Origin of the sequence: Bacillus stercoris, from assembly GCF_029772985.1 — a bacterium.
GTDB classification, from domain to species: domain Bacteria; phylum Bacillota; class Bacilli; order Bacillales; family Bacillaceae; genus Bacillus; species Bacillus stercoris.
In genome coordinates this window covers 3,214,500-3,270,191 of record NZ_CP121861.1, presented here as the reverse complement: position 1 = coordinate 3,270,191, position 55,692 = coordinate 3,214,500, and the positions used below count along the sequence as shown (strand labels likewise).

General features: G+C 45.3%; 63 protein-coding genes and 1 pseudogene (2 of these 64 running past the window's edge). 31 read left to right on the top strand and 33 right to left on the bottom strand.

Annotation, left to right across the window (positions count from 1 at the left end):
- Window positions 1-88, bottom strand: partial view of a peptidylprolyl isomerase PrsA gene (locus QA442_RS17085; RefSeq protein WP_069839095.1) — the beginning only. It extends 788 nt beyond the left edge of the window; only the first 88 of its 876 coding nucleotides appear in the window; it begins with the start codon at window positions 86-88; its stop codon lies beyond the left edge, outside the window.
- A 159-nt stretch (window positions 89-247) separates the two neighbouring features.
- Between QA442_RS17085 and yhzE1 the strand changes: the two genes are divergently transcribed.
- Complete coding sequence (gene yhzE1, locus QA442_RS17080; RefSeq protein ID WP_003327753.1) at window positions 248-334, top strand: sporulation protein YhzE1; 87 nt, start codon at window positions 248-250, stop codon at window positions 332-334.
- Between the two features lie 124 nt (window positions 335-458).
- A complete protein-coding gene (gene yhzE2 / locus QA442_RS17075) occupies window positions 459-545 on the top strand; it encodes a sporulation protein YhzE2 (RefSeq protein ID WP_003155248.1) in 87 nt (28 codons plus the stop codon).
- A gap of 51 nt (window positions 546-596) precedes the next feature.
- Here the strand turns inward: yhzE2 and QA442_RS17070 are convergent, their stop codons facing one another.
- Together QA442_RS17070 and QA442_RS17065 are read right to left on the bottom strand one after the other, a co-directional pair.
- Window positions 597-779 carry a hypothetical protein gene (locus QA442_RS17070; protein WP_024571667.1) on the bottom strand — a complete coding sequence of 61 codons (183 nt, stop codon included), beginning with the start codon at window positions 777-779 and terminating at the stop codon, window positions 597-599.
- A 107-nt stretch (window positions 780-886) separates the two neighbouring features.
- Entirely contained in the window at window positions 887-1,405 is a 519-nt protein-coding gene (locus QA442_RS17065) for a DUF3267 domain-containing protein (RefSeq protein WP_095432705.1), read from the bottom strand.
- 207 nt (window positions 1,406-1,612) lie between these two features.
- Here QA442_RS17065 and QA442_RS17060 point away from each other — a divergent pair, with 207 nt between their 5' ends.
- Window positions 1,613-1,954, top strand: coding sequence for a YhaI family protein (locus QA442_RS17060; RefSeq protein WP_014663397.1), 342 nt, complete (start codon window positions 1,613-1,615; stop codon window positions 1,952-1,954).
- On the opposite strand, the gene QA442_RS17055 is transcribed toward QA442_RS17060, so the two are convergent.
- Together QA442_RS17055 and QA442_RS17050 are read right to left on the bottom strand one after the other, a co-directional pair.
- Window positions 1,951-2,562, bottom strand: a complete 612-nt coding sequence (locus QA442_RS17055) for an HTH-type transcriptional regulator Hpr (RefSeq protein ID WP_095432704.1) — start codon at window positions 2,560-2,562, stop codon at window positions 1,951-1,953. The two genes, QA442_RS17060 and QA442_RS17055, sit on opposite strands and share 4 nt — an antisense overlap.
- 178 nt (window positions 2,563-2,740) lie before the next feature.
- Window positions 2,741-3,097, bottom strand: coding sequence for a YtxH domain-containing protein (locus QA442_RS17050; RefSeq protein WP_040083814.1), 357 nt, complete (start codon window positions 3,095-3,097; stop codon window positions 2,741-2,743).
- Window positions 3,098-3,226: 129 nt separating this feature from the next.
- Here QA442_RS17050 and yhzF point away from each other — a divergent pair, with 129 nt between their 5' ends.
- Window positions 3,227-3,418, top strand: a complete 192-nt coding sequence (gene yhzF / locus QA442_RS17045) for a membrane protein YhzF (RefSeq protein WP_014663400.1) — start codon at window positions 3,227-3,229, stop codon at window positions 3,416-3,418.
- A gap of 74 nt (window positions 3,419-3,492) precedes the next feature.
- On the opposite strand, the gene trpP is transcribed toward yhzF, so the two are convergent.
- The 3 genes from trpP to QA442_RS17030 form a co-directional block, all read right to left on the bottom strand.
- Window positions 3,493-4,011: a tryptophan transporter TrpP gene (trpP, locus tag QA442_RS17040; RefSeq protein WP_003233236.1), complete on the bottom strand. Its 519-nt coding sequence runs from the start codon at window positions 4,009-4,011 to the stop codon at window positions 3,493-3,495.
- 124 nt (window positions 4,012-4,135) lie between these two features.
- Window positions 4,136-5,215: a 3-phosphoserine/phosphohydroxythreonine transaminase gene (serC, locus tag QA442_RS17035; protein ID WP_095432703.1), complete on the bottom strand. Its 1,080-nt coding sequence runs from the start codon at window positions 5,213-5,215 to the stop codon at window positions 4,136-4,138.
- 145 nt (window positions 5,216-5,360) lie between these two features.
- A complete protein-coding gene (locus tag QA442_RS17030) occupies window positions 5,361-5,798 on the bottom strand; it encodes an HIT family protein (RefSeq protein ID WP_003233231.1) in 438 nt (145 codons plus the stop codon).
- Window positions 5,799-6,285: 487 nt separating this feature from the next.
- Between QA442_RS17030 and ecsA the strand changes: the two genes are divergently transcribed.
- Genes ecsA through QA442_RS17015 form a run of 3 tightly spaced genes read left to right on the top strand, consistent with a single transcriptional unit; the run spans window position 6,286 to window position 8,977 of the window.
- Entirely contained in the window at window positions 6,286-7,029 is a 744-nt protein-coding gene (ecsA, locus tag QA442_RS17025) for an ABC transporter ATP-binding protein EcsA (RefSeq protein WP_014663403.1), read from the top strand.
- A complete protein-coding gene (gene ecsB / locus QA442_RS17020; RefSeq protein ID WP_095432702.1) occupies window positions 7,022-8,248 on the top strand; it encodes an ABC transporter permease EcsB in 1,227 nt (408 codons plus the stop codon). Before ecsA ends, ecsB begins: the two co-directional genes overlap by 8 nt.
- Window positions 8,249-8,269: 21 nt before the next feature.
- Entirely contained in the window at window positions 8,270-8,977 is a 708-nt protein-coding gene (locus QA442_RS17015) for an EcsC family protein (protein WP_095432701.1), read from the top strand.
- 18 nt (window positions 8,978-8,995) lie between these two features.
- On the opposite strand, the gene sndC is transcribed toward QA442_RS17015, so the two are convergent.
- The 4 genes from sndC to hmoB form a co-directional block, all read right to left on the bottom strand.
- Complete coding sequence (gene sndC, locus QA442_RS17010) at window positions 8,996-10,186, bottom strand: N-acetyl amino acid acetylase SndC (RefSeq protein ID WP_095432700.1); 1,191 nt, start codon at window positions 10,184-10,186, stop codon at window positions 8,996-8,998.
- A gap of 72 nt (window positions 10,187-10,258) precedes the next feature.
- Entirely contained in the window at window positions 10,259-11,650 is a 1,392-nt protein-coding gene (locus QA442_RS17005) for a hypothetical protein (protein WP_095432699.1), read from the bottom strand.
- 67 nt (window positions 11,651-11,717) lie between these two features.
- A complete protein-coding gene (locus QA442_RS17000) occupies window positions 11,718-11,909 on the bottom strand; it encodes a hypothetical protein (protein ID WP_231516546.1) in 192 nt (63 codons plus the stop codon).
- Window positions 11,910-12,002: 93 nt separating this feature from the next.
- Entirely contained in the window at window positions 12,003-12,503 is a 501-nt protein-coding gene (hmoB, locus tag QA442_RS16995) for a heme-degrading oxygenase HmoB (RefSeq protein WP_014663410.1), read from the bottom strand.
- 121 nt (window positions 12,504-12,624) lie between these two features.
- Between hmoB and QA442_RS16990 the strand changes: the two genes are divergently transcribed.
- From QA442_RS16990 to QA442_RS16965, 6 genes are all read left to right on the top strand, one after another.
- Window positions 12,625-14,769 (top strand): transglycosylase domain-containing protein, encoded by a 2,145-nt coding sequence (locus QA442_RS16990; protein WP_095432698.1) that lies wholly within the window; start codon window positions 12,625-12,627, stop codon window positions 14,767-14,769.
- A gap of 121 nt (window positions 14,770-14,890) precedes the next feature.
- The gene (gene hemE, locus QA442_RS16985; protein WP_040083554.1) at window positions 14,891-15,952 is read left to right on the top strand and encodes a uroporphyrinogen decarboxylase; all 1,062 of its coding nucleotides are present in this window, start codon (window positions 14,891-14,893) and stop codon (window positions 15,950-15,952) included.
- Window positions 15,953-16,023: 71 nt separating this feature from the next.
- Window positions 16,024-16,956 (top strand): ferrochelatase, encoded by a 933-nt coding sequence (hemH, locus tag QA442_RS16980; protein ID WP_014663414.1) that lies wholly within the window; start codon window positions 16,024-16,026, stop codon window positions 16,954-16,956.
- A 14-nt stretch (window positions 16,957-16,970) separates the two neighbouring features.
- Window positions 16,971-18,383, top strand: a complete 1,413-nt coding sequence (gene hemY / locus QA442_RS16975; protein ID WP_095432697.1) for a protoporphyrinogen oxidase — start codon at window positions 16,971-16,973, stop codon at window positions 18,381-18,383.
- 149 nt (window positions 18,384-18,532) lie between these two features.
- The gene (locus QA442_RS16970) at window positions 18,533-19,108 is read left to right on the top strand and encodes a TetR/AcrR family transcriptional regulator (protein WP_021479630.1); all 576 of its coding nucleotides are present in this window, start codon (window positions 18,533-18,535) and stop codon (window positions 19,106-19,108) included.
- A 70-nt stretch (window positions 19,109-19,178) separates the two neighbouring features.
- The gene (locus QA442_RS16965) at window positions 19,179-21,506 is read left to right on the top strand and encodes a YhgE/Pip domain-containing protein (protein WP_095432696.1); all 2,328 of its coding nucleotides are present in this window, start codon (window positions 19,179-19,181) and stop codon (window positions 21,504-21,506) included.
- A gap of 41 nt (window positions 21,507-21,547) precedes the next feature.
- Here the strand turns inward: QA442_RS16965 and fabHB are convergent, their stop codons facing one another.
- Window positions 21,548-22,525 carry a beta-ketoacyl-ACP synthase III FabHB gene (fabHB, locus tag QA442_RS16960; RefSeq protein ID WP_095432695.1) on the bottom strand — a complete coding sequence of 326 codons (978 nt, stop codon included), beginning with the start codon at window positions 22,523-22,525 and terminating at the stop codon, window positions 21,548-21,550.
- 128 nt (window positions 22,526-22,653) lie between these two features.
- On the opposite strand from fabHB, the gene QA442_RS16955 reads away from it, so the two are divergent.
- Complete coding sequence (locus QA442_RS16955) at window positions 22,654-23,430, top strand: YhfC family intramembrane metalloprotease (protein WP_095432694.1); 777 nt, start codon at window positions 22,654-22,656, stop codon at window positions 23,428-23,430.
- Between the two features lie 83 nt (window positions 23,431-23,513).
- Here the strand turns inward: QA442_RS16955 and QA442_RS16950 are convergent, their stop codons facing one another.
- Entirely contained in the window at window positions 23,514-23,705 is a 192-nt protein-coding gene (locus tag QA442_RS16950) for a hypothetical protein (protein WP_095432693.1), read from the bottom strand.
- Window positions 23,706-23,842: 137 nt separating this feature from the next.
- On the opposite strand from QA442_RS16950, the gene QA442_RS16945 reads away from it, so the two are divergent.
- Entirely contained in the window at window positions 23,843-24,883 is a 1,041-nt protein-coding gene (locus QA442_RS16945) for a M42 family metallopeptidase (protein ID WP_095432692.1), read from the top strand.
- A gap of 14 nt (window positions 24,884-24,897) precedes the next feature.
- A complete protein-coding gene (locus tag QA442_RS16940) occupies window positions 24,898-25,305 on the top strand; it encodes an ASCH domain-containing protein (RefSeq protein ID WP_040083546.1) in 408 nt (135 codons plus the stop codon).
- A gap of 36 nt (window positions 25,306-25,341) precedes the next feature.
- On the opposite strand, the gene gltT is transcribed toward QA442_RS16940, so the two are convergent.
- A complete protein-coding gene (gltT, locus tag QA442_RS16935) occupies window positions 25,342-26,631 on the bottom strand; it encodes a glutamate/proton symporter GltT (protein WP_095432691.1) in 1,290 nt (429 codons plus the stop codon).
- A gap of 266 nt (window positions 26,632-26,897) precedes the next feature.
- Complete coding sequence (yhfH, locus tag QA442_RS16930; protein WP_279473323.1) at window positions 26,898-27,035, bottom strand: protein YhfH; 138 nt, start codon at window positions 27,033-27,035, stop codon at window positions 26,898-26,900.
- Between the two features lie 157 nt (window positions 27,036-27,192).
- Here yhfH and QA442_RS16925 point away from each other — a divergent pair, with 157 nt between their 5' ends.
- The 4 genes from QA442_RS16925 to lcfB all read left to right on the top strand — a co-directional run bounded on the left by QA442_RS16925 (window position 27,193) and on the right by lcfB (window position 31,303).
- Window positions 27,193-27,927, top strand: a complete 735-nt coding sequence (locus tag QA442_RS16925) for an MBL fold metallo-hydrolase (protein WP_040083543.1) — start codon at window positions 27,193-27,195, stop codon at window positions 27,925-27,927.
- Between the two features lie 12 nt (window positions 27,928-27,939).
- Entirely contained in the window at window positions 27,940-28,935 is a 996-nt protein-coding gene (gene lplA / locus QA442_RS16920) for a lipoate--protein ligase (protein WP_095432690.1), read from the top strand.
- A 64-nt stretch (window positions 28,936-28,999) separates the two neighbouring features.
- Complete coding sequence (locus QA442_RS16915; RefSeq protein WP_071582277.1) at window positions 29,000-29,644, top strand: SDR family oxidoreductase; 645 nt, start codon at window positions 29,000-29,002, stop codon at window positions 29,642-29,644.
- A gap of 117 nt (window positions 29,645-29,761) precedes the next feature.
- On the top strand, window positions 29,762-31,303 hold the full coding sequence (gene lcfB / locus QA442_RS16910; RefSeq protein WP_071582276.1) for a long-chain-fatty-acid--CoA ligase LcfB: 1,542 nt from the start codon (window positions 29,762-29,764) through the stop codon (window positions 31,301-31,303).
- 38 nt (window positions 31,304-31,341) lie between these two features.
- On the opposite strand, the gene QA442_RS16905 is transcribed toward lcfB, so the two are convergent.
- Window positions 31,342-31,737, bottom strand: coding sequence for a YhfM domain-containing protein (locus QA442_RS16905; RefSeq protein WP_014663427.1), 396 nt, complete (start codon window positions 31,735-31,737; stop codon window positions 31,342-31,344).
- Window positions 31,738-31,885: 148 nt separating this feature from the next.
- On the opposite strand from QA442_RS16905, the gene QA442_RS16900 reads away from it, so the two are divergent.
- Window positions 31,886-33,166: a M48 family metallopeptidase gene (locus QA442_RS16900; protein ID WP_095432689.1), complete on the top strand. Its 1,281-nt coding sequence runs from the start codon at window positions 31,886-31,888 to the stop codon at window positions 33,164-33,166.
- A 38-nt stretch (window positions 33,167-33,204) separates the two neighbouring features.
- Here QA442_RS16900 and aprE read toward each other — a convergent pair whose 3' ends face one another.
- Entirely contained in the window at window positions 33,205-34,350 is a 1,146-nt protein-coding gene (gene aprE, locus QA442_RS16895; RefSeq protein WP_095432688.1) for a subtilisin AprE, read from the bottom strand.
- Between the two features lie 442 nt (window positions 34,351-34,792).
- Here aprE and QA442_RS16890 point away from each other — a divergent pair, with 442 nt between their 5' ends.
- The 3 genes from QA442_RS16890 (at window position 34,793) to QA442_RS16880 (ending at window position 37,517) form a co-directional block, all read left to right on the top strand.
- Window positions 34,793-35,254, top strand: a complete 462-nt coding sequence (locus tag QA442_RS16890) for a GNAT family N-acetyltransferase (protein WP_279473322.1) — start codon at window positions 34,793-34,795, stop codon at window positions 35,252-35,254.
- A gap of 57 nt (window positions 35,255-35,311) precedes the next feature.
- Window positions 35,312-36,304: an NADPH:quinone oxidoreductase family protein gene (locus QA442_RS16885; RefSeq protein ID WP_095432686.1), complete on the top strand. Its 993-nt coding sequence runs from the start codon at window positions 35,312-35,314 to the stop codon at window positions 36,302-36,304.
- A 241-nt stretch (window positions 36,305-36,545) separates the two neighbouring features.
- Window positions 36,546-37,517: an ABC transporter substrate-binding protein gene (locus tag QA442_RS16880; protein ID WP_095432685.1), complete on the top strand. Its 972-nt coding sequence runs from the start codon at window positions 36,546-36,548 to the stop codon at window positions 37,515-37,517.
- A gap of 227 nt (window positions 37,518-37,744) precedes the next feature.
- Here QA442_RS16880 and phoE read toward each other — a convergent pair whose 3' ends face one another.
- The 7 genes and pseudogenes from phoE to QA442_RS16850 form a co-directional block, all read right to left on the bottom strand.
- Window positions 37,745-38,326: a phosphatase PhoE gene (gene phoE, locus QA442_RS16875; RefSeq protein WP_040083533.1), complete on the bottom strand. Its 582-nt coding sequence runs from the start codon at window positions 38,324-38,326 to the stop codon at window positions 37,745-37,747.
- 70 nt (window positions 38,327-38,396) lie between these two features.
- Window positions 38,397-39,491, bottom strand: coding sequence for an acetyl-CoA C-acyltransferase (locus tag QA442_RS16870; protein ID WP_095432684.1), 1,095 nt, complete (start codon window positions 39,489-39,491; stop codon window positions 38,397-38,399).
- On the bottom strand, window positions 39,488-40,927 hold the full coding sequence (locus QA442_RS16865; RefSeq protein WP_095432683.1) for an acyl-CoA synthetase: 1,440 nt from the start codon (window positions 40,925-40,927) through the stop codon (window positions 39,488-39,490). The genes QA442_RS16870 and QA442_RS16865 overlap by 4 nt, the downstream gene beginning before the upstream one ends.
- A gap of 6 nt (window positions 40,928-40,933) precedes the next feature.
- Window positions 40,934-41,494 carry a biotin transporter BioY gene (locus QA442_RS16860; RefSeq protein WP_071582268.1) on the bottom strand — a complete coding sequence of 187 codons (561 nt, stop codon included), beginning with the start codon at window positions 41,492-41,494 and terminating at the stop codon, window positions 40,934-40,936.
- Between the two features lie 133 nt (window positions 41,495-41,627).
- Window positions 41,628-42,425 (bottom strand): methyl-accepting chemotaxis protein, encoded by a 798-nt coding sequence (locus QA442_RS22245; RefSeq protein ID WP_390626372.1) that lies wholly within the window; start codon window positions 42,423-42,425, stop codon window positions 41,628-41,630.
- Between the two features lie 6 nt (window positions 42,426-42,431).
- Window positions 42,432-42,809, bottom strand: a pseudogene (gene hemAT / locus QA442_RS22240) (heme-based aerotactic transducer HemAT); the annotation flags it as partial.
- A gap of 255 nt (window positions 42,810-43,064) precedes the next feature.
- Window positions 43,065-44,594: an FAD-dependent oxidoreductase gene (locus QA442_RS16850; protein WP_095432682.1), complete on the bottom strand. Its 1,530-nt coding sequence runs from the start codon at window positions 44,592-44,594 to the stop codon at window positions 43,065-43,067.
- A 111-nt stretch (window positions 44,595-44,705) separates the two neighbouring features.
- Between QA442_RS16850 and QA442_RS16845 the strand changes: the two genes are divergently transcribed.
- Window positions 44,706-45,563: an SDR family oxidoreductase gene (locus QA442_RS16845; RefSeq protein ID WP_014663440.1), complete on the top strand. Its 858-nt coding sequence runs from the start codon at window positions 44,706-44,708 to the stop codon at window positions 45,561-45,563.
- A 26-nt stretch (window positions 45,564-45,589) separates the two neighbouring features.
- Here QA442_RS16845 and QA442_RS16840 read toward each other — a convergent pair whose 3' ends face one another.
- Entirely contained in the window at window positions 45,590-45,823 is a 234-nt protein-coding gene (locus tag QA442_RS16840) for an IDEAL domain-containing protein (protein WP_071582266.1), read from the bottom strand.
- 292 nt (window positions 45,824-46,115) lie between these two features.
- Between QA442_RS16840 and comK the strand changes: the two genes are divergently transcribed.
- On the top strand, window positions 46,116-46,694 hold the full coding sequence (gene comK, locus QA442_RS16835) for a competence transcription factor ComK (RefSeq protein ID WP_095432681.1): 579 nt from the start codon (window positions 46,116-46,118) through the stop codon (window positions 46,692-46,694).
- Between the two features lie 44 nt (window positions 46,695-46,738).
- On the opposite strand, the gene QA442_RS16830 is transcribed toward comK, so the two are convergent.
- A complete protein-coding gene (locus QA442_RS16830) occupies window positions 46,739-47,638 on the bottom strand; it encodes an SDR family oxidoreductase (protein WP_095432680.1) in 900 nt (299 codons plus the stop codon).
- A gap of 215 nt (window positions 47,639-47,853) precedes the next feature.
- Between QA442_RS16830 and QA442_RS16825 the strand changes: the two genes are divergently transcribed.
- Entirely contained in the window at window positions 47,854-48,123 is a 270-nt protein-coding gene (locus QA442_RS16825) for an excalibur calcium-binding domain-containing protein (protein WP_014663444.1), read from the top strand.
- A gap of 43 nt (window positions 48,124-48,166) precedes the next feature.
- On the opposite strand, the gene QA442_RS16820 is transcribed toward QA442_RS16825, so the two are convergent.
- The 3 genes from QA442_RS16820 to QA442_RS16810 form a co-directional block, all read right to left on the bottom strand.
- The gene (locus QA442_RS16820) at window positions 48,167-49,636 is read right to left on the bottom strand and encodes a sodium:solute symporter family protein (protein WP_095432679.1); all 1,470 of its coding nucleotides are present in this window, start codon (window positions 49,634-49,636) and stop codon (window positions 48,167-48,169) included.
- Window positions 49,633-49,833 (bottom strand): DUF3311 domain-containing protein, encoded by a 201-nt coding sequence (locus tag QA442_RS16815; RefSeq protein ID WP_003224377.1) that lies wholly within the window; start codon window positions 49,831-49,833, stop codon window positions 49,633-49,635. Before QA442_RS16815 ends, QA442_RS16820 begins: the two co-directional genes overlap by 4 nt.
- A 209-nt stretch (window positions 49,834-50,042) precedes the next feature.
- Window positions 50,043-50,405 (bottom strand): YhjD family protein, encoded by a 363-nt coding sequence (locus QA442_RS16810; protein ID WP_069149320.1) that lies wholly within the window; start codon window positions 50,403-50,405, stop codon window positions 50,043-50,045.
- Between the two features lie 152 nt (window positions 50,406-50,557).
- On the opposite strand from QA442_RS16810, the gene QA442_RS16805 reads away from it, so the two are divergent.
- The 4 genes from QA442_RS16805 to QA442_RS16790 all read left to right on the top strand — a co-directional run bounded on the left by QA442_RS16805 (window position 50,558) and on the right by QA442_RS16790 (window position 53,972).
- Window positions 50,558-51,181 (top strand): TVP38/TMEM64 family protein, encoded by a 624-nt coding sequence (locus QA442_RS16805; RefSeq protein ID WP_014663448.1) that lies wholly within the window; start codon window positions 50,558-50,560, stop codon window positions 51,179-51,181.
- Window position 51,182: 1 nt separating this feature from the next.
- On the top strand, window positions 51,183-51,689 hold the full coding sequence (gene lepB, locus QA442_RS16800) for a signal peptidase I (RefSeq protein WP_014663449.1): 507 nt from the start codon (window positions 51,183-51,185) through the stop codon (window positions 51,687-51,689).
- A gap of 179 nt (window positions 51,690-51,868) precedes the next feature.
- A complete protein-coding gene (locus QA442_RS16795; RefSeq protein ID WP_095432678.1) occupies window positions 51,869-53,368 on the top strand; it encodes a monooxygenase in 1,500 nt (499 codons plus the stop codon).
- Between the two features lie 76 nt (window positions 53,369-53,444).
- Window positions 53,445-53,972 (top strand): MarR family transcriptional regulator, encoded by a 528-nt coding sequence (locus tag QA442_RS16790; protein WP_014663451.1) that lies wholly within the window; start codon window positions 53,445-53,447, stop codon window positions 53,970-53,972.
- A gap of 26 nt (window positions 53,973-53,998) precedes the next feature.
- Here the strand turns inward: QA442_RS16790 and QA442_RS16785 are convergent, their stop codons facing one another.
- The 3 genes from QA442_RS16785 to QA442_RS16775 form a co-directional block, all read right to left on the bottom strand.
- Window positions 53,999-54,226 carry a hypothetical protein gene (locus QA442_RS16785; protein WP_095432677.1) on the bottom strand — a complete coding sequence of 76 codons (228 nt, stop codon included), beginning with the start codon at window positions 54,224-54,226 and terminating at the stop codon, window positions 53,999-54,001.
- Entirely contained in the window at window positions 54,227-55,375 is a 1,149-nt protein-coding gene (locus QA442_RS16780) for an AbrB family transcriptional regulator (protein WP_095432676.1), read from the bottom strand.
- A gap of 109 nt (window positions 55,376-55,484) precedes the next feature.
- Window positions 55,485-55,692 carry the 3' end of an MDR family MFS transporter gene (locus QA442_RS16775; RefSeq protein ID WP_095432675.1) on the bottom strand. Its footprint extends 995 nt past the window's final position, so only the last 208 of its 1,203 coding nucleotides appear in the window; its start codon lies off the right edge, out of view; the stop codon is at window positions 55,485-55,487.

The window sequence follows — 55,692 nt, the reverse complement described above, 5'->3', positions numbered from 1 at the left end:
TTGCGATGACTTCTTTGTCGCCGCTGCTGCAAGCACTGAGAGCGAGGATGCTTGTAGCAGTGATAGCTGCTATTGCGATTTTTTTCATGGTTTTCAAACACTCCTAATCATTCCAAATTAAATTACCTATGCGTATCATAACATATTGTGGCTTTCTGTAAAAAGATTTTAAATAAAGGGCATTCGTCTAGTCAAACTTTTGCTGATGGCATACTTATATATTGATCAAGAAAAGGAGGTATGTAACATGAGCGGAGGATACTCTAACGGATTCGCGTTGCTCGTAGTACTGTTCATTTTGCTTATCATCGTAGGTGCAGCTTACATCTACTAAGCAGCCCGGGGATCGCTTGCAACATAAGCGATCCTTTATTTTCACTAGCGCCTAATCGTTTCAAACATGAATTGCATAACATGTAATTGGTAAATAAAGTTTTTTACAGGAGGTGCTTTTTAAGATGGGTGAAGTTTTTGCAGGCGGATTCGCTTTATTGGTTGTGTTATTTATTTTATTGATTATCATCGGCGCTTCTTGGCTGTACTAATCAACATAAAAAAGCATAGCTGCTCAATCGCAGCTATGCTTTCTTTCGTTTTTACACTGTAAAGGAGATCTCCACAAACGAAGAGATCAGTAAAATTAATATAGATACATTAATAAATCGGAATACCTTATCTTGCCGCTCTTCAGGAATCTCTCTGACAAGGCATAATGTATTGGTGAGCCTGTTTATGAAATATAAAATAAACACGGCAGCCACGATAAAATAGAATAAAATGATGGGAGATTCCCCCTCTCTCTGAACTGTCCCATATTACATTACCAAATATTTATTAAAAAAGATAGAATGTAAATTGAAAAATCGCTGCCAGCACCAGGGGGTGGCTACTTTTCAACAAGAATATCCAAGCCGTCTGCTTCCTGATCAATAAAAGCGGTTTTCGGCGCTTTTATCAGCTTGAGGGCCAGCAGGAAGTCAGGCAGACAGTAGCCGGCGTGAATGCCCGAGATCATGCAGAAATAATGAGCGTGATTCGGAAACGCCAGTGCGGCGTAAAACAATACCGGTGTAATCAGCAAGAACGGGCTTACCAGTGAAATCAGCATTGTTGTTTTTGGTATTCGTTTCCATGAGCGCATGCGCAATATGTAAAACTTTTTTTCTATTTTTCTTTTTTTGCAGATGATTGGCAGGACATGGATGACTTTATGTACAAATAAAATAACGACGAGCAAACCGCCGAATAAAGGTACATATTCATCGCTTAAGCTTGTGCCAGGCCGCAGCAGCTCAAAAGCTAAAAAGGTAGAGATAAAAACCAAAATCATAAAACATACAGCAGTTAATATTATGCGAACGGCGCCATAATCCTTCATGAGATTTATGGTCTTCCAGCAATTCATCAAAGTCATCCTTCCATACATCTTGAGTAGAATCTCAAAATAATTTACTCCTCCCAAGAGAAAAAATCAATGCTTTTTTAAGAAAAAATATCATCCGGCAGGTATTTTTTTGAAACAAGCAAACAAACTGCGAAATATGGGGTTAGAACTTTCTTCTCAGTGAATTATCAGCTAAAATAAGATTAAAGATAGAAAGAAGTGGTGTGGATGGATTCGATGGATCATCGCATTGAGCGATTAGAATATTACATACAATTATTAGTGAAAACAGTAGATATGGACAGGTACCCCTTCTATGCGCTTCTCATTGATAAAGGGCTGAGCAAGGAAGAAGGGGAAGAGGTTATGGGGATATGCGATGAATTGTCGGAAGAGCTGGCAACACAAAAAGCGCAAGGATTTGTAACCTTTGATAAGCTCCTTGCGCTTTTTGCCGGACAGCTGAATGAAAAGTTAGATGTTCATGAAACGATTTTTGCCCTGTACGAGCAGGGGCTTTACCAAGAGCTGATGGAAGTTTTTATCGACATCATGAAGCATTTTGATTAACTGTTTACAGGTTCGAGCTCTTCTGCCGGTTTATCCGCCGTACTGTCCTTAGCTTTTTTCTTCAGTTTTCCGTTTACGCTTTCAAAGTCATTATCAATATTGGTCAGTGACGTTTCGAAAATTTCCATAAAATCATCGCCGTAGATATGGCGTATCATACACATCATTTCTGCCACTTCAGGGAATTTTCCGAATAAATGGTACAGAGGCTGTGACCCTTTAAAAACAGCGTTGCGTGTCGGATCAAATTCCTCAAGCAAGCTCCAGAAAACTTCAGTGCCTTCCTCGGTTAATTGGACGTATGTGTTCCGTTTATCATTCAGCCGTTTGGAGAACCTTAAATATCCCCGTTCTTCCAGCTTTTTTGAAAAGTTGAATGCCGTTGATACATGCATGACCCCGAATTTCGCGATCTCAGAAATGGATGCTCCATTCAGCTGATACGCAATCCATAAAATATGATGCTCATTAATATTCAGGTCATACGGTTTGAGCCATTGCTGCCAATCCTTCTCGATTGATTTCCAAAGAGCCTTGCTAAGCTGAGCCATTTTCTGGGTGAAGACCAGAGCTTCTTTCACATCATAGGGCGGTTCCACTCGATTCATTACGTCACCTGCTTCTCTTTTTCTTTTTCTCTATTATGCCAATAAAATAAAGATTAATAAAGATGAAAATGTAAGAATTTTTTAATAAATTCACAAACCATTGCGGCGGAAGGGTTTATCGGCCTAAAAAAAATACGGGTCCAATTTCGGCCCGCATTTTTTTCTTTTGAATAGGATATTAGTTTTGTAAGGTTTTCTCCAGCTGTCTGATTTTCTCTTCAATATCAGCAATTTCTTTTTGCAGATCCTGCTGGTGCGGTTTGATCTCTTCCTGCCATTTTTTAATTGACGTTTGGAGCTCGCCGCCTACGTCTTTAATCACATCTGTGCTTTCTTTTGCCGCCTTGATCAGCTGGTCTTTTAACGCAAGCCCGTCTGATTTTAAACGTTTGATCGTTTCTTCTAAAGAATCATAATTGGTTTTCATTTTTTCACGCAGCTGCTTTCCTGAGGAAGGTGCAGTAAGAAGAACCGCTGCTCCTCCGATGATGCCGCCTACGAATAGTCCTGTTAATAGAGAACGTCCGCTCGCCATTACAATCACCCCGTCTTTTTCTTCAAAATAGGATTCATTCAGCATTTTTCATTTTTGTTGAAAGCCTGAACTTCTATACATAGCTTGCTTTATTTTAGCATATTTTTTAAGTGAAAAGGAGGGAGAAGGTTGTCTGTCTTTTTGATTGTGTTATCCTGCATCACCCTTGCCTTCGCTACAGGCGCTGTTTACTATATCAGACTTCTCAGCCAGGCTGCTTCTTATCCGCCCAAGAAGGTAATCCGGCAAAAAGCGCTTGTTTGTTCAACCGGAACCGCCTTTACACTATGTCTTATCTTTTTCACAAAACTCCTCGCTTAAAACATGCTGACATGCTGCGGGCGCTCTGTTTTAAAAAAACCTCTCCCGGAAGCGGAAGAGGTTTTGTGTGACAATTATTTAGCAGCTTCCATAAAGCTCGAACGTCTTAAAATGGTTTGCACAATCGGATAAATAATGATCATTGAGATTGTATTCAGCACAGCAGCCGGCAGAACAACAGCTGCGAACAATGCGGCGAAACCGCCAGGCAAACCGACGATCAATAAAGCTGAAGATAGAAACACAATTCCCGATAAGATGGTCCCGATTACTGTCAGCACAGCGGCTGCGCCTGTTTTCCGGCTCTTTCTGAACAAGAGAAACAGGGAGAAGAACAGAAACGCTGATACGGGTTTGTCGATGATGTTAGGGATCTGTCCGGCTGGAAATGCGGTTGTAAGCGCGGAAATGATTCCGGTCACGATCCCGATGACGAGTACGTTTTGCACCCGCGGGAACAGCAGAATGCCCATGAACATCATGATCAGCATCATATCTGGTTTCATGCCGCCTAAAAAGGGCGGAATAATGGAATGAAGCGCTGCGCCGATTGCGGCAAACAGAGCCATAATGACTAACTCTTTTGTTTTCATATCTATGCTCTCCTCTGCTAAGCTTTTGCCCTCCAATAATATGCTCATCATTTATTGCGAAGGCTTTATAAGAATGTGTTATGCAAACAGTATACCAAACGAACGGTTTGCATAGCCAGACTTTTTACTCATTTTCCTGCTGGAATTTCTTCATGAACGCCGCTAGTTTTTCACAGTCTTCAAGAGACACCGCGTTATAAATAGAAGCGCGGCAGCCTCCCACTGAACGGTGTCCGCCAAGGCCGACCATCTTTGCATCTTTTGCTTTCTGAACGAATGTTTTCGTTAATTCATCATCCCGAAGCGTGAAGGTCACGTTCATGCGTGAGCGGCTGTCCTTTCTGGCATGTCCTTTATAGAATCCGTTGCTTACATCAATACAGCTGTAGAGAACCTGCGCTTTTTGTTCATTGCGCTGTTCAGCGGCTTCCACACCGCCGTTTTCCTTCAGCCACTCCAGAACAAGGCTCAGCATATAAATCGCAAATGTCGGCGGAGTGTTGTAGAGTGAATCCGCTTTGACATGCGTGGAATATTTCAAGATTTTTGGGACGTTCGCATTTTCATTTTGCAGCCAGCTTTTTTTCATGATAACTACAGTCACGCCGGAAGGGCCGAGGTTCTTTTGGGCGCCTCCGTAGATCACGTCAAATTTGGACACATCGATTTTTCTGCTCAAAATGTCGCTGGACATGTCGGCGACGAGCGGAATTGGAGAATTCGGGAACTCCTGCCACTGAGTGCCGAAAATCGTATTGTTGGATGTGATGTGTAAATATGCGCCGTCTTTTACATCCGTAAGGTCAACCTCCGGAATATAGCTGTAATTGTCTGTTTCACTTGTAGCGGTGATAGACGTGTTCCCGAACAGTTTCGTTTCTGCCAGTGCTTTTTCAGACCAAGCGCCTGTCATGACAAAATGCGCGGTTTTTTCAGGTGTTAAAAAGTTCATCGGAAGCATTGAAAATTGAAGGCTTGCCCCGCCTTGAAGAAACAAAATATCGTAATCTTCCGGAATGCCCATCAGTTCGATTAAGAGGTTTTTCGCTTTTTGGTGCACCGCTTCATACTCTTTGCTGCGGTGGGAAAGCTCCATAACAGACATGCCGGATTCGTTAAAATCAATAAATTCTTTCTGTGCTTTTTGCAGAACTTCCAATGGCAGCGCTGCAGGACCTGCGTTAAAATTCGTTGTACGTTCCATCATGATCTCTCCCTGTTTTCCACGTTAATGTATAAAATAATACAATTATCCTATCACAAAAATTCAGTTTTTTGATAAAAAATTAGAATTATCAAAAGAAATTGACGGATGTTTGCGAAATGTTCACAAATAAAATAACCTCATCTTATGATGAGGCCAGGCGTTTTGCGATAGAGGAAGAGATATTCTGCAGATCTTCCGGTTTATAATCATCAGCATGCGTTTTCCAAACCGCTCCGAATCCATCTCCTTTTCCATAGCGGGGGATAATATGCATATGGTAGTGGAACACAGATTGTCCAGCTTTTTCGCCGTTATTGTTCAGCGTATTTAAGCCGATCGGTTCAAATTCATCCCGGATAGCGCGGGCGATTTTCGGAACAGCATGGAAATATTGTTTTGCTAATTCATCTGTAAATTCATACACATTCTCAATATGTGTTTTCGGAATGACAAGCGTATGGCCTTTTGTCACTTGGCTGATATCAAGAAAGGCAAGTACATGTTCATCTTCATACACCTTCGCGGATGGAATGTCGCCGGCGATAATTTTACAAAAGATACAATTCTCTGCACAATGCATGAGGGTTCCTCCTTATGAAATTGTTTAATATGTATACACTCATCGTACCACAGAAATGCAGAAAATAGAAAACAGGATGAACGGCGAGCGTTCACCCTGAATGCAGAGGAAGAGCTTATATGAAGAAAATGTGTTATGCCTTTGGTAAGCACCTCATTTGTCAATAAAATGAAGACTTGTTTAATGCCTAACGATTCCTGCGATAAACACCTCATTTGACAATTTGCTTCATACATGAAGAATTCATCAAGTCAGTGAAGAGAAATGGTTTGAGCATTGGACATGTTTATTTTCTATCCAACTGTTTCTAAGACGTCTTTGACAAACACCTCATTTTTCAGTTGATATGCTTTTCCTCTACGACTATTATGATGTCCAAGACCCTGTCTCTTTATGACAGCAAATTCATCATTTGTTAAAAGGGAATTGTTTCAAATCAAGCCTTGTTTTTGGTACTATGAAGAAAAACACTATAAGGGGAGAAACTATGTCTCTGCTATCGGTAAATGACTTAACCGGCGGATATACAAGAAATCCGGTTTTGAAAAACGTATCATTCACCCTTGAACCGAATCAAATAGTCGGCTTAATCGGGCTGAATGGTGCTGGCAAAAGTACAACAATCAGACACATCATCGGGCTGATGGACCCGCATAAAGGTTCAATCGAATTAAACGGTAAAACCTTTGCTGAGGATCCGGAAGGCTACCGTTCACAATTCACCTATATACCAGAAACACCTGTTTTATATGAAGAACTGACTTTGATGGAGCATCTTGAATTGACAGCCATGGCATATGGCCTGTCAAAAGAAACGATGGAGAAAAGGCTGCCTCCGCTTTTAAAGGAATTCCGAATGGAAAAGAGATTGAAGTGGTTCCCGGCCCATTTTTCCAAAGGAATGAAGCAGAAGGTTATGATTATGTGCGCATTTTTGGCAGAGCCTGCGCTCTACATTATTGATGAGCCTTTTCTGGGGCTTGATCCGCTTGCCATTAACGCGCTGCTTGAGCGGATGAATGAAGCGAAAAAAGGCGGGGCGAGCGTGCTGATGTCAACGCACATTTTGGCAACGGCAGAACGCTATTGTGATTCGTTTATTATTTTACATAACGGCGAGGTGCGGGCGCGCGGCACGCTGTCAGAGCTCAGAGAGCAGTTTGGAATGAAAGACGCGGCGCTGGACGATTTGTATCTTGAGCTTACAAAGGAAGACGCTGGCCATGAATAATATGCTTGATATTTGGCAGTCGCGGCTGCAGGAGCATATCAAAGAAACAAGAACATACATGAAATATATGCTCAACGATCACCTCGTCATTGTTTTGATCTTTTTTCTAGCGGGCGCTGCAAGCTGGTACAGCAAATGGATACGGGACATCCCCGCTCACTTTCCATCCTTTTGGGTGATGGCCGTGCTGTTTTCGCTCGTGTTGACAAGCTCTTATGTGCGGACGCTTTTGAAGGAGGCTGACCTTGTTTTCTTATTGCCTCTTGAATCAAAAATGGAGCCTTACTTGAAGCAGGCGTTTGTCTACAGCTATGTGTCTCAGCTGTTTCCGCTGATTGCACTGAGCATCGTTGCGATGCCGCTTTATTTCGCAGTCACTCCGGAGGCTTCACTTGTTTCGTATGCCGCGGTCTTTGTCCAGCTTTTGCTGCTGAAAGCGTGGAATCAGGTGATGGAATGGCGCATGACCTTCCAAAACGACCGCAGCATGAAGCGGATGGATGTCATTATTCGCTTTGCGGCGAATACGCTCGTTCTTTATTTTGTTTTGCAATCTGTTTATATGTATGCGCTTCTTGTCTATGTCATTATGGCTGCTCTTTATCTGTATATGTCTTCGGCAGCAAAACGGAAAACGTTTAAATGGGAGAGCCATATCGAGTCCGAATTGAGACGCAAGCAGCGTTTCTATCGGATTGCCAACCTGTTCACTGATGTGCCGCATTTGCGAAAACAAGCGAAACGCAGAGCGTATCTTGACTTTTTGCTGCGGCTCGTGCCGTTTGAACAGCGCAAAACATTTGCCTATATGTTCACCCGCGCCTTTTTGCGGTCGAGTGATTATTTGGGTATTCTTGTCAGGTTAACGATCATTTTCGCGCTGATCATCATGTATGTCTCAGCCAGCCCGCTGATTGCAGGGGTTTTGACTGTGTTTGCCATTTTCATTACGGGTATTCAGCTTCTGCCGCTCTTCGGCCACTTTGACCATCTGGCGCTTCAAGAGCTGTACCCTGTGAAAAAAGAAACGAAGCTGAAAAGCTATTTCTCTCTATTAAAAACTGCACTTAGTGTTCAAGCGCTGCTGATGTCTGCTGCATCTGCCTATGCAGCCGGCTTGACCGGTTTTGTTTACGCGCTGATCGGTTCTGCCGTTCTGATTTTTGTTGTTCTGCCGTCTTATATGACAACCAGACTGAAAAAACATGGCAAGCTGTGAGCTTAAAAAAGGGGTAGTTAAATGACAGATAATCAGCTGATGCAGGAAGCCCTTCAATGGAAAATGCATTTTTTGCGAAAGGATTCCATGTTTGAACGCTTTTCGAAGCGTGTGCAAACGAAGGTGAATGAGCGGATTCCTGAAAAAATCCATTCGGTCGTCACTGAGAGCGTGAAAAAAATGGTGGAAGCGACGATGGCGGGCTCCAATATTATTACCTATAAGAAGGATACAAGCACACTTTCGCTAAGTGAAAAGAACGAACTGGCGAAAAAAACGATTGCTTCTTATCAGAAGGTGGCGGCTGCTGAGGGAGTCGGCACTGGAGCAGGCGGCATATTTTTAGGCATTGCCGATTTCCCGCTGCTGCTTTCTATTAAGATGAGGTGTTTATTTACTTTATCCTCAATATATGGCTTTGATGTGAAGGATGCACAAGAAAGAATGTTCCTGCTGCTCGTGTTTCAGCTTGCGTTTTCGAGTGATGATTGCCGAAAATCGCTTTTTTCTGTCATCGAAAATTGGGAGACGGAGAAAAAGAGCATCGACTGGAGAGTGTTCCAGCAGGAATATCGCGATTATATCGACGTCGTGAAGTTTTTTCAGCTATTGCCGGGCGTAGGAGCGGCAGTCGGCGGGATTGCCAATTATAAACTGCTGGCTCAGCTTGGTGAGACGGCAAGACACGTTTTTCATCTGAGGATAATAAAGGAAACAGCCGGAGAATAAACATTCCCGGCTGTTTTTTTATAGCTTATGATAGGTGATTGCAGCGCCTGCAAGGACCTTGGCTGCTGTCAGCATTGCTTTTTCATTAATATCAAATTTCGGATGGTGATGGGAATAGACCCGCTCTGGCTGTTCAAGAGCGGCACCTGTAAAGAAAAAAGTGCCTTTCACGTTTTGTAAGTAATAAGCAAAATCCTCGCCGCCCATTTGCGGTTCACCGGCAATGACCTGCTGAACACCCTCTATGTTTTTGGCGATGCTGGCCAAGTGGCTCGTTTCTGCAGGATGGTTCACAACCGCCGGATAGCCCCGTTCATAGTTGTACTCATAGGACGCGCTGTGCATACTGCAAACCCCTTTTACAACCGCTTCAATTTCTTTTTCCAGAATGTCTTGGACATTTTCATCAAAAGAACGTGCTGTACCGATGAGTACTGCTTGGTCTGCGATGACATTAAATGGATTGTCTGCGATAAAGGAGCCTGTCGAAATGACGGCGGATTGAATGGGATTGACCTTGCGGCTGACAATGTGCTGCAAAGAGGAAACGATTTGTGAACCGATCAGGACGGCGTCTTTTGTATCATGCGGATGAGCACCGTGGCCGCCCTTTCCGAGGACTTTAATCGTAAATCGGTCCGCCGCTGCCATTACGGCGCCGGGGCGGCAAAGAATGGTTCCGAGCGGTTCGGTTGCCCAAAGATGAGTGCCGAATATCACATCCACGTTTTCGAGACAGCCGTCATCAATCATTGGCTTTGCGCCTCCTGGATAATATTCTTCCGCATGCTGGTGGATCATCACAAAAGTTCCCTTCAGCTCATGTCTGTTTTGGTGAAGAACCTTGGCGACTGCGAGAAGAGCTGCCGTATGGCCGTCGTGGCCGCATGCGTGCATGACACCGGGCACTTTGGAGGCGTAAGGGACGTCTTTTTCATCTTGAATGGGGAGAGCGTCAAAGTCAGCCCGCAAAGCGACTGTAGGGCCTGGTTCGCTTCCTTCAATATATGCTAAAATCCCTCTGCCGCCGACATTCGTGCGGATTGGGACTCCTAGCGATTCATAATAGGAAGCAATAAATGCGGCGGTTTTTTCTTCTTGAAACGAGAGCTCCGGATACATATGGAAATGTCGCCTGATCTCAACCATTTCTTCAAAACAGCTGTCGAGCTGTTTGTTTATCTCTTTCTGCAGTGTGGATATGGACAAAGCCGCTTCCCCCTTTTCTATGCTTTTCCATGATTGTATAGGAAAATTCTGAAAACTTCAACTTACGCTGTTTTAAAGCATCATCACGGCTGCGATTGTTGTCACGAAAAGGCCAATCGCGACGGGAATGAAGTTTTTTCTGGCTAATTCAAATGGATCAACTTTGCAAATGGCCGCAGCGGGAATCAACGCCCATGGGACCAGTGTGCCTCCCCCCACCCAAATGGCGGAGATTTGTCCGAGTGCGGTCAGGACGGCGGGGTCGGCATGGAGAGCGGACGAAAAGAGCTTTGCAATGGAGCCGGCGAGAGAAATGCCTGAAAATCCGGAGCCGTCGAGGCCTGTTATGGCTCCAGCGGCAGTTAATGCAGCGGCGGCAAGCTCCTTTGACATAGGCATCATATGGGATAAAGCAATGCCGAGATCGTTGACAATGCCGTGGGAACCTTTAGGGAGTGAAGCGCCTATTATGCGTTCATAGCCTGAGTCCCCAAGATAAAAAAAAGCGGCAATCGGGATGACGGGGCCGAAAACCTTAAAACCGAACTTAAACCCGTCAATAAAATAGCCGGTGATTTTTTCAAGCCCTTTATGCTTATACACGAGAAAATGAACGGTTAGGAGGATACAGATTGCAGACCCGCCAATTAACGCGGTTGCATCATTTCCCTGCAGGTTAAACAAGAGCATGCAGGCAATATCAGCAAGAAAGACAAGCGGAATGAAAAAAGCCAGAATGGACCGCATGCGTTTTGGCAAGTACAGTGAGTTGTCTTGTTCGCCGGAAAAAACGGGGGAAAAAGAAGCGGGATGCTCCTGTTTTCTGTGCTCGCGCTGAATCATGATAAAGGCAGCGGTTGTTGTTGTCACACCCATAATCAGCACAAGCGGAATGCTGGCCGAGACGACATCACCCACTGGAATGCCTGCTGCATCCGCAGTCAGCTTTGGCGCCGCCTGAATGACAAAGTCTCCTGACAGGGCAAAACCATGTCCGAATAAGTTCATGGCCATGGCTGCTGCAAGAGGCGTCAAACCGGCGCGTGCGGCTGCCGGGAGCAGGACGGCGCCGATCAAAGCGACACCCGGAGAAGGCCAGAAGAAGAGAGAAATGGCGAACATCAGGCCTCCAATCAGCCAGTAGGCAGTCACGGGCCCTTTCACAAGGCTTGTAAAGGGAGAAATCATCGCTTCATTTATCCCTGTTTTTGTTAATAAATCACTCATCGAAACGATAAAGCAAATGATGAAAATCGTGGGCAGCAGTTCGCCGGCCGCATAGATAAAGCTGTGGAACAAGCTGCTGACAGAAGCTGAAAGTGAATGGCTGGCCCATAGCGATATGATAAAAATGCCGAATAAGGAAATAAAGGTCGTATCTTTCCGCAGCAGCATAAATAGGATAATCGCCCCGATAAACAACACGTACAGAACATGGATAGGCAAAATCCCGACTTCCATCATTAATCACTCCTTCCGCTTCCTACAGATTATTCATAGGCGGGCGGAAGGTGCGGGACAGAAGTCTGGGTTATGATGGAAGATCAGCATTGATACGTTTCAGCTGTTCAGTTAAAACATGCTTTAACACTTTTTTCGCTTTTTGCTGTTGCGCTGGGCAGCAATCAGGAGAAAACATAACAGAACCGTCAGCAAGCCACTGTTTTCTGTAGGCGATGATGCTTTCCGCAGGTTCTAAATATGAACCATCCTCGTGCTGCATCTCGTACCCGTCAATCCCTTAAACCTGCAGACTGGGCAAGGATGCTTCATTTTGCTTTTCTCCCAATAAATAAGCTGCCGGACATGCCGGCAGCTATTCGACAGCGAAATATGTGGTGACGTACGAAGGCCGGGAGAAGATCGACGTCGTGTCAATTCCGGCAGACGTGCCACGTTTTTTGTGGGCTTCCTTGTAAGAACCGGACTGCTGCCAGTCTTGAAAGGCACTTTCCGTTTCCCACAATGTCAGAATGACATAGGTGTCACTGTCAAGCGGACGGAGCACTCGAATTGCTTCAAAGCCAGGCTCATTTTCAACTTTTCCCGCTCTGTTTTTAAATCTGTTTTCAAACAGCGGACGCCCTTCCTGTGTGACGGCAATATTGTTCAATACTGCAAAACCGGGATGCTTGATCTCTCCGACTTGGTCAATGACTTCATAAGCATGTGGTGCCTGGAAAACGGTATCTCCGTTTGTTTCATGAATCAAAATCGCGTTTTCCTGCCCCTGCATCAAAAGGATATGCTCTGAGGGATGCTTCTCAACGATCTTTTTTAAAAAATCGGCTGTCCCATATGTAATATAAACCTTCATATCAGCCACCTCCTGCTTGCTAGTATACCAAAACAATGGTATAAGTTTCTATTGGCGAGTGCTTCGAACATAATTCCAAACAATTTTTCCCATACTACCCTTAGAAAGGCGAGGTGAGTTCATGTTTAAGATAAAGAAAAAGAAACTTTTTATACCTATCATTATTTTAGTGTTAACTGCTTTTCTCGCTTTAATAGGATATATTTCAATTATTTTTCTCGGGCATTATGTCATAGATGAAAAGAAGCTGATACTTCATGCCTCTTCAAAAATTGTTGATCAAAACGGAGATGAGGTTGCAAGCCTGTATACAGAAAATCGCGAGCCGGTCTCGATCAATGAGATTCCTAAGCAGGTCAGAGAAGCGTTTATCGCTGTTGAGGATAAAAGGTTCTATGAGCATCACGGCATTGATGCAAAATCTGTCGGAAGGGCAGTGTATCGCGATATATTAGCAGGCGGAAAGGTGGAAGGCGGAAGCACGATCACCCAGCAGCTTGCCAAAAATATTTTTCTGACACATGACAAAACGTTTCTAAGAAAAACAAAAGAAGTGATCATTGCGATCAATCTTGAACGGGATTACAGCAAGGACAAGCTGCTTGAAATGTATTTAAACCAGCTTTACTTCGGACACGGGGTCTACGGCATACAAGCGGCGTCCCACTATTATTTTAATAAAGAAGTAAAAGATTTGACTGTATCTGAAGGCGCTGTTTTGGCCGCTATTCCGAAGGCGCCTTCTACGTACTCTCCGATTTTGCACCCTGATAAAAATAAGGAGCGGCGTGATACAATTCTAGGTATGATGAATGACCAAGGTTATATCAGTGCGAAAGAGGCTGTCACCGCACAGGGCCGAACGCTTGGACTGCATGTGAAGAAACAGTCGGAAACACCTTGGTTTGACAGCTACATTGACCTTGTGATCAAAGAGGCGGAAGACAAGTATTCCATTTCTGGAGAGCAGCTTCTTCAAGGCGGATACACGATCAAGGTGCCGCTCGATTCGAAGCTGCAGAAGACGGCTTACCAGGTGATGAAAGAGGGAAGCTATTATCCCGGAACAGATCAGAATGCCGAGGGAAGCGCGGTCTTTATTAATAACAAGACAGGCGGTGTAGAAGCGGCCATCGGCGGAAGGGATTACACATCCAAAGGATATAACCGTGTCACAGCTGTCCGCCAGCCGGGTTCCACATTTAAGCCGCTTGCCGTATACGGACCGGCGATGCAGGAAAAGAAATTTAAGCCGTATTCTCTATTGAAGGATGAGTTGCAGTCCTACGGAGATTATACGCCGAAAAACTACGACAGCCGGTATGAGGGCGAAGTCACTATGTCTGACGCCATTACGTACAGCAAAAACGCGCCGGCTGTCTGGACGCTGAATGAGATCGGCGTTGAAACAGGAAAATCTTATTTGAAAGCAAACGGCATTGATATCCCTGATGAAGGCCTTGCTCTTGCTCTAGGCGGCTTGGAAAAAGGCGTTTCACCGCTCCAGCTTGCGGGAGCATTTCATACATTTGCCGCGAACGGAACGTATACTGAACCCTTCTTTATCTCAAGCATAATAGATGAAGACGGAGAAACAATAGCCGATCATAAAGAAGAAGGAAAGCGGGTATTCAGCAAGCAGACGTCTTGGTATATGACGAGAATGCTGCAGCAGGTAGTCAAAAAGGGAACGGCTACGTCCGGCACCTATCACGGCGACCTGGCGGGAAAAACAGGTTCTACATCTTATACAGGCGTCTCCGGCGCGACAAAGGACGCCTGGTTTGCAGGCTATACGCCGAAAATAACCGGGGCAGTCTGGATGGGCTATGACAAAACGGACCGAAATCATTATTTAACATCCGGGAGCTCATACCCGACGCGGCTGTTTAAGGATATTTTGACACAGGCAGGAGAAACCGGTGCTGTGTTCACAAAGCCTAAAAACGTCAAAGAACTGGAAAGTCCGATTGAGCTGAAGCCGGTCAAAACACTCACAGCCGATTACACATTTAAAGCAGCGGGACTCTTTACTATTGAATTAAAGTGGGACGCCCAAGAGGATGATCGGGTTGTATACAGAATTTATGTAAACAAGGACGGAAAGGAGACGCTTCTTGATTCGGTTGAAGGGAAGGGGAGCTATGAAATCCATTATGCCAACTTGTTTTCGGGCGCGTCTTATAAAATTGTGCCTTATAATTCACAGACAAAAAGAGAAGGGGGAGGAACCGATTACGTTCAGCCGAAATTGTTTTCCTCTTAATGGAATTCGGCGATTTTTTGAACTTTGAGCTTCATTTCTATACCATTTGCCTAAAACAAGGTATAGTGTAATAAGTCAAGAAATACGAACGTATGGTTGCAGTATGAAAGGTGGAAATCAGATGAGTAAACGAGAAACGTTTAACGAGACGTTTTTAAAAGCTGCGCGGGGAGAAAAAGCGGATCACACGCCTGTGTGGTATATGAGACAAGCAGGGCGCTCACAGCCGGAATACCGCAAGCTGAAGGAAAAATACGGATTGTTTGAGATCACCCATCAGCCCGAACTTTGTGCGTATGTCACAAGACTGCCGGTTGAGCAATACGGAGTCGATGCTGCAATCCTATATAAAGATATCATGACTCCGCTTCCGTCAATTGGTGTGGATGTTGAAATCAAAAACGGGATCGGTCCTGTGATTGATCAGCCAATCCGGTCTCTGGCGGACATTGAAAAACTCGGCCAGATTGATCCGGAACAGGACGTGCCGTACGTGCTTGAGACGATTAAACTGCTTGTCAATGAGCAGCTGAACGTCCCGCTCATCGGTTTCTCAGGTGCGCCTTTTACGCTTGCCAGCTATATGATCGAAGGCGGCCCATCTAAAAATTACAATAAAACAAAAGCCTTCATGTACAGCATGCCGGATGCATGGAATCTGCTGATGTCCAAGCTTGCCGACATGATCATTGTGTATGTGAAAGCGCAGATTAAAGCAGGCGCAAAAGCGATTCAAATCTTTGATTCGTGGGTCGGCGCGCTGAATCAGGCTGATTACAGAACATATATCAAACCCGTGATGAACCGGATCTTTTCAGAGCTTGCCGGGGAGAATGTGCCGCTGATCATGTTTGGCGTTGGTGCAAGCCATCTGGCGGGAGACTGGCATGACCTTCCTCTCGATGTTGTCGGGCTGGATTGGAGACTCAGCATTGATGAAGCCAGATCAAAAGGAATCACCAAAACAGTGCAAGGCAACCTGGACCCGTCCATTTTGCTTGCGCCATGGGACGTCATTGAGAAGAAAACGGCGGCAATACTTGATCAAGGAATGAAATCGGACAACTTCATTTTCAACCTGGGACACGGGGTATTTCCAGACGTCAGTCCTGAGGTTTTGAAAAAACTGACAGCATTTGTCCATAAATATTCACAAAACAAGAAAATGGGTCAATATTCCTAAGCATATCTTTTGGTATCATGATGATATCCTGTCAAAATGTTTGTATCAGATCATTAAAGAGGGTGTAAACAGTGAGTAGAAAGAAAATGGGGCTTCTCGTGATGGCGTACGGCACGCCTTATAAAGAAGAAGATATCGAACGTTATTATACACATATCAGAAGAGGCAGAAAGCCTGAACCTGAAATGCTTCAAGATTTGAAAGACAGATACGAAGCAATTGGCGGCATTTCACCGCTTGCCAAAATCACAGAAGAGCAGGCACATAATCTGGAACAGCACTTGAATGAGATTCAGGACGAGATTACGTTTAAAGCGTATATCGGACTGAAGCATATCGAGCCATTTATTGAAGACGCTGTAGCAGAGATGCATAAAGACGGCATTACAGAAGCAGTCAGCATCGTGCTGGCGCCGCATTTCTCCACGTTCAGCGTTCAGTCCTACAATAAGCGTGCCAAAGAAGAGGCTGAAAAACTCGGCGGTTTAACGATTACGTCTGTTGAAAGCTGGTACGATGAACCGAAGTTCGTGACATATTGGGTTGACCGAGTGAAGGAAACATATGCGTCAATGCCTGAGGATGAAAGAGAAAACGCGATGCTCATCGTATCCGCGCACAGTCTGCCGGAAAAAATCAAAGAATTTGGAGACCCTTATCCGGACCAGCTTCATGAATCGGCGAAATTGATTGCTGAAGGCGCAGGCGTTTCCGAATATGCTGTCGGCTGGCAAAGTGAAGGGAACACGCCTGATCCATGGCTGGGACCTGATGTTCAGGATTTAACTCGCGATTTATTTGAACAAAAAGGCTATCAAGCGTTTGTATATGTTCCTGTCGGGTTTGTCGCGGATCACTTAGAAGTGCTTTATGATAATGATTATGAATGCAAAGTGGTTACAGACGATATCGGCGCAAGCTATTACCGGCCGGAAATGCCGAATGCCAAGCCTGAGTTTATTGATGCTTTGGCAACAGTCGTATTAAAAAAATTAGGACGTTAAAGAAGGCGATGAACATGAGTGACGGAAAAAAACATGTAGTCATCATCGGCGGCGGCATTACCGGTTTAGCCGCCGCCTTCTATATGGAAAAAGAAATCAAAGAAAAGAATCTGCCGCTTGAGCTGACACTTGTTGAGGCAAGTCCGAGAGTCGGCGGAAAAATCCAGACTGTCAAGAAAGACGGCTATATCATCGAAAGAGGGCCAGACTCATTTCTGGAACGGAAGAAAAGCGCCCCGCAGCTTGTTAAAGATTTAGGTCTTGAGCATTTGCTTGTCAACAATGCGACCGGACAATCCTATGTGCTTGTAAACCGCACCCTGCATCCAATGCCGAAGGGCGCTGTAATGGGGATACCGACAAAAATTGCGCCGTTTGTATCTACGGGTCTGTTTTCCTTGTCCGGTAAGGCGAGAGCTGCTATGGATTTCATCCTGCCTGCAAGCAAAACAAAGGATGATCAGTCATTGGGAGAATTCTTCCGCAGACGTGTCGGAGATGAAGTGGTCGAGAACTTAATCGAGCCGCTTCTATCAGGGATCTATGCAGGCGACATTGATAAGCTCAGCCTGATGTCGACATTCCCGCAGTTTTACCAGACGGAACAAAAGCATAGAAGCCTGATTCTCGGCATGAAAAAAACAAGGCCTCAAGGCTCAGGCCAGCAGCTGACGGCAAAGAAACAAGGACAGTTCCAGACTCTGTCAACCGGATTGCAAACCCTTGTTGAAGAGATCGAAAAGCAATTAAAGCTGACGAAGGTGTATAAAGGCACAAAAGTGACCAAGCTCAGCCGTGGCGGCTCTGGCTACTCGCTTGAACTGGATAACGGTGTCACACTTGATGCTGATTCAGTAATTGTGACTGCTCCGCATAAAGCGGCTGCGGGAATGCTTTCTGAGCTCACTGCTATTTCCCATTTGAAAAATATGCACTCCACATCCGTGGCAAACGTCGCTTTAGGCTTCCCGGAAGGCGCCGTCCAAATGGAGCATGAGGGAACGGGCTTTGTCATTTCGAGAAACAGTGATTTTGCGATCACAGCCTGTACGTGGACGAACAAAAAATGGCCGCACGCAGCGCCGGAAGGCAAAACGCTGCTTCGGGCATATGTCGGAAAAGCCGGAGACGAATCGATTGTCGATCTATCAGATAATGACATTATCAACATTGTGTTAGAAGACTTAAAGAAAGTCATGAACATAAACGGCGAACCGGAAATGACATGTGTCACCCGATGGCATGAAAGCATGCCGCAGTATCATGTCGGCCATAAGCAGCGCATCAAGGAACTGCGTGAATCACTGGCAGCCGCATATCCGGGTGTTTATATGACAGGCGCTTCTTTTGAAGGTGTCGGAATACCCGACTGCATTGATCAAGGAAAAGCTGCCGTGTCTGACGCGCTTACCTATTTATTCAGCTAAAATCTCCGCCATAAAGCGGAGGTTTTTTTGTGCTGTGCGATGGCAATATTGTGTAAAAAAATGATTGAATTGAGCAGCAGGTTATGATACATTTGCATATGTACTTAATGACTAAAATGTTCAAACGGTCAGTTTTGGGGTGATATACGATGTCAATAGATCGAAAAAAGCTCATTTTGGAGGCGGCTACAAAGTCTTTCACGCAGTTCGGGTATAAAGCGACGACCATGGACCTTGTCGCAAAGCTTGCGAATGTGGGGAAGGGAACCATTTATACATTTTTTAAAAACAAAGAAGAGCTGTTTGACGAGATTTTCACAACTTTATTGAAGGAAATGAAGCAAAAAGCGGATGAAGCGATGGAGCCGAACCTTCCGTTCCATGAAAATGTGCACAGAGCGCTGTTTGCCATTCTGGAGTTCAGGAAAACACATCAGCTGACGATTAAGATTTTCCAAGAGAATGCCGAGATTGGTACAATGGCAGTTCAGGAAGTGATCCAGAAAATGGAGCGAGCCATACTGTCTTATATCAAAAGTAAGATTGAAGACGGGATTAAAAGCGGCGCAATCAAGCCGTGCGATCCTGAACTGACGGCCTTTGTGATGTTGAAGCTTTATATCGCGCTCATTTTTGACTGGGAAAAACAACATCCCCCGCTTGATAAAGAGACAATTGCGGAACTGCTTGAATTGTATGTTGTCAATGGATTGTCAGCCAACTAGATAATCCTTTCTCTTTGCAAGAAAATGACCATTTTTCATGATGAGTCAGTTTTAGAATGGAGGCATCAGGATGAACACAATACGAAGTCAGTGGAAAGACATCGTAACAAGTAAAAAACTATTGATTCCCATCATCGCCATTTTGTTTGTTCCGCTTATTTACAGCGGCGTATTCTTAAAGGCTTATTGGGACCCGTACGGCACAGTTGACCAGCTGCCTGTCGTAGTCGTCAACCAAGATGAGGGCGCAACGTATGAAGGAGAAAAACTTCAAATCGGTGATGATCTGGTCAAAGAATTAAAGGATAATAAAAACTTTGATTGGCATTTTTCCAATGATCTAGACCAATCGTTAAAGGACTTATTAAATCAAAAATATTATTTAGTTGTCGAGATTCCTGAGGATTTTTCTAAGAATGCCAGCACTGTGTTGGACAAAAATCCGAAAAAATTGGATCTGAAATACCATACAAATGCCGGTTCCAACTATGTAGGGGCAACGATCGGCGAAAAAGCGATTGATAAACTGAAAGCCTCTGTGTCTAAAGAAGTGACCGAGCAATATACGAAAGTTATTTTTGATAACTTTAAAGATATCGCAAAAGGGCTGAGCGACGCGAGCAGCGGCGCGAAAAAAATTGATGACGGCACAAAGGATGCGAAAAACGGAAGCGCCCAGCTGAAAGAAAATCTGGCGAAGCTGAAGGAAAGCACCGCTACCATCAGTGACAAAACAGCGCAGCTTGCAGATGGAGCGGCTCAGGTGACGAGCGGCATCCAATCACTTGACAGCTCGCTCGGTAAATTCCAGGACAGCAGCAACCAGATTTATGATAAATCTGGTCAGCTTGCAGCAGGATCAGGCAAGCTGACGGGCAAACTAAATGAACTGAATGCCGGCCTTCAAAAGGTGCAGCAGGGCTTACCTGATCTTACAAACGGGCTGAATCAGCTCAACAGTAAAGCACAAGAAGAGTCGGAGAAAGCAGCAAAAGCGGAAAAACTCATAAATGCGCTCGATTTAACACAGCTTGAAACAGCTGTGAACAATCTGGAAAAGTCAGAAACTGCGATGAAGGAATTTAAAAAACAGCTGTCTGACTTTGAAAACAGCTTGAAAAACCGTGATCAGGCATTCAAAAATCTCATCAACTCGAGTGATTTCTTAACAGCGGAGCAAAAAAGCCAGCTGATCAATTCTGTTGAAAAGCAGCTTCCGCAAGTTGATGCGCCTGATTTTGATGAAATTTTAAGTGGACTTCCTACAGCTGATCAGCTGCCTGACATCGCAACGATAAAAAGCTCATTGGAAGATGTGAAAGCGGAGGTTGCCCAGGTGAAAGCATTGCCGGAAGCTACCTCTAAGCTTTATAACGGCGCAAAAGCCACTCAAGACGCGATTGACCAATTATCTGCTGGATCTGAGAAAATATACAATGCGTCACAGCAGGTGACAGATGGCCAAAATAAATTGACAGCCGGCATTGGTGAATATAATAAGCAGTTTGCAAAAGCAAAAGCGGGCTCAGAGCAATTGGTGACAGGAAGCAGCCAAGTATCCGGCGGATTGTTTAAGCTGTTAGACGGGTCTAAACAGGTCCAAAGCGGATCATCAAAACTGGCCGACGGGTCTGCATCACTTGATACAGGCTTAGGCAAGCTATTGGACGGCACAGGGGAGCTGTCTAATAAGCTGAAGGATGCGGCAGATCAAACAGGAGATATCGACGCTGATGATCAAACATACGGCATGTTTGCGGATCCGGTGAAAACCAAAGATGATGCCATTCATTCCGTTCCTAACTATGGAACAGGGCTGACACCTTATATCCTGTCAATGGGCTTATATGTCGGCGGCATCATGCTGACGGTTGTCTTCCCGCTGAAGGAGGCGTCAGGACGTCCGAGAAACGGTTTTGAGTGGTTCTTCAGCAAATTCAATGTCATGATGCTTGTTGGAATCATTCAATCGCTGATTGTGGCGACAGTTCTTCTATTGGGAATTGGGCTCGAGGTAGAGAGCACGTGGAGATTTTACGTGTTTACGATTATTACGAGTCTCGCTTTCCTAGCGATGATTCAATTTTTGGCCACAACAATGGGCAACCCGGGACGTTTTATCGCAGTCATTATTTTAGTGCTGCAGCTGGGAGCAAGCGGAGGAACCTTCCCGCTTGAATTGCTTCCGAATTTCTATCAGGTCATCCACGGCGCATTACCGATGACCTACAGCATTAACGGATTCAGAGCGGTCATTTCAAACGGGGACTTTGGCTACATGTGGCAGATGGCCGGCGTCTTAATCGGCATCGCTCTCGTTATGATTATCTTAAGCATTACCTACTTTACAGTGTTAAGCCGGAAGGAAAAAACATCGGAAGAACAGCCGGCTTCATAAAGAAAAAGAACTTGTTTCCTTGGAAACAAGTTCTTTTTTTGTTACATTCCCCATCTAATAAGCAATCCTGTATAGGTTAATCCGCCGCCAAATCCGAAAAGCATCACGGTTTGGTCTTTTTTCAGCTTCCCTGCTTTTACTGCGAGATCAAGCGCCAAAACAATGGAGACCGAAGACGTGTTTCCATAGTATTCAACACTAGTGAGCGTTTTTTCAATCGGGAACGGTGTTTTTTCACAAATTGACTCGATCATGCGCAAGTTGGCGCTGTGAGGAACAAACCAATCGAGACCATCAGAGCTGAGTCCTGCTTTATGTAAAAGCCGTTCAAATTCGCCAGGGATCGTTCTTACGGCCCATTTATATACTTCGCGGCCGTTTTGGACCATTTTCCCGGAGCCAGCAAGCTCCACACCGTTTATTTCATTTCGCAGTCCGGCACGATACAAAATATCGCCTCCGTTCCCGCTTGTTCCTTGGACAGACGCAAGAAATCCTGGCGTCTCTTCCTCTCGTTCCACTAACAGCGCACCCGCGGCGTCACCGAACAGAACGCATGTCGTTCGATCGGTATAATCCGTTACCTTTGACAATGTCTCCCCGGCGATGACGAGAATTTTTTGATGAAGGCCGGATGTGATCAATCCATTTGCCAAATGAAGACCGTATGTCAGTCCGGCGCACGTCGCATTAATATCCAGCGCGCCGGTGTTTTCCCAGCCGAAATATTCCTGTACGCGGCATGCCGTACTCGGAAAGGCGTAATCGGATGTTGTTGTGGCAACGAGGATCATATCGACATCATCAAGTGTGCCGTTATAGCGGCTCTTGAGGTCCTTCACTGCTTCGATGCATAAATCAGAGGTAAACTGCTGTTCATCTGCAATCCGGCGTTCTCTCATGCCTGTACGCTGAACGATCCATTCATCAGATGTATCAACGATCTTTTCTAAATCAACATTGGTTAAGCGTCTGCTCGGCGCATATGTGCCGATAGCTGTAATTTTTGCTTTTGACATATGAATCACTCCTTATGGCTAGATTATAACACTAGATATTAGTATCTGGTACTAAAAAGAAGGTTTTTTGATAAAAAAAGAGAAGTGTAGGATAGGGAAGCTATGAAATAGAAAAAGGAGGCTGAAAAATGGTCAGTCAAGAAGCAGTAGTCTTTTTGGCGTTATCCGGGGCTATTGCGTTTCTGTTGCCGATCGGGCTGATTGTGTGGTTTAAGCGGAAATATGGCGCCTCGCTTAAAGTGTTCTTTATTGGCGCTCTTACGTTTTTTGTCTTCGCTCAGCTGCTGGAAGGCGGCGTTCATCTGTATGTACTGCAAGTGAATGAAGTGACGAAAGAAGCGATGCAACATCCATTGTGGTATGGCATTTACGGCTGTTTGATGGCCGGCATTTTTGAGGAGTGCGGAAGGTATTTGATGATGCGATTTTTTATGAAGCGCCATCATACTTGGGCGGATGGCCTGGCTTTCGGTGCAGGCCATGGCGGGCTTGAAGCCATCCTGATTACAGGCTTGTCCTCTATCTCACTTATTGTATACGCATTTGCTATCAATAGCGGGACGTTTGAACAGCTTTTGGTCAATGGCGACGTCAAACAGGCGCTTTTGCCAATACAGGAGCAGCTGTTGCATACCCCTTCGTATGAATGGCTGCTGGGCGGAATAGAAAGAATCAGCGCCATTGCTGTCCAAATCGGGCTGTCGCTGCTAGTCCTGTACGCGGTTAAAAGCCGCCGGCCGCTGTTTTTGCTGTATTCTATTCTTTTACATGCACTGTTTAATGTCCCGGCGGTTTTATATCAAAGAGGAATCGTAGAGCATGCCGCTGCTGTTGAAATCATTGTTGCTTTTATAGCTGCTTTATCAGTGTATTGGATTGTAAAAGCAAAAAGGGTGTTTCAATAAAAGGTCCAAGCAGCAGCAATGCCCGCTTGGAAAAATGTGAATGGAAATATTCATTAAGCATGGGTCATCAGAATATTTCTGATTCAGTCTTTAGCAATGACAGCAAGAATGTCTGTGTTTTTTACAAGAGAAACAATGGTGTTTCTTTTTCTTCTTCTCGCAAGGGTCATGGCATTCTTTCTTTTTCTTGCAATGGCCATGGAAATCTTTATCGAACCACTCGTCAAAGAACCAAAAATCATCGAACCAATCGTGACAACGACATTTCTGTTCATGTGAATGACGACAGCACATAGAAATCCCTCCTCTTCCCATGCTCTCTACAGCATATGAGAGATTGATAGGAAAAGATTGGACGGGTCCCTCGGGAAAAGAGTATATTTTAAGTAGAAAATAAAAGGAGGAATGCCCTATGACGTCCGTACGTAAAACGATGGAGCTCATTAAAGAACTGGTATCGATCCCAAGCCCGACAGGAAATACATATGAGGTAATCAATTATATTGAAAGCCTTTTAAAAGAATGGAAGGTAGAAACGGTTCGGAACCACAAGGGCGGCTTACTTGCAACGCTTCCAGGACGCGACACATCCCGGCATCGCATGCTGACGGCGCACGTTGACACCCTCGGCGCTATGGTGAAGGAAATTAAAGCGGACGGCCGGCTGAAAATCGACTTAATCGGCGGGTTCCGCTACAACTCGATTGAGGGGGAATATTGCCAAATTGAAACCGCCTCAGGAAAAACGTACACAGGCACAATTTTAATGCATCAAACGTCTGTGCACGTATACAAAGACGCGGGAAAGGCTGAGCGGAATCAAGAGAATATGGAGATCCGCCTAGATGAACCTGTTCACTGCCGAAAAGATACGGAGGAGCTGGGCATTGGTGTCGGAGATTTTGTGTCGTTTGATCCCCGTGTCGAAATCACAGCAAGCGGATTTATTAAATCGCGCCATTTGGATGACAAAGCAAGCCTCGCCTTATTGCTCCGCTTAATTCATCAAATTCAAACAGAAGACATTGAACTGCCGTATACAACCCATTTTTTTATTTCCAATAATGAAGAAATCGGATACGGCGGGAATTCGAATATTCCTCCTGAAACGGTCGAATATTTGGCGGTTGATATGGGAGCTATCGGAGACGGACAGGCCACAGATGAATATTCAGTATCAATCTGTGTGAAGGATGCGAGCGGGCCGTATCATTACCAGCTCAGAAAACATTTAGTTCAATTAGCCGAGAAGCATCATATTGACTATAAGCTTGATATCTATCCGTACTACGGGTCTGATGCGTCAGCAGCAATCAAATCCGGGCATGATATTGTGCATGGCCTCATCGGGCCGGGAATTGACGCTTCCCATGCATTTGAACGCACCCATAAATCATCTCTTCGCCATACCGCTAAGCTTCTGTATTATTATGTACAGTCACAAATGGTATAAGGGGGGAAGAGCGAATGAAGATTTATAAGCTGAAAAGCATATTCGGCTGGGAAGGTGATGACGGGCTGGGAGAACAGCTGATTCAGCAGATCATTGCCGGAGAAAAAACAGCCACGTGCGCGCCGAGATCATTATATTCAAAAGATGAATTGAGGGACGTTTATCAAACAGCTGGTCAGCTTGTTACCGTTTATGATAAACATGACAATCCAAGATGCAATATAAAAGTGACAGACGTCTTTGAAACCACCTTTGGTGCGCCTGATATGAGGTTAGTCAAAGGAGAGGGCAATGGAGACCGAATTGACGAATTTCAAAAGGATCATCGGATGGCTTGGGCGGAGCTGATTAAAAACGGTGACCTGGAGCTGAATGAAGATACGGTTTTGATTACAGAGCTGTTTGAGCTTGTTCAAGACTAAAAAAGCCTGCGGGATAAGAACCCCGCAGGCTTTTCATTAACCGGAAATGGTTGCGTTTTGCTCTGTTTTCGATTGGGACATAACAGTTTCTGCTTTCGCAGGGTTAAACATGCCTTCCCATTTAGACATCACAACAGCAGCAAGCGCGTTACCAGTCAGGTTGACAACTGTACGTGCCATATCCATGATACGGTCTACGCCGGCAATAAAGGCAAGTCCCTCAGCCGGAACGCCGATGGTGCCAAGCGTCGCAAGCAAGACAACAAAAGAAGTACCAGGCACGGCAGCCATCCCTTTAGATGTCACCATTAAGACAAGCACAAGCGTAATTTGGTGCCAAATTGTCAAATCAATTCCGTATACCTGTGCCAAAAACAGCGCGGCAATGGATTGATAGAGAACGGAACCGTCTAAGTTAAACGTATATCCGATCGGAATCACAAATGAAACAATGCCTTTCGGGCATCCGATTTTCTCCATTTTTTCCATGATGCGCGGAAGAACCGTTTCAGAGCTTGATGTACTGAACGCCAGTAAGATCTCATCCTTCATGTAAGCAAGGAATTTGAAGATGCTGATGCCGGCCATTTTTGCGACAATTCCAAATACGACAATTAAGAAGAAAGCAAGTGCGACATACACCAATCCGACGAGCTTTCCGAGAGAGATAAGAGAACCGAGCCCGAATTTCGACACAGTCACTCCGATAAGCGCGAAAACGCCGAACGGCGCCACTTTCATCACAAGATTTACAACGTGGAACATGGCATGGGATACACCTTCAAAAAAGGCTAAAACTGGCTTGCCTCTTTCACCGATCGCGGAAATACCCAATGCAAATAGTACTGTAAAGCAGATGATGGCTAGAAGATCCCCTTCGACCAACGACTGGAAGAAGTTTGTCGGCACAATATGGAGGAACGTTTCCGCCACTGATTTATTACTTTGTTCTTTTTCGGTTTCAACATATTGACTGATGTCCGATTTTTGAGCTTCGTGTATATTAACTCCTGTACCCGGATGGAAGATGTTTGCAAGGGCTAGTCCGAGAATAATGGCAAAAGTCGTGATGATCTCGAAGTACAGAATCGTTCTGAAGCCTAGTTTACCGACTTGCTTTCCATTTCCTGCACCGGCTACACCGATGATTAAGCTGGAGACAACAATAGGAATCACTATCATTTTGATTAAGCGTAAAAAGAGATCCCCAATTGGCTGCAGGTAAGTAGGCAATGCTGGGTTGCCATACCAAATGACGCCAACAATAACACCTAGAATAAGTCCAACGAATATTTGTGTGGCTAATCCAAACTTAATTCTTTTCATAGATTACCTCCCAAAAAACAAAGTATCAACATATATCATGAATAGACATATATTTAATCTCACTATTAGATCAAATTATAATAGATAAGAAATGAATTCGTCTACAGTAAATTATATTTAGAAAATAAAGAATATTCAGTGATGACACGATAATCACCAGAATTATCTAAAATCGGGTGAGCTTTGACCTAACCTGATATTATTTCAAAATTAAGATATGTGTGAATAAATAAGAAAATCCCACGCGCAGGGCGTGGGATTTTTGCTTATGACAAATCATTTACTTTTATACAGTCATTGCAGATATTACCATAGCACTCATGCTGCTCTTCTATCTTTTTTCCGCATTCCGCGCACTTTTTCGAAGGCAGGTTTCTAAAAAATTCTGTGATTTTTCCCAGCATAACCAATCCCTCTTTCCCCTTTGTAGTGACTTCATTGTAATATAACAGATTATAAAAATCAATAACTGTTTTGATACAATGTTTAAAACATGCTTTTTTCAAGAAAAATGGGTATATTGAAGGAGGAACAATTTTCTTGAAAAGATAGGAGGACATTATGAAAGTTACAGTTATCGGATGCTATGGCGGTTTCCCGGCCGCAAATGAAGCGACGTCAGGCTATTTGTTTCAGTCAGGTGATTACTCTCTGCTTGTCGATTGCGGCAGTGCCGTATTGTCTAAGCTGTTGGGTTATGTGCCGGCGGAAAAGCTGGATGCGGTCGTTCTGTCTCATTATCACCATGACCATATTGCTGATATCGGGCCGCTGCAATTTGCCAAGCAAGTCGGTTCGTTTCTCGGTAAAGGAGAGCATACGCTTCCGATTTACGGACATGATGCTGATATAGAACAGTTTCAAAAGCTTACATATAAAACACATACGAAAGGCATTGCCTATCAGCCGGATCAGCCGCTGACTGCCGGTCCGTTTACGATCACATTTTTAAAAACGATTCACCCGGTGACGTGTTATGCCATGCGGATTACTGACGGCAGCCACACTGTCGTTTATACTGCTGATTCCAGCTATCAGGATTCATTTATTCCGTTTTCGAAAGATGCTGATTTGCTGATCTCAGAATGTAATTTTTATGCGGATCAAGACGGGACAAGCGCAGGCCATATGAACAGCCTGGAAGCCGGGCGCATTGCAAAAGAAGCCGGAGCTGGAGAGCTGCTGCTGACACATTTGCCGCATTTTGGCGTGCATGACAATCTTCGCAAAGAAGCGAAAACTGTTTTTAACGGTGAAGTGAATATTGCGAAATCAGGTTTTGTGTGGGAAGGATAAAGGAGGAGCACCATGTTATTTATAGACAATCAAAATATCAATGATCCGCGGATCAATCTTGCTATCGAGGAGTACTGTGTCAAGCATTTAGACCCTGAACAGCAGTATTTGCTTTTTTATGTGAATCAACCGTCTATTATCATTGGGAAAAACCAAAATACAATAGAAGAAATCAATACAAAATATGTAGAGGAAAACGGGATTATCGTCGTCCGCCGTTTATCAGGCGGGGGCGCTGTGTACCATGATCTGGGGAACTTGAACTTCAGCTTTATCACCAAGGATGACGGGGACAGCTTTCATAACTTTAAAAAGTTCACTGAGCCGGTGATTCAGGCGCTACATCAACTCGGGGTTGAAGCGGAATTAAGCGGCCGGAACGACATTGTAGTGGATGGCCGGAAAATATCCGGAAACGCCCAGTTTGCAACGAAAGGCCGTATTTTCAGCCACGGCACCCTTATGTTTGATTCAGCCATTGATCATGTTGTGTCAGCATTAAAGGTGAAAAAGGATAAAATTGAATCAAAAGGCATCAAATCGATCAGAAGCCGAGTGGCAAACATCAGTGAGTTTCTCGATGATAAAATGACCACCGAGGAATTCCGCAGCCATTTGCTTCGCCATATTTTTAACACAAACGACATTGGAAACGTGCCGGAGTATAAGCTGACAGAAAAAGATTGGGAGACCATCCATCAAATTTCGAAAGAGCGCTATCAGAATTGGGATTGGAACTACGGCCGCTCACCGAAATTTAACCTTAATCATTCGAAACGTTATCCGGTTGGGTCGATCGATTTGCGCCTGGAAGTCAAGAAAGGCAAAATTGAGGACTGCAAAATCTTCGGAGATTTCTTCGGTGTCGGTGATGTATCTGATATTGAAAACCTGCTGGTCGGAAAACAATACGAACGGAGCGTCATCGCTGATGTGCTCGAAGATGTGAATCTCAAGCATTACTTTGGGAACATTACGAAAGAGGATTTCCTTGATCTGATTTATTAAGGCAAAGCACTTCGTTTGAAAGAGCGGTTGTGTGTTTGAAATAATGGAGGCAGGAGGGATTCAGATGAAAGTGTTTTTAATCGGAGCGAACGGACAAATCGGGCAAAGACTCGTCTCTTTATTCCGGGATCATCCTGATCATTCCATTAGAGCGATGGTCAGAAAAGAAGAACAGAAAGCGTCTCTCGAAGCTGCCGGTGCAGAAGCTGTGCTTGCGAATCTGGAGGGCAGCCCCGAAGAAATCGCCGCCGCGGCAAAAGGCTGCGACGCCATCATTTTCACAGCGGGTTCCGGCGGCAGCACAGGCTATGATAAAACGCTGCTGGTGGATCTTGATGGAGCGGCAAAAGCCATTGAAGCGGCGGACATTGCCGGAATCAAAAGGTTTATTATGGTCAGCGCTCTGCAAGCCCATAACCGTGAAAATTGGAATGAGGCACTCAAACCTTATTATGTGGCCAAGCATTATGCCGATAAAATTTTGGAAGCAAGCGGTTTAACCTATACGATTATCCGTCCGGGAGGCCTTCGCAACGAGCCTGGAACGGGAACTGTTTCAGCTGCGAAGGATCTGGAGCGGGGTTATATTTCCCGTGATGACGTTGCAAAAACGGTCATTGCCTCTTTAGATGAAAACAATACGGAAAATCGGGCCTTTGATCTGACAGAAGGAGATACGCCGATTGCCGAAGCATTGAAGAAACTATGACTGAACTGACACTCGGGGCTTTTTGCTCTTGAGTGTTTTTTTCTGTTTCTCTATAATGGAGGAGAAAGCTTGGCTTCAATAATGAATGACTATTCATTCACTTTAAGGGGTGGGAGAATGAATCTTGTTTCAAAATTGGAAGAAACAGCATCTGAGAAGCCCGACAGCATCGCATGCAGGTTTAAGGATCACATGATGACGTATCAAGAGCTGAATGAACAAATTCAGCGATTTGCGGACGGCCTTCAGGAAGCCGGTATGGAGAAAGGGGACCATCTAGCTTTGCTGCTTGGCAACTCGCCTGATTTTATCATCGCGTTTTTTGGTGCTTTAAAAGCCGGGATCGTGGTTGTCCCCATCAATCCGTTGTACACGCCGACAGAAATTGGTTATATGCTGACAAATGGCGATGTAAAGGCGATCGTGGGCGTTAGCCAGCTTTTGCCGCTTTATGAGAGCATGCATGAATCGCTGCCAAAGGTTGAGCTCGTCATTTTATGCCATACGGGAGAGGCTGAGCCGGAAGCCGCGGACCCAGAGGTCAGGATGAAAATGACAACGTTTGCAAAAATAGTGCGGCCGACATCTGCCGCTAAACAAAACCAAGAGCTTGCTCCTGATGATACCGCGGTTATTTTATATACGTCAGGAACGACTGGAAAACCGAAAGGCGCGATGCTGACTCATCAGAATTTGTACAGCAATGCCAACGATGTCGCAGGCTATTTGGGAATGGATGAGAAGGACAATGTGGTTTGTGCTCTTCCCATGTTTCACGTGTTTTGTTTAACTGTCTGCATGAATGCACCGCTGATGAGCGGCGCAACTGTCTTGATTGAGCCTCAATTCAGTCCGGCATCTGTTTTTAAACTTGTTAAGCAGCAGCAGGCGACCATTTTTGCCGGTGTTCCTACGATGTATAATTACTTGTTTCAGCATGAGAATGGAAAAGAGGATGATTTTTCTTCCATCCGGCTTTGCATTTCGGGGGGAGCGGCCATGCCAGTCGCATTGCTGACGGCATTTGAAGAAAAATTCGGCGTTACCATTTTGGAAGGCTACGGGCTCTCGGAAGCATCACCTGTCACATGCTTTAACCCGTTTGACAGGGGCAGAAAGCCGGGCTCCATCGGGACAAGTATCTTACATGTCGAAAACAAGGTCGTAGATCCGCTCGGACGCGAGCTGCCCGCTCACCAGGTCGGCGAATTGATCGTAAAAGGACCCAATGTGATGAAGGGCTACTATAAAATGCCGATGGAAACAGAGCATGCGTTAAAAGATGGTTGGCTTTATACGGGGGACTTGGCAAGACGGGATGAGGACGGCTATTTTTACATTGTTGACCGGAAAAAAGACATGATCATTGTAGGAGGATACAATGTGTATCCGCGGGAAGTGGAGGAGGTGCTGTACAGACACCCGGACGTCAAGGAGGCCGTTGTCATCGGCGTGCCGGACGCCCAAAGCGGGGAAGCGGTAAAGGGATATGTGGTACCGAAACGTTCTGGCATAACAGAAGAGGACATCATGCAGCACTGTGAAAAGCATCTGGCGAAATACAAGCGGCCTGCCGCCATTACGTTTCTTGACGACATTCCGAAAAATGCGACGGGGAAAATGCTCAGACGGGCGCTAAGAGATATTTTGCCTCAATAAAATGAAAAAGCGAAGCAGCTAGCTTCGCTTTTTCATTTTCAATCCTTTGCTTCTTTTTTCATAATGTTTAGCAGCGCCTTTGTATCGTTTTTGCTTAATTTGTAGTATGTGCCATCCTTCAAAAATACGGCTTGCTGGCTGCCGTCAATCCATAGCCTGAATGAGTCGTACCGGTCTTTATGAAACTTGATTGTCCCTTCGTAATCAGGGGCTGATGTTTTTTCTGTCTTCACCTGTTTTCCCTGATTCATAATGTCCAGCATATCTTTTACGTGCTGCCTTTTTTCAATCTTAATATCTTCTTGGCCGCTTGAAGACAGTGTGATCAAATCCGCGTCTACCGATTGATACACATCGCCTGACCGGCTGTAAAGATAGAAAAATGCAATAAACACAAGACCGATTACCACGATGGCTGCCACTATTTTTTTCATTTGCATCACTCCAAACATTGTTAGTTTTCCCAGCGATCGGGCTTTCCATGCTTAAAAGGATGGAAAAGTGCGGAACACAGCTTGGTTCTAAGAATTTGAATTTATGATTACAATAGAAGTAACGGGTTGATGTGAGGAGTGAGGTGTTATGCGCAAATGGATTGCGGCAGCAGGGCTTGCTTACGTGCTGTACGGGCTGTTTTTTTATTGGTATTTCTTCCTGTCCGGTGATTCCGCAATACCGGAAGCCGTGAAAGGGACGCAGGCTGATCCGGCTTCTTTCATGAAGCCGTCTGATTTGGCGGTGGCCGAGCAGTATTCAAATATCAAGAATTTTTTATTTTTTATCGGGGTACCTCTTGATTGGTTTCTGTTTTTTGTTTTGCTGGTCAGCGGCGTTTCAACGAAAATCAAGAAATGGATGGAAGCGGCCGTGCCTTTTCGATTTTTACAGATCGTTGGTTTTGTATTTGTACTTTCGCTGATTACCACATTGGTGACGCTGCCTTTAGATTGGATAGGCTATCAAGTGTCACTTGACTACAACATTTCCACACAGACTACGGCCAGCTGGGCTAAGGATCAGGTTATCAGCTTTTGGATCAGCTTTCCAATCTTTGCGCTTTGCGTTCTCGTGTTTTATTGGCTGATCAAAAGGCATGAAAAAAAATGGTGGTTATACGCCTGGCTGTTAACAGTGCCGTTTTCGCTTTTTCTGTTTTTTATTCAGCCGGTCATTATCGATCCTTTATACAATGAATTTTATCCGCTGAAAAACAAAGAGCTTGAAAGCAATATTTTAGAGCTGGCAGATGAAGCCAATATTCCGGCTGATCATGTATATGAAGTGAACATGTCAGAAAAAACAAATGCACTGAATGCCTATGTTACAGGTATTGGGGCCAATAAACGGATTGTATTGTGGGATACGACACTGAACAAACTTGACGATTCAGAAATTCTGTTTATTATGGGCCACGAAATGGGCCATTATGTCATGAAGCACGTTTACATCGGTCTGGCTGGTTATTTGCTCGTGTCGCTCGCCGGATTTTATGTCATTGATAAGCTTTACAAGCGGGCGGTTCGCCTAACCCGCAGCATGTTTCATTTAGAAGGGCGGCATGATCTTGCGGCACTTCCGCTGTTATTGCTTTTGTTTTCCGTTTTGAGCTTTGCGGTGACGCCTTTTTCAAATGCTGTCTCGCGTTATCAGGAGAATAAGGCTGACCAGTATGGGATCGAGTTGACAGAGAACAGAGAAGCCGCTGTTAAAACGTTTCAGGATTTGGCCGTGACGGGGCTGAGCCAGGTTGATCCTCCGGTGCTTGTGAAGATTTTCAGAGGCAGCCATCCTTCGATCATGGAACGGATTCAACATGCGGAGAAAGAAGAGAATGTGCCGGAACATCAGGATGCTGACAAATAAAAAGAAGCAGGTATGGAGGAACCTGCTTCTTTTTACTATTATTGTGCAGCTGCTTGTACGTTGATTAACCCTTTTCCATAGTAGAAAGAGTTTCCAAGATATGTTGCAGTGCTTTCTAAACGATCACGGACTTGCGCGTTTGTCCAAGTCGGGTGCTTAGAAAGAATTAACGCTGCTGCTCCGGCAACGTGAGGAGTCGCCATGGACGTGCCGTTGTAAGCACCGTAAGTGCCTCCAGGAAGTGTGCTTTGGATGGATACGCCAGGAGCCATCACATCAAGCTCAGAACCTGCGCTTGAGAATGCAGCTCTTTGGTTGCTGCTGTTTACCGCACCTACCGCGATGGTAGAAGGATATTTCGCAGGATAGCCGACTGTGCTTGAGCTTCCGGACGAGCCTTCGTTTCCGGCTGCGGCCGCAACCACAATACCGCTGGAAACGGCTTTATCAACAACTGTTTTCAGCGCTGTAGAACCAGAAGGTCCGCCAAGGCTCATGTTGATAACGTCCATATTGTTGGAAATGGCCCATTCAATGCCGTTGATGATCCAGCTGTATTGGCCGCTTCCTGTTGAATCAAGAACTTTTACCGCATATAATGATGCGCTTGGCGCTACGCCGAGAACACCGATTGAGTTATTAAGAGCGGCAATCGTACCGGCTACGTGCGTACCGTGAGAACTGCCGTCCTGGTATGGGTTTGTTTCAGAAGGTACGAAGCTTGCTCCGCCTCTGACGTTTAAGTCAGGATGAGAAGAGTCAATTCCGCTGTCGATAACAGCTACTTTTACGTTAGAGCCTGTGTAGCCTTGAGAGTGAAGAGCCGGCGCTTTAATTTGGGAAATGCCGTAAGGAACAGATTGCGCATATTCATGTGCAATATGATCTTCTTCCACATATGCAACACTCGGATCTTGTTTTAATTCTTTTACAGCTTTTTCATCCAATGTTGCTGTGGCTGCGTTAACATACTTAAACTGCTTTTGAACTTTTCCACCTTTCTCAGAAATAACATCCTTTTTCTTGGCGGAGCTCATGGCACTCATTGTCTGTTTAAATCCGACAATGTATTTCTTTTCTGTACTGCTTTTTCCGGCAGCCTGCGCAGACATGTTGCTGAACGCCATCGTAAAGATTAACGTTAACGCAAACAACAAGCTGATCCACAATTTTTTGTTTCTCACTCTTTACCCTCTCCTTTTGAAAAATTCAGAGTAGACTTACTAAAAAGACTATTCTGTGAATTTATTGTAATAGATGGAATAATATTTTAGTAGACCCATTTTTTTGAGATGATTTTATCTCTATTTAGGTATATCATCTCTCGCTATTTCCGTAGAGACTCGAAATAACTATTTTCATACAGAAAAAAACGAAAATAGACATGAGTAAATGTTCATTATGCTGAAATGTCATGCTTTTTCAGGTTAAATGCTCCTGAGTCCCGGCAAATTCCTGTCGAAAAAATTCGTTCGAATGACCTGCATATGCTTCCGTGAGAACAATGGATATTATCGTGATATTTTTTCAATGTATGATGATAAAAGTATTCTGAAAAATAAACTTTACAGAAAAATTTGATTAGAGATAGAATGAAAAAATGATTGAGAGGGAGGAAGAACTGAGATGAACATTCGCCAAGCAAAGATTTCAGATGCGGCAGCCATCGCGCCGCTGTTTAACCAATATCGGGAATTTTATAGACAGGCATCCGATTTGCAAGGGGCGGAGGCTTTTTTGAAAGCGCGTTTGAAAAATCACGAGTCTATTATTTTGATAGCAGAAGAAAATGGAGAGCTCATAGGCTTTTCCCAGCTCTATCCCGCGTTTTCTTCTGTGTCAATGAAAAGAATCTACATATTAAATGACTTATTTGTTGCTCCTCATGCGCGTACAAAGGGAGCCGGCAGCCAGTTGCTTTTGGCCGCAAAGGATTATGCAGCGGAAAACGGGGCAAAAAGTTTAACGCTTCAAACTGAGCACCACAACCGGAAGGCAAGAAGCTTGTATGAGCAAAATGGCTATGAAGAGGATACCGCATTTGTCCATTATTCTCTCAATGTCGGCGAAGTGAAAATGGCGGCTTGATGATTTGGTTTTTGGAACGTTCTTCGGTTACGATATAAATGAAAAGGAGTGTGCCGAATGTCAACGTTATTTCAAGCATTGCAGGCAGAAAAAAATGCCGATGATGTTTCAGTCCAAGTGAAAACCATATCAACAGAGGATTTGCCGAAGGATGGTGTCCTGATTAAAGTTGCTTATTCCGGCATTAATTACAAAGATGGTCTGGCCGGAAAAGCAGGAGGCAATATCGTCAGAGAGTATCCGCTTATTTTAGGCATTGATGCTGCGGGTACGGTCGTCTCTTCCAATGATCCGCGTTTTGCAGAGGGGGATGAGGTCATCGCGACAAGCTATGAGCTCGGTGTCTCCCGTGATGGCGGATTAAGTGAATACGCTTCGGTGCCCGGTGACTGGCTGGTGCCTTTGCCACAGAATCTTTCGTTAAAAGAAGCGATGGTGTACGGAACGGCGGGGTTTACTGCGGCGTTATCAGTGCATCGGCTTGAACAGAACGGTCTGTCTCCGGAAAAAGGCAGCGTGCTAGTCACAGGAGGAACCGGCGGTGTCGGCGGAATTGCGGTATCGATGCTGAACAAGCGGGGCTATGATGTGGTGGCAAGCACCGGAAACCGGGAGGCGGCTGATTATTTGAAACAGCTCGGTGCAAGCGAAGTAATCAGCAGGGAAGATGTCTATGACGGAACGCTTAAGGCGCTGTCCAAGCAGCAATGGCAGGGAGCGGTTGATCCAGTCGGGGGAAAACAGCTTGCCTCGCTTTTAAGCAAAATTCAATATGGCGGAGCTGTCGCGGTGAGCGGCTTAACCGGAGGAGGAGAAGTTCCTGCAACGGTGTATCCTTTTATTCTTCGCGGAGTAAGCCTGCTCGGGATCGATTCAGTATACTGTCCGATGGACGTCAGATCCGCTGTTTGGGAGCGCATGGCTTCTGATCTCAAGCCTGATCAGCTGCTGACCATTGTAGATAGGGAAGTCTCATTGGAAGAAACGCCTGCTGCGTTAAAAGAGATTTTGCAAAATCGCATTCAAGGAAGAGTGATAGTGGAGCTTTAACAGGACAAGCTTGCAGGGAATGTATGTTTCTGCAAGCTTTTTTGTGGACAGGGTGTTAAGCTGTGCCCCGAAACAATCTTCCGTTTCTTGTTTGCGCTATGTTAAAGAAACAAGATTGACCTGGAAAGCGGAACTTTCTTTTCTCATTTGAAAAATAATTGGTGATAATGATTCTCATTCCGTGTTATACTACTCTTGGACATCTTAATCATAGAAACTGCTAACAGGAGAGACTGGAACTATGAAAAAAACACTGATTATTCTTACAGTTTTACTTCTTTCTGTCTTAACGGCTGCTTGCTCGTCTTCAAGCGGCAATCAAAACAGCAAAGAACATAAAGTGGCGATAACACATGATTTAGGAAAGGCGAATGTGCCTGAGCATCCGAAGCGGGTTGTTGTTCTTGAGCTTGGTTTTATCGACACACTGCTTGATCTCGGCATTACGCCTGTCGGGGTTGCCGATGACAACAAAGCGAAGCAGCTGATCAACAAGGATGTGCTGAAGAAAATTGACGGCTACACATCTGTCGGCACTCGCTCACAGCCAAGCATGGAAAAAATCGCTTCATTAAACCCCGATTTGATTATTGCTGACACGACCCGGCATAAGAAGGTGTACGATCAGCTGAAAAAAATCGCGCCGACGATTGCGCTTAATAATTTAAATGCCGATTATCAGGATACAATTGACGCTTCCCTTACGATTGCAAAAGCAGTCGGCAAGGAGAAGGAAATGGAGAAAAAGCTGACGGCGCATGAAGAAAAGCTTAGCGACACAAAGCAGAAAATCAGCGCGAACAGCCAGTCCGTGCTTTTGATCGGAAATACAAATGATACGATTATGGCCAGGGATGAAAACTTCTTTACATCAAGACTTTTAACACAGGTCGGCTATCGATATGCAATCAGTACGTCAGGCAATAGCGATTCAAGCAATGGCGGCGACTCCGTGAATATGAAAATGACACTGGAGCAGCTGCTGAAAACAGATCCGGATGTGATCATCCTGATGACAGGAAAAACAGATGACCTCGACGCCGACGGGAAACGCCCGATCGAAAAGAATGTCCTCTGGAAAAAGCTGAAGGCAGTGAAAAACGGGCATGTATACCACGTGGACCGTGCAGTGTGGTCTCTGCGCCGCAGTGTAGATGGGGCGAATGCCATTTTGGACGAGCTTCAGAAAGAGATGCCGGCTGATAAGAAATAAAAGAAAAGACAGGCTGACGCCTGTCTCAGCGTGTCGACAAACCCTCGCATTCGTTGTCAGGACTGCGCTTCGGTGCTCACGAATTAGAACATTCGCTCCGCTCCTATGCTCGTCCTTCCTAGACTTCAAGGGTTTTCAATCACGCTGAATAGATGACATAATCATAAAATGAAAACCATTTTATGATTTTATCAACAATCTAAGACAGGCTGACGCCTGTCTTTTTCTTATTTGATAAAGCCGGATAAGTGGCTGTTGATATTATAGTCTTTAATCCGCCATTTTTCTTCTGCAAATTCAATGTTGCTGAGGCAGGCGTTTACGAGGCGAGTGCTTTTAAGCTCAGGGTCACCGCCGGATATCTCCGTCAGCAGGGCGTGAATTGCCGCACCGTGCGCCACGATCAGCACCTTCTTGTCTGGATACGCTTGGTTCACTTTTGCCAACCCGCCCATCAGTCTGTCAGTGAGTTCTTCTAGGGTTTCCATATTCGGATAGATGTTATCCGGATAGCGCTTTGTCCGCTCCTCCAGCGGCATGCCCTCCGCGTCGCCGTAATCGCGTTCCTTAAAATCATCCATCTCGACAATCGGAAGATGCAGATATTCATTAATAATTTCCGCGGTTCTTTTCGCTCTTTTCAGCGGGCTCGTCACAATAATATCCCAAGAAAAGTCCTTTACATATTCTCCGGTTTCTCTTGCTTGGCGTTCACCTGTTGCGTTTAGCGGGATATCGGTTTTGCCTTGGCATTTTTGCTGCAGGTTCCAATCGGTTTCTCCATGTCTTACTAAACAAACGGCTGTCATAAAATCCCCTTCCTGACTTTATTCATATTGCTATTATACTAAATCGAAAGCGTGCGTCCTATGAAAAAGCCTATGCAAGCACTTCAAATAATAAAGCCAGTCCGATTCCGCCGCCGCTTCCGATGGCTGCAACCGCATATTGACAGTCTGTCCGTCTTTTCGCTTCATAAAACAATCTGGTTACCAGAGCTGCACCTGATGCACCGTATGGATGGCCAAGAGCTAATGCGCCGCCGCGCACATTGATTTTTGAAAAGGGAATGCCGAGTTCTTGCGAGCAGACACAAATTTTGACGGCAAAGGCTTCATTGATTTCAAATAAATCGATATCATCAGGGGTTACATCGTGTGTATGTAAGAGCTGTCGGATCGCATCAACCGGTGCCGCGGGCGGATAGTTGGGGTGAATACCGCTGACAGCGCTGCCGATAAACCGAAGCACAGGCTTAAGTCCGAGAGCTGCCGCTTTTTCCTCTTCCATTACTAAAAGAGCGGCTGCTCCGTCTGCTATGCCGCTGCTGTTGGCTGCTGTGACTGTTCCGGAGCTGGTGTCGAAAACCGGCTTTGCACGGGGAATAATTGCTTTTATCGGCCGCGTCTTCAAAAATGCTTCGTCCGTATCCAATTCCCCGAGAGCAACAATTTCTTCACGGTAGAATCCTTCATCATGCGCGTTCCTGCTGCGTTGATGGCTGAGAAGCGCGTACTCATCCTGCATGCTTCTGCTGATGGAATAGCGTGCCGCTGTATATTCTGCGGCAATGCCCATGTCGGGATCGCCGATCGCATCTGGAGAAAAGCGGGCCCGTTCTGAAAAAGGGGATTGGCTGCTGCTTTCTGAGCCGCCCGCGATATACATCGTGCCGGCTCCCGCTTGAACGAGGCTGCAGGCATAGCGTACGGCTTCAAGACCTGAGCCGCACTGTCTGTCAATTGTCATCCCGGGAACCGATAGAGGCAGTCCGGCTTGAAGGGCTGACAGTCTGGCGAGGTTGCCGCCTCTGCCGGTAGCGTTTCCTAGAATGACCTCGTCAATTTGATCCTCTAGCTTTCGGCTGAGACAACGGATGATGGGAGCCGCCAAATCCTCCGGCAGGAAAGGCTTCAGCAGTCCATTTTGTTTTCCGAAGATCGTTCGTTTTGCATCAACAATAACCGCATTCATTTATACTGTACACCCTCTTCCAGCCATTTCTTCACTCTGGAACGGGCAATTTTTCCGCTGCTCGTTTCCGGCAAGCTGTCTGCAAACACCCATTTTTTCGGGATTTTATAGGAGGCTAATTTCTGTTTACACCAGGCTTTCAGCTTTCTGGCATTAGCGCTTCCACGAATGACAGCTACAGCGATTTCTCCCCAATACTCGTCCGGCATTCCAACGACAGCCGCGTTTTCAACCTCTGGGCAGGAGAGTAGCACACGTTCAACTTCTTCTGGGAAAATATTTAATCCTCCGTACACGATCATCCCGTTTTCTCTTCCTGATATGTATAGAAAGCCTTCCTCATCAACGCAGCCCATATCATCCACTGTCATCCATTCATCTGGTGTGCTGCCGTTCACATAGCCGGAAAACCGCATCGGGCTTTTGACAAATATTTTTCCGATTTCTCCTGGCTGGCAGCGTTCTCCTTTGGCGCCGCGGATTTCGATCTGGACATTATGAAAAGGGCGGCCGGCTGAATGCGGCTTCCGTTTGCTGTCTTCCGGTGAAGAAAACGTCACAAAACTAAGCTCTGAAGTGCCGTAAAAATCGTACAGCCTGAGATGGGGCCATATAGCGGCAAGCTTTTTCTTGGATTCTGCCGGCCAGTCTGCACCAGATGAAATGATTTTAAGAGGGCTGTCGGGAAAGCCCTCGATCCGGGTGAGTGCGTCTGTCATTGTAGGTACGGTATAAAGAACACTGACGGCTTCACGGTTCAGCCATTCCTTTGTCTGGGCAGGAGAAAACTTATTCAGCAAACAAACCGTTCCCCCGAGATATAAAGTGCTGACTGCCCCATATAAAAAGTGAGAGGATATTAACGTTCCGGGAATCAATACCGTGTCATCTGATGAGATCGAAAAATCTGTTTCTGTACAGGTAAAGCTCTCTATCCATGAGCGGTGAGAGCGCGTAAAGGCCTTTGGTTTTCCTGTCGAGCCTGACGTGAATCCCATGTAAAAGGGGTGCTCCGGGTCAATGATAGGTAAGGGAGCAGCGGATTCCTCTTCAATATTTGCCATACAGTTATCCAGCAAAACAACGGGTGTCTTGCTATGTATCAGTTTGTTTTTGTAAAAGGCTGAAGTAACCACTAGATCCGCATCGCTTATGGATAGCCTCTCCATACATTCAGCCGGGCTCCAGCGTGTGTCGAGGGGAATGGCCGTGCATCCAGCCGCTGCGGCTCCGGCAAACAGCTGTAAAAACGCCAGACTATTTGGGAGCAAAAATGCCACACGATTCGGCATGCTTGGCTGTGACCGCAGCCAATTGGCGGTTTGGGAGACAAGCCGATCCCAATCTTGGTACGTGATTTGCTCCGATTCAGTTAGGATCGCTACACGGCCGGGCGATGTTTCGGCAGTAGATGAATAGGTATGAGTAATTGTCATGCAGTGTCATCCTCCTTTTGTAAACATCGTATCAGAAAGAGACAAGGCTTGAGTGATTTTTATTGCCAGGAATGCAGATACAGCCGCTTTTATCAAATCACCGGGCACATATGCAAGACTCATGAAGGCGGCCTGTGACAAATCAATATGCATCATAAAAGCTTGTACCGGTATACCAAGCAAATAAATAAAGATAATGCCGAATGCGAGATGTGTGAAAAAGAGACGCGCTACTGTCACCTTTCGCAGTCTGTTAGCGGCTAAACTGATCAGCCATGAAGCGAGGGGATAAGCGATCAAAAAACCTGCGCTCGGTCCGAAAAACACACCAAAACCGCCTCGTCCGCCAGGCAACAGCGGCGCTCCGAAGGCGACGAGGAGCAAAAAGACAAGCTGGCTTAAGAAAGCAGACTTTGGCTTGAGGATGCTGCCTGCCAGCATGACACCAAGCGTTTGCAATGTAATCGGAACGGGTGTAAAGGATAAGAAGAGAGGGGGGATAAAGCCGAGCACTGCCATCAGTGCGGTGAAAATAGCAATATGCATCATGTCGATTAATTTCAGCATTGTGAATCCTCCAAACAGTAATCAAATATGGTTATACAATAAATGCAGGCTATTATTATGTCAACTTATTTTTAAATTAAGTTTACATTATGAACGCAGAAAAACCGGCCGTATGGCAGGCCGGTTATAATGATTATTCTTCTGTCAGGATGACAAGCGAATCAACGGAAGCGGCCACATGGGAAACGGCGCGGCTGACTTCCTGAAGCCCTCCAAGAAAGGCCTGCAGATCGACGTCGATTTTGCCTGATTGCTCTTTGCTGATTTTCATGCTGTGGACGATTTCATCGAATAAGCGGTTAATTTGTGTCATTTTTTCTTTACTTTCGCTGACTAGCTCATTCACGTCCTTGATATGCTTCGATACAATGTTGATTTGTGTATTCGTATTATTCACAAGCTCAGACACAGTAGAGACGGTTTTTTTCGTGTCCTCAGAAAGCTTCCGCACTTCATTTGCCACGACAGCAAAGCCTTTGCCGTGTTCTCCGGCGCGGGCGGATTCAATAGATGCATTGAGCGAGAGAAGGTTTGTTTGTTCAGCTATACCTGTGACGATGCCGAAGATTTTTTCAATTTGCTGCGCGATTTCATCCAGCTTGACCATTTCTTTTTCGATTTGGACAAGGCTTGTGTCAATTTTGTTCATCTGTTTTTGCTGGACTTCTAGCTCTTTTTTCCCGCCGATCGACTTTTCTTCAACAGTGCTGGATGTCACTGTGCCGGCTTTGGATGCTTGAGAAATGCCTTCAGATTTGTCCACAAGCTCTTGAACGGATCTGCTTGTTTCTGAAAACAGATTGGCAATCGATCCAGAGGTTTCTTGAATTTTCTGATGAAGAAGGTTTTTCTTTTCTTCTTGTTCATCACGGGTCTGGCTGTACTCGCTTTGAAATGCTTCAAGGACAAGCTGCTGTTCTAAATTCAAGATTTTTGTTGTCGCTTTAATGGCTTTCAGCAGTTCTTGCTGATTTGTAATAGATGTTTCGTAAATGTCAATCATTGACAAAAGAAGTTCTTGAAACGCGCCCATATACCATTTTGGCAGAAGGCCGATTTTTAAATGGATAGAGGCGATTCGGTTTCGCTTTTCAATGAATTCATCATCGATAACGCCTGCAAACATTTCCTGAATATGCCGTTTTAACGTTTGTTTTAAACGGTCAACTGAGCTGTGATCATTAATGATATCCATCAATGAGCTTTCATGGTCAAGGTTTTTATAAAACGCATCGACGATGAATACGATATTTTCTTGAATTAATGGCTGAAGCTGCTCCAACACGTAAAGCTCAGCATCTCCCAGCCTGACCATTTTGAGCTGTTTTTTGACATCTTCATGTTTGTTTGTGAGCTGGATGCGGTTTTTTTGCTGTCCATTTGAATCAGAAAAGTAAGCAGTTTCTTGTTTTCTCTCTTTTTTAAATAACAATACAATGATCCCCCTTGGGAAAAATATAATTTTTACTTTTTGGCTTTTTAAGCCTTTTACTTTTTTATCGGCCAAGGGAAACATGAATGAAGCTGCAGATGAAAAATATTTGAAAAACCGTTCATTAAAATGAACGGTTTAATCGAGATATATTTGCTTTAATGGTTTAATGGCCGGACCCTCTACAACTTCGCCAGAAGGCTTAAAGCGTGATCCGTGGCACGGACAATCCCATGTATGCTCGCTGTCGTTCCACTCGACCTCGCAGCCTAAATGGGTACAGGTTGTATCAACGAGATGGAGGCAGCCTGCCTCATCCCGAAATGCACCCGCCCGCCTGCCGTTTATGGTAACGGCTTTTCCTTCTCCAGGCGCAATGTCTTCAAATTGGACATCAGGCTTTTCAAGCTTTCCTTTAATTAATTGCTTGGCGACATCGGCATTGTAGGAAATCACTTTCTGCAAACCGGGGTTCAGATGGAACCGGGACGGTGTGAAAATGCTTTCGTAAGGATTATCTTTTTTCTCTACAAGGTCCGATAATAAATTGGCTGCGACCCCCGATGCAGTCATGCCCCATTTTTTGAACCCGGTCGCTACCAGAATATTGTCCTCATTTTCCGACATCGGCCCGATAAACGGGATTTTGTCGATCGTCACAAGATCTTGGGTGGACCAATAATATGGGATGCTTTCGATGCCGATGGTGCTTTCGGCCAGTTGTCTCAGTGTTTCATAATGTGTGGACATGTCTTTTCCCTGGCCTGTTTTATGGCTTACTCCACTAAAGAGAATCAGCTTTTCACCGTTTGCAACCGTATAGCGAAGGGCCACTGACGGCTGATCGATACTCAAATACATGCCCTCGGGATACTCGATCTTCGGCTTGATGGCGAGGACATAAGATCTGTCAGAATACATTCTCGCAGCATATAATCCGCCTCCGTCATAAAAAGGGAAGTGGGAACAGCATATGACAAAGCGGCTCTTAATGGCGTGCTGGCTTTTTGTTATCACTTCGGGCCTTTCGCCTTTTTTGATATCAAGCGCAACGGTCTCTTCATAAATTCGGCCGCCTTTTTGAACAATTTGCTCCAGAAGCGCTTTTAAGTATTGCAGCGGATGAAATTGAGCTTGATTCTTCATGACAAGCGCCAGCTTAGAACCTACAGGAATCGGAAGATCCTTGATAAGGTCTCTTTCAATTCCGAGTTTTGTGTATGCCTCATGCTCAGTACGGATTTTTTGAACAGCATTTTCATTTGCTGTGTAAAGATATGCGTCTTGCTCAACCCATTCACAGTCAATTTGATGTTCATCCACAATTCCTTTTATGTAATCAATTGCATTTTGGTTTGCTTCATAATAAAGCCTCGCATGGTTTAATCCGAAATTGCGGATAAATTCGTCGTATATCATGTCATGCTGTGCGGTAACTTTAGCCGTTGTGTGGGCAGTGGTCCCGTTGAGAACCTGATTTGCTTCAATCAAGACAACACGGAAGCCTCTTTTCGTAAGTTCATATGCCGTTGTAATGCCTGTAATCCCGCCTCCGATAATGGTGACGTCACATTCAGTGTCCTCTTGAAGCGCAGGAAAAGAAGGCAGGTCAGTTGATGTTTTCCAGTATGTTTCAGGTGCTTCCTTTGCAAAATGTTGATTAGCCAAGCCGTTATACCTCCAATCAGATTTATTCTTAATTTTTCCATATTCTATCTTTTCATACATAGGAAGCAGGCATTGTTCATAACATAATAAGGTTGAAAAGGAGTGATTTCATTGGCGAATCAAAAAAAGAAAACATTACCGCCTCAGCACCAGAACCAGCAGCCTGGTTTTGAATATCTCATGGACCCGCGTCCGGTTTTTGATAAGCCGAAGAAAGCGAAAAAATTAGAGGGCAAAACGGCTATTATTACTGGAGGAGACAGCGGAATTGGACGCGCTGTATCGGTGTTATTCGCAAAAGAAGGGGCTAATGTGGTCATTGTATATTTGAATGAACATCAGGACGCCGAGGAAACAAAGCAGTATGTAGAAAAGGAAGGGGTAAAATGCCTGCTGATTGCAGGAGATGTCGGGGATGAAGCGTTTTGCAATGATGTAGTCGGGCGGGCAAGCCAAGCGTTTCCATCCATTGATATATTGGTTAACAATGCAGCTGAGCAGCATGTCCAGCCCAGCATTGAAAAAATCACCAGCCACCAGCTGCTCAGAACCTTCCAAACAAACATTTTTTCCATGTTTTACTTAACAAAGGCAGTGCTGCCTCATTTAAAAAAAGGGAGCTCTATCATTAATACCGCCTCAATTACCGCCTATAAAGGCAATAAAACGCTGATCGATTATTCAGCGACAAAAGGAGCGATCGTTACGTTTACAAGATCCCTTTCCCAGTCGCTTGTTCAGCAGGGCATACGGGTCAATGCGGTGGCACCGGGTCCCATTTGGACACCGCTTATCCCGGCCAGCTTTGCCGCAAAAGACGTGGAAGTGTTTGGTTCAGACGTGCCGATGGAGCGCCCGGGACAGCCGGTCGAAGTGGCGCCAAGCTATTTATACCTAGCCAGCGACGATTCCACATATGTCACAGGACAGACGATTCACGTCAATGGCGGAACAATTGTGAATGGATAATAAAAAGCCAATCCTTAAGGATTGGCTTATTCGCTCTGCTTGAGCGTTGCATATTCTTTAGAGAGCGTCAGAAACGCATCTTTATCTTTTTCGTCCAAGGCTTTGTCGATTTGGTCCGTCAGCATGGCCAGCCGACGCTTATACAAGGATTCATCGAGCACCATTTGAATATAGACATCCGTCATTGTGACATCAAGTTCTTTTGTTTTTTGCGTGTTGCGGGACTTCATGAGCTCAGTGTACGATTTTTTCTCTTTCATAAAGAATCCCCCCAATGCCTTTTTTATAGTATATGGATAACGGTCGAAAAAATCAATAAATTTTTATAATTTTTAGACAACTAATACTTGGCAATCTATCGACATATCCTGCAAAATGCCGTAAACCGGCAAGTCTAATCAAAGTAAAATCGGTTTATTACTAGTCATTTAGTACCATTAAATATCATTAAAAGATGATTTTATCTTAATTGTTAAAAAAACCTGTCGTTTTATAAAAACAGATGATAGATTATTAGTATAAATTTTGCAGAAAAAGGATGGGGGCCAAAATATGAGTCAGAAAACAGACGCACCTTTAGAATCGTATGAAGTGAACGGCGCAACAATTGCCGTGCTGCCAGAAGAAATAGACGGCAAAATCTGTTCCAAAATTATTGAAAAAGATTGTGTGTTTTATGTCAGCATGAAGCCGCTGCAAATTGTCGACAGAAGCTGCCGATTTTTTGGATCAAGCTATGCGGGAAGAAAAGCAGGAACTTATGAAGTGACAAAAATTTCACACAAGCCGCCAATCATGGTGGACCCTTCGAACCAAATCTTTTTATTCCCTACACTTTCTTCGACAAGACCTCAATGCGGCTGGATTTCCCATGTGCATGTAAAAGAATTCAAAGCGACTGAATTCGACGATACGGAAGTGACGTTTTCGAATGGGAAAACGTTGGAGCTGCCGATCTCCTATAATTCGTTCGAGAACCAGGTATACCGAACAGCGTGGCTCAGAACCAAATTCCAAGACAGAATCGACCACCGCGTGCCGAAAAGGCAGGAATTTATGCTGTACCCGAAGGAAGAGCGGACGAAGATGATTTATGATTTTATTTTGCGTGAGCTCGGGGAGCGGTATTAGAAAATAGAAAGGAGCTGACCCACAGGGCAGCTCCTTTCATAAAGCTATGCCGTCGGAATTCCTCCGGTGATGCCATATACCTGAGATGTTACATAGCTTGAATTCTCTGAAGCTAAAAATACATAAACATCCGCCAATTCCGCTGGCTGTCCAGCGCGGTTTAATGGAGCTGGAGGCGTGCCTTGTCCGAATTTCGGGATGTTTTCCGTCGGCTGTCCGCCGGATATTTGCAGCGGTGTCCAAATGGGTCCGGGCGCAACTGAATTCACTCTGATTCCTTTGGAAGCCAGCTGTTTTCCCAGTCCGACGGTAAAGCCGATAATGGCGTTTTTCGTCGCTGCGTAATCTAACAGCATCGGGCTTGGATTGTAGCCTTCAACTGAGGTAGTTGTGATAATTGAAGATCCCTCCGGCAAATACGGAAGCGCCGCTTTTACAACCCAGTAAAGGGAGAAGACGTTCACTTCAAATGTTTTATAGATTTGTTCAGTAGGCAGATCTTCGATGTTTTCGACTGCTTGCTGTTTGCCTGCAACGAGCGCCAGCACATCCAGTCCTCCGAGCTCCTGCTGCGCCTGTTTGACCAGATCCTGGCAAAAGGATTCGTCGCTCAAGTCTCCGGGGATCAGCACTGCTTTTCGACCTTCTGCTTCTATGAGTTCTTTTACCTCTTCAGCATCTGGCTGTTCCTCGGGCAAGTAGTTAATGGCCACGTCGGCGCCTTCTCTGGCGTAAGCGATCGCGGCAGCGCGGCCGATGCCGGAATCGCCGCCGGTGACAAGCGCTTTTCGGCCGATTAGTTTACCTGACCCCTTGTAGCTTTTTTCTCCGCAATCAGGAACAGGCTTCATGTTCTTTTGCAGGCCTGGCGGCTCTTGATATTGTTCAGGAAATTCATCATGAAAAAATGCTTTTATAGGATTCGTAAGGTTTGAATCAGACATCATCAACGCTCCTTTTCTGTTTGGTGTACATTCGTATGTGTACCCCTGAGCATGTAGAGAAAAACATGTGTTGGCAGTTTGAATAGTGAAGGAAAAAGAAAACAAGAAAAACAAACTCTTCTTCCATATTTATCTTGTCAAATAAGACTATATGAATTATGATAAATTCGAGCTATAAATCAACTAAATATTGGGTGTTGGGGGAGTGAATTGTCATGAAAAAGGCGGCGGCGGTTTTGCTGTCACTCGGTCTCGTTTTCGGTTTTTCATACGGAGCTGACCATGTGGCGGAAGCCAAAACAAAAGTGAAGGTCTATAAGAACTGCAAGGAGTTAAACAAAGTATACAAAGGCGGAGTGGCCCGCACATCGAAGGTGAAAAATAAAGGCGGAAAAACGAAGTACAAGCCTTACGTCTCTAAGGACCTTTATGATGCCAATAAAAAGAAAGACCGCGATAAAGATCTTATCGCCTGTGAACGGTAAACAAGAAAAAGCAATCTGGTGTCCAGATTGCTTTTTCTATTGCTTAAGCCGCCTGATCGGCCGCAGCGCTTTTCGCCTTCCTTGTCATAAGGCTGACTGCCGTCATGACCGTGATATTCAAAAGCAGGGCGACGATGCCGACATTCAAGTCTTTTGCGGCTTGCGGCAGCGCCGGAAATAAAGTGCCGATCGTCGTTTCCGTCATTGTAATATAAGTAACTGCTCCAACACCTGCAATAATGCCGGCGAAGGCTCCCTGCTTTGTCACCATATTATGCTTGAACAGGCTGAACAAAAGGGCGGGGAATAGCTGTGTGACAAGGCTGTAGCCCATCAAAAGCAGCGTAACGATGGTATTCCCGCCTTTGAAGGTAAAATACACCGAAATCAGCGCGATCACCGGCACTAAAAACTTAGCAAGCGCCGATACTTGCTGTTCTGTCGTGCGGGGTGCGATTACCTTGTACACATTTTTTGCAAACAGCGTGGAGGCGGACATTAAGATCATAGAGCCTGGCACAAGTGCTGTCAGCAGTCCGGCAGCACCGATAATTCCGACAAACCATGGGTCAAATGCTTGCAGGGACAGTCTCAAAAGCGATAAATCCCCGTCTGCGCCTTTCAGATCTGGAACTTGCAGGATAGCCGCGAAGCCAACGAAAAGGACGAAGAGCAGGACCAGCTGGTACAAAGGCATGATGATGGCGTTTTTGCGAAAGACTTTTGGGTTTTCAGCTGAATACGAAGCGGAAAACGTGTGAGGCCACATGTAAAACCCAAGCGCTGTCAAGAGTACGGTTGAACTGAACCACGCCGTACTTTGTCCTGTTTCGGGCAGTGTAAGAAAGCCAGGCTTTGCCGTTTCAATCTGCTGAAACATGTCTTGAAATCCGCCGTAGTAATGAATTGGCAAATACACACCTAAAAACAGAACGACAACCAGAATCATGATGTCCTTCACAACCGATATCCAGGCTGACCCGTGAATGCCGGAAACCATAACATAAACCGTAATGGAAATGGCACCGATCCAGATGGCGGCGGTCGGGGTGATTTTGCCGTACGAGGTTTCCGATACAATCAGCCCGAGGCCTTTCAGCTGCAGTACAAGATAGGGAATGAGTGCGGCAATGCCGACCAGTGAAACGAGAATGCCAAGCAGCGGACTGTTGTATTTTTTTGTGAAAAAATCAGACTGCGACATTAGTTTATGCTGTTTCGCGTACGTCCAAACTGCCGGAAGAAGCCAGTAAGAAAGGATGTAGGCTAGGCATCCGTAGGCGATGATATAAAAGGCTGGACCGCCCTTTCCGTAGGCCCAGCCGCTGCCGCCGAGAAACGTAAAAGTAGTGTAAATTTCGCCTGCCATCAAAAGGAAGACGAACACAGTTCCGAAGCCGCGTCCTCCGACCGTCCACTGCTCCAGGTTCATGTCTTTTCCTTTTTGGGCGCGTATACCGAGAAAAATACTCAAGAGCAGGACGCCAAAAATGATGATGAGAGCTGCGTTCATTCTGCTTCCTCCTTTTTATTTTCCTTGTCGAGGACATACACAATTGCCATCAGCGCAGAGGTCAAAAGAGCCCACATCACAATATAGGCAAGGATAAACGGCATGCCGAACACATAGGGGGTCACTTTATTTGCAAAAGGGATGCCGAGTAAGATTCCGATAAAGGGCAACGCGGCGAGAACGTGAATCAGTTTCATAAAATCCTCCTTCTCATTAGGATTGGGGGTGTACAAGCCCGGCCGTACTGAAAATGGTGTCGTCGATATGGCAGTACATGTCATATTTCGGGGTGAGAGGCTGTGGTTCGAATTATAAATAAATTTATTTTGTTTGTATAGTGTGAATTGTCTGAAATTTATGATCGGGACCGCCCCGAAGAGGGAACGGACAATATGATTCAAAAGGCTCAGGTCCTGTCCGGGGCAAATAGATAGCATGTTAATAATTCGCTGACCTGCTCACGGATTCGGGGATTAAAATAGCGGTGCTTTTCTTCATAACCATCCATGACAAATACATAGAGCGTAAACGCCTCATCGCGTTCCATCTCGCGGATCGCAATTTTCCTTTTCCTCAGTTCTTTTCTGACCTCTATCAAATCCTTTTGTGCTATTTTTAATGATTCGCTGATAAGCTGTTTATAAGGATGCTTCAATTTTAATGTGCTTTCTTCAATTGCGGCGAGATCACGGTTAAAAATCGTAATGGCCATGGGCAAAAAGAGAGCACGTTCAATTAAATCGTATATTTCCTCTTGCAGATTCGGCATGTTGACTCCTTCCTTCTAAAGGGAACATTTGTTCTATTTGTATTCTATATCGGCTGGTGAAATGTTTCAAGACAGAAAAAAACACCAAAACTTTTTAGTTTTCTGCTGATAATGTGTAGAATAAGGATAGACAAACCCGGTAAGGAGTATAAATGTTGGAGCATTTTTTATCCTATTTGACACAAGAACATTTAACTGAATTATTTCAAAGCTATAGGGCTTTCGGTCCGCTCATAGCTGTGCTGCTGCCTTTAATTGAAGCGTTTCTCCCATTTTTGCCGCTGATCGTGTTTGTGGTGGCGAATACGAACTCGTTTGGCTTATGGGAAGGATTCATCCTGTCCTGGGCAGGGTCAACTGCTGGTTCCATTCTCGTATTTTTGATCGTCCGTCAATACGGACAGAGAAAATTGCTTGGATTTATCCGCAGTCATCCGTCTGTCAGAAAGCTGATGTTATGGGTGGAAAGACACGGCTTCGGCCCCATGTTTCTTCTGCTTTGTTTTCCATTTACACCGTCAGCCGCGGTGAATGTTGTTGCCGGTTTGTCAAGGATCGGAACGCGGCCGTTTATTTTGGCGGCAGCCTCAGGGAAGCTTGTCATGATTTTTATGATCAGCTTCATCGGATATGATCTGCACGCGCTGATTACACAGCCGATTCGAACGGTCATCGCCGTATTGGTGATCACTGTCTTATGGTATGTCGGCAAAAAGGTGGAGCGGCATCTGCATGTAAGAGCCAGTCAGCGTGAGCATGATGGAGGGAGACAGTAACATGAAAAAACGGTTTTTGTTTCTTGCCGGTGTAGTGTCCGTCGTTCTCGCCATTCAGGTTAAAAATGCCGTCTTTATTGATTACAAGGTAGAAGGTGTCAGTATGAACCCGACGTTTCAGGAAGGGAACGAATTGTTGGTCAATAAATTTTCACATCGATTTAAAACCATCCATCGTTTTGACATCGTTCTTTTTAAAGGCCCTGATCATAAAGTGCTGATTAAACGGGTGATCGGCTTGCCCGGTGAAACGATCAAATATCAGGATGATCAGCTGTATGTGAACGGAAAGCAGGTTGCTGAGCCATTTTTGAAGCATTTAAAATCCGTTTCTGCCGGAAGCCATGTAACAGGTGATTTTTCTTTGAAAGATGTGACGGGAACAAGCAAGGTGCCGAAAGGAAAATATTTTGTCGTTGGAGATAATCGCATATACAGCTTCGACAGTCGGCATTTTGGTCCGATAAGAGAAAAAAATATTGTCGGTGTGATTTCTGATGCCGAATAAAAAGACGCTAATTGAAGAGGCGTCTTTTTGTATGCCGTTTGGAAAAATGTGTTGAAGAAAAATTTGTAACGAGCTATAATCAATATTGTTACGTATGTAACAATATTCGTATACTTTTTGATTGGAGGTCCATTTTTATTGGGTTTTGTTCGTTTTTTATGAAACAAAAGGAGTGGTGAATGATGATGAAATATGAAGCAGTGATTATAGGTGGAGGGCCGGTCGGATTTATGCTGGCTTCTGAGCTTGCGATGGCCGGGGTGAAAACATGTGTGATTGAACGGCTTGAAAAACCTGTTCCACATTCCAAAGCGTTGACGCTGCATCCCCGAACGCTGGAGCTCCTTGAGATGAGAGGGATTTTAGAGCGGTTCGTATCCAAGGGAAGCAAGATACCTTCCGGACATTTTTCAATGCTGGATACCCGTCTGGATTTTTCAGGCTTGGATACGAGTTGCCCTTACACGCTTTTGCTCCCGCAGTCCAAAACAGAAAAGCTGCTTGAAGATCATGTACGACGTCTGGGTGCAGAGGTGTTTCGGGGGGCAGAGGCGCTCGCGGTTACGCAAAATGGGGAAGCGGTGCAAACGATTTTTAAGGATCGGGACGGCAGTGTACGGACGATCACAAGTAAGTTTGCCGTTGGTGCCGATGGCGGTGGAAGTACCGTCCGGAAACAGGCTGGAATTGAGTTTCCGGGAACAGACAGTACTGTCACCGCTGCGCTTGGAGATGTGGTGCTCCATTCTCCGCCGCCGTCAGGAGTACTGTCCCTTTGCACAAATGAGGGCGGTGTTATGATTGTTCCGTTATCACCAGGCCAATACCGTGTAGTTGTCGTCAGCCCTTATCGCACACAAACGCCGAAAGATGTGCCGGTGACTGAGGAAGAGCTGAAAGCTGACCTTCTGCGAATTTGCGGGACTGACTTCGGTTTAACCGACCCTTCGTGGATGTCGCGGTTCGGGAACGCCGCGCGCCAAGCGAAACGGTATCGTAACGGCAGAATCTTTCTAGCAGGTGATGCCGCACATATTCATTTTCCAGCGGGCGGGCAAGGATTGAATGTCGGCCTTCAGGATGCGATGAACCTTGGGTGGAAGCTGGCGGCGGCGATCAAGGGCTCTGCGCCTTCATGGCTTTTGGACAGCTACCATGACGAGCGGCACCCGGCAGCTGAAGGGCTCTTGAGGAACACGGAGGCACAGACAAGGCTGATTGATTTTACTCAAGCAGGCCTCCATTTGCGGGGGATGATGTCGGAGCTGCTGGCCTTCCCTGATGTGAATCGATATGTAGCGGGGCAAATTTCTGCGCTCGATGTCAGATATGAAGCTGATCTTATCATGCCGCCGCATCCTTTGAACGGGGCAAGGCTCCCTGATATGGAGCTGATTCTTTCCGACGCCAGTTCGGAATGGCTGTACAGCCTTCTCCGAAACGGGACATTCGTTTTGCTGTCGTTGATGCAGGAAGCTGATGATCATATCAATGTGAAAGGCTTACGAACGGTAAACGCCTCGCTTGCAGAACCGAATGAAAAGTTGCGGGATGTGCATACCATATTGATTCGTCCTGATGGACATGTAGCCTGGGCGGTAGATGCATCAGCGCCCGATTGTGCCGAGGTGATTCAAAAAGGGATCAGCCGCTGGTTTTCCGTCACCAGCCGAGTATAATTCAATTCGATTGTTTCATCTGTAACAAAACGGTATGATAGAAGAAACAATCGAATGAAAAAGGATGGAAAACCCGATGAACACAGATCATACGAAACGCAATCTTTTTGAATTGTATGCGGAGCTCATTCATCAGCAGGAGAAATGGGAGGGGCTTATTAAAGCTTTTTTATCCGACGAATTGAGGAAGCTAGATGTAGAGCACGGGAGTAAATCTCAATTGACGATGACAGAAATTCATGTTCTGTCCTGTGTCGGGGACAATGAACCAATCAATGTCACGTCGATAGCAGAAAAAATGAATACGACAAAAGCGACTGTATCACGCATCAGCACAAAATTGCTCGGCGCAGGCTTCCTGCACAGAACACAGCTCAGCGATAATAAAAAGGAAGTCTACTTCCGATTGACGCCTGCTGGGAAAAAGCTGCACAATTTGCACAAATATTATCATCAGAAGGCTGAACAGCGTTTTCTGTCATTTTTTGACCGCTATACCGAGGAGGAAATTCTTTTTGCGGAACGGCTGTTTCGTGATCTTGTGACAAAATGGTATCCGACGTCAGAAGAAATTGAAGGAGGCCTTCCCGGCATTTTCAAATAAAAAACACGCACTGCGGTGCGTGTTTTTTACGTTTTTTCTTTCTTTTTCAGGATGATGAGGTAAATCAAATTTCCTCCGACTAAAATCGTAAGAGGCAGTCCGGGGGAGCCGGTTGCCACCAAATTATAAATCAGCCAGATTCCTAAGCATATGCCATAATATAAGTGCATTGCCTTCTCTGGATTGTCGCGCAGCAAAAGAGTCACTCCTTCCCCATCTGCTATAAGTGTATCACGGAAGGATTTTGTTTCCAATTATGCATTGCTGCTGATCGAGCCCTCTTTTCCTTTTTTTTCACCATGGAGATGGTGAAGCAGACGATAAAACGGCGGCAGCAGGGCAATGACAAGGATGACGCGGATGACCTGAACCGCAACGACAAAGGTGGAATCAGCATGTAATGTAACTGACGTCGTCGCCATCTCTGCAATCCCGCCGGGCGCAAATGCCAGAACAGAGGTGATGAGCGAGATTCCTGTCAGTTCGGAAACGATCACGGCGCTCAAAAACATAGCTGCGATTAAACCGACGGACGAGACAAACCCGACGATGATAATGCGGGTGACGCCGGCAAACATGCTTTTGTACATTTTAGAGCCGATCGTTGCCCCGAGAAATACTTGTGATACATGGTTCGCTTGTGACGGCCACCATGCCGTCATGTCGTGCCCTATCACCGCAGCTCCGCCAACGTGTACAATTGCTACACCAAGCATGCTGCCAAGCAGCCATGGAGCCGGAAACTTTAAACATTTCGCCGCTTTACAGGCTCCCCAGGCAGCGAGAATCAGAATGACGGTCCACAAAACGGGAGCGAGCCTAAAATCTGTCGTTGCTGAAGAAAGTCCTGCTGCAGCACTTGTGGAACTGTCTTGTTTTGTATAGATCATGATAACCAAAAACGGAATGGAAAGGACCACGAGCAGTACCCGCATCATTTGCACGAGGCTGACAATGGCGGTGTTGGCGCCGACCTCCTGTGCGATGCTCGGCATAGCGGAAAGCCCGCCGGGAGCTGTGCCGACAAAGCTAGTCATCATATCCGTTTTGCTGAAACGCCAAAGCACATATCCTGACAGCATGGCCAGCAGGATAGACAATATCAGCATAACGCCGACTGAAAACCAATGGTCTTTGAGAACAGAGAGAACGGATAAATTCAGCTTTTGGCCCAATTCGATGCCGAGGATCATCTGCCCGAGGGCGAGCCATCGTCGGTTAATTCCTTTTTGGTCTGGTGCCATCATCAGCCATGCCGGCCGTATCATGGCGAGGCAGCAGGCGACAATCAGCGTTCCGATCATCCATCCAATTGATATTCCGGTTAATGAAAGAATAAACCCCCCGGCTGCACTGATTGCGATAAACCATAGATCTTTGAGGAGATTTTCGTCTTTCTTCAATGTAAAACCCTTCTTCCTTTTTCACGTAACACTCCAATTGTTCACGTAGTGAATGTATTTATAACTATAGTATATTTTTGTTGATAAAGAAATTATGAATTATTTTCTATTAGTGATTCACTTTTCTTATGACCTTATGTTCGAGCTTCTCTATTGTGTAAGTCAGGCATAAACCCGCTGCCAGCAGACACACGGCAAGGGCGTAAAATATCACTTCTCCGCCAAACGATGTCAGGATCAGCCCGCCCGCGAGCGGTCCGATTGAGCGGGATATATCCCAATGCAGACCATAGACAGCATAGAACCGGCCAAGCAAA

What these genes read in the sequence shown, in the direction of transcription:
- yhzE1 (WP_003327753.1), top strand. Translation starts at nt 248, where the DNA reads ATGAGCGGAGGATACTCTAACGGATTCGCGTTGCTCGTAGTACTGTTC.
- yhzE2 (WP_003155248.1), top strand. Translation starts at nt 459, where the DNA reads ATGGGTGAAGTTTTTGCAGGCGGATTCGCTTTATTGGTTGTGTTATTT.
- QA442_RS17065 (WP_095432705.1), bottom strand. Translation starts at nt 1,405, where the DNA reads ATGAATTGCTGGAAGACCATAAATCTCATGAAGGATTATGGCGCCGTT.
- QA442_RS17060 (WP_014663397.1), top strand. Translation starts at nt 1,613, where the DNA reads ATGGATTCGATGGATCATCGCATTGAGCGATTAGAATATTACATACAA.
- QA442_RS17055 (WP_095432704.1), bottom strand. Translation starts at nt 2,562, where the DNA reads ATGAATCGAGTGGAACCGCCCTATGATGTGAAAGAAGCTCTGGTCTTC.
- QA442_RS17050 (WP_040083814.1), bottom strand. Translation starts at nt 3,097, where the DNA reads ATGGCGAGCGGACGTTCTCTATTAACAGGACTATTCGTAGGCGGCATC.
- trpP (WP_003233236.1), bottom strand. Translation starts at nt 4,011, where the DNA reads ATGAAAACAAAAGAGTTAGTCATTATGGCTCTGTTTGCCGCAATCGGC.
- serC (WP_095432703.1), bottom strand. Translation starts at nt 5,215, where the DNA reads ATGGAACGTACAACGAATTTTAACGCAGGTCCTGCAGCGCTGCCATTG.
- QA442_RS17030 (WP_003233231.1), bottom strand. Translation starts at nt 5,798, where the DNA reads ATGCATTGTGCAGAGAATTGTATCTTTTGTAAAATTATCGCCGGCGAC.
- ecsA (WP_014663403.1), top strand. Translation starts at nt 6,286, where the DNA reads ATGTCTCTGCTATCGGTAAATGACTTAACCGGCGGATATACAAGAAAT.
- ecsB (WP_095432702.1), top strand. Translation starts at nt 7,022, where the DNA reads ATGAATAATATGCTTGATATTTGGCAGTCGCGGCTGCAGGAGCATATC.
- QA442_RS17015 (WP_095432701.1), top strand. Translation starts at nt 8,270, where the DNA reads ATGACAGATAATCAGCTGATGCAGGAAGCCCTTCAATGGAAAATGCAT.
- QA442_RS17005 (WP_095432699.1), bottom strand. Translation starts at nt 11,650, where the DNA reads ATGATGGAAGTCGGGATTTTGCCTATCCATGTTCTGTACGTGTTGTTT.
- QA442_RS17000 (WP_231516546.1), bottom strand. Translation starts at nt 11,909, where the DNA reads ATGCAGCACGAGGATGGTTCATATTTAGAACCTGCGGAAAGCATCATC.
- hmoB (WP_014663410.1), bottom strand. Translation starts at nt 12,503, where the DNA reads ATGAAGGTTTATATTACATATGGGACAGCCGATTTTTTAAAAAAGATC.
- QA442_RS16990 (WP_095432698.1), top strand. Translation starts at nt 12,625, where the DNA reads ATGTTTAAGATAAAGAAAAAGAAACTTTTTATACCTATCATTATTTTA.
- hemE (WP_040083554.1), top strand. Translation starts at nt 14,891, where the DNA reads ATGAGTAAACGAGAAACGTTTAACGAGACGTTTTTAAAAGCTGCGCGG.
- hemY (WP_095432697.1), top strand. Translation starts at nt 16,971, where the DNA reads ATGAGTGACGGAAAAAAACATGTAGTCATCATCGGCGGCGGCATTACC.
- QA442_RS16970 (WP_021479630.1), top strand. Translation starts at nt 18,533, where the DNA reads ATGTCAATAGATCGAAAAAAGCTCATTTTGGAGGCGGCTACAAAGTCT.
- QA442_RS16965 (WP_095432696.1), top strand. Translation starts at nt 19,179, where the DNA reads ATGAACACAATACGAAGTCAGTGGAAAGACATCGTAACAAGTAAAAAA.
- fabHB (WP_095432695.1), bottom strand. Translation starts at nt 22,525, where the DNA reads ATGTCAAAAGCAAAAATTACAGCTATCGGCACATATGCGCCGAGCAGA.
- QA442_RS16955 (WP_095432694.1), top strand. Translation starts at nt 22,654, where the DNA reads ATGGTCAGTCAAGAAGCAGTAGTCTTTTTGGCGTTATCCGGGGCTATT.
- QA442_RS16950 (WP_095432693.1), bottom strand. Translation starts at nt 23,705, where the DNA reads ATGAACAGAAATGTCGTTGTCACGATTGGTTCGATGATTTTTGGTTCT.
- QA442_RS16945 (WP_095432692.1), top strand. Translation starts at nt 23,843, where the DNA reads ATGACGTCCGTACGTAAAACGATGGAGCTCATTAAAGAACTGGTATCG.
- QA442_RS16940 (WP_040083546.1), top strand. Translation starts at nt 24,898, where the DNA reads ATGAAGATTTATAAGCTGAAAAGCATATTCGGCTGGGAAGGTGATGAC.
- gltT (WP_095432691.1), bottom strand. Translation starts at nt 26,631, where the DNA reads ATGAAAAGAATTAAGTTTGGATTAGCCACACAAATATTCGTTGGACTT.
- yhfH (WP_279473323.1), bottom strand. Translation starts at nt 27,035, where the DNA reads ATGCTGGGAAAAATCACAGAATTTTTTAGAAACCTGCCTTCGAAAAAG.
- QA442_RS16925 (WP_040083543.1), top strand. Translation starts at nt 27,193, where the DNA reads ATGAAAGTTACAGTTATCGGATGCTATGGCGGTTTCCCGGCCGCAAAT.
- lplA (WP_095432690.1), top strand. Translation starts at nt 27,940, where the DNA reads ATGTTATTTATAGACAATCAAAATATCAATGATCCGCGGATCAATCTT.
- QA442_RS16915 (WP_071582277.1), top strand. Translation starts at nt 29,000, where the DNA reads ATGAAAGTGTTTTTAATCGGAGCGAACGGACAAATCGGGCAAAGACTC.
- lcfB (WP_071582276.1), top strand. Translation starts at nt 29,762, where the DNA reads ATGAATCTTGTTTCAAAATTGGAAGAAACAGCATCTGAGAAGCCCGAC.
- QA442_RS16905 (WP_014663427.1), bottom strand. Translation starts at nt 31,737, where the DNA reads ATGAAAAAAATAGTGGCAGCCATCGTGGTAATCGGTCTTGTGTTTATT.
- QA442_RS16900 (WP_095432689.1), top strand. Translation starts at nt 31,886, where the DNA reads ATGCGCAAATGGATTGCGGCAGCAGGGCTTGCTTACGTGCTGTACGGG.
- QA442_RS16890 (WP_279473322.1), top strand. Translation starts at nt 34,793, where the DNA reads ATGAACATTCGCCAAGCAAAGATTTCAGATGCGGCAGCCATCGCGCCG.
- QA442_RS16885 (WP_095432686.1), top strand. Translation starts at nt 35,312, where the DNA reads ATGTCAACGTTATTTCAAGCATTGCAGGCAGAAAAAAATGCCGATGAT.
- QA442_RS16880 (WP_095432685.1), top strand. Translation starts at nt 36,546, where the DNA reads ATGAAAAAAACACTGATTATTCTTACAGTTTTACTTCTTTCTGTCTTA.
- phoE (WP_040083533.1), bottom strand. Translation starts at nt 38,326, where the DNA reads ATGACAGCCGTTTGTTTAGTAAGACATGGAGAAACCGATTGGAACCTG.
- QA442_RS16870 (WP_095432684.1), bottom strand. Translation starts at nt 39,491, where the DNA reads ATGAATGCGGTTATTGTTGATGCAAAACGAACGATCTTCGGAAAACAA.
- QA442_RS16865 (WP_095432683.1), bottom strand. Translation starts at nt 40,927, where the DNA reads ATGACAATTACTCATACCTATTCATCTACTGCCGAAACATCGCCCGGC.
- QA442_RS16860 (WP_071582268.1), bottom strand. Translation starts at nt 41,494, where the DNA reads ATGCTGAAATTAATCGACATGATGCATATTGCTATTTTCACCGCACTG.
- QA442_RS16840 (WP_071582266.1), bottom strand. Translation starts at nt 45,823, where the DNA reads ATGAAAGAGAAAAAATCGTACACTGAGCTCATGAAGTCCCGCAACACG.
- comK (WP_095432681.1), top strand. Translation starts at nt 46,116, where the DNA reads ATGAGTCAGAAAACAGACGCACCTTTAGAATCGTATGAAGTGAACGGC.
- QA442_RS16830 (WP_095432680.1), bottom strand. Translation starts at nt 47,638, where the DNA reads ATGTCTGATTCAAACCTTACGAATCCTATAAAAGCATTTTTTCATGAT.
- QA442_RS16825 (WP_014663444.1), top strand. Translation starts at nt 47,854, where the DNA reads ATGAAAAAGGCGGCGGCGGTTTTGCTGTCACTCGGTCTCGTTTTCGGT.
- QA442_RS16820 (WP_095432679.1), bottom strand. Translation starts at nt 49,636, where the DNA reads ATGAACGCAGCTCTCATCATCATTTTTGGCGTCCTGCTCTTGAGTATT.
- QA442_RS16815 (WP_003224377.1), bottom strand. Translation starts at nt 49,833, where the DNA reads ATGAAACTGATTCACGTTCTCGCCGCGTTGCCCTTTATCGGAATCTTA.
- QA442_RS16810 (WP_069149320.1), bottom strand. Translation starts at nt 50,405, where the DNA reads ATGCCGAATCTGCAAGAGGAAATATACGATTTAATTGAACGTGCTCTC.
- QA442_RS16805 (WP_014663448.1), top strand. Translation starts at nt 50,558, where the DNA reads ATGTTGGAGCATTTTTTATCCTATTTGACACAAGAACATTTAACTGAA.
- lepB (WP_014663449.1), top strand. Translation starts at nt 51,183, where the DNA reads ATGAAAAAACGGTTTTTGTTTCTTGCCGGTGTAGTGTCCGTCGTTCTC.
- QA442_RS16795 (WP_095432678.1), top strand. Translation starts at nt 51,869, where the DNA reads ATGATGATGAAATATGAAGCAGTGATTATAGGTGGAGGGCCGGTCGGA.
- QA442_RS16790 (WP_014663451.1), top strand. Translation starts at nt 53,445, where the DNA reads ATGAACACAGATCATACGAAACGCAATCTTTTTGAATTGTATGCGGAG.